The organism is Acerihabitans arboris (genome assembly GCF_010131535.1).
GTDB classification, from domain to species: Bacteria; Pseudomonadota; Gammaproteobacteria; order Enterobacterales; family Enterobacteriaceae; genus Acerihabitans; species Acerihabitans arboris.
Map to the genome: position 1 here is coordinate 57,672 of NZ_WUBS01000003.1, position 57,671 is coordinate 115,342.

At 54.9% G+C, this 57,671-nt stretch carries 47 protein-coding genes and 1 pseudogene (2 of these 48 cut by a window edge); 7 read left to right on the top strand and 41 right to left on the bottom strand.

Annotation, left to right across the window (positions count from 1 at the left end):
• The 4 genes in view from GRH90_RS04690 to GRH90_RS04705 are tightly spaced (at most 3 nt apart) and all read right to left on the bottom strand, a layout consistent with a single transcriptional unit that may run on beyond the window.
• Nucleotides 1-1,216 carry the 5' portion of an ABC transporter ATP-binding protein gene (locus GRH90_RS04690; protein WP_162364744.1) on the bottom strand. Its footprint begins 410 nt before the window's first position, so 1,216 of the gene's 1,626 nt are visible here — the first part of the coding sequence; its start codon is at nucleotides 1,214-1,216; its stop codon lies off the left edge, out of view.
• Nucleotides 1,213-2,043 (bottom strand): ABC transporter permease, encoded by an 831-nt coding sequence (locus GRH90_RS04695; protein WP_162364745.1) that lies wholly within the window; start codon nucleotides 2,041-2,043, stop codon nucleotides 1,213-1,215. Before GRH90_RS04695 ends, GRH90_RS04690 begins: the two co-directional genes overlap by 4 nt.
• A gap of 3 nt (nucleotides 2,044-2,046) precedes the next feature.
• On the bottom strand, nucleotides 2,047-2,994 hold the full coding sequence (locus GRH90_RS04700) for an ABC transporter permease (RefSeq protein ID WP_162364746.1): 948 nt from the start codon (nucleotides 2,992-2,994) through the stop codon (nucleotides 2,047-2,049).
• On the bottom strand, nucleotides 2,994-4,580 hold the full coding sequence (locus GRH90_RS04705) for an ABC transporter substrate-binding protein (RefSeq protein WP_162364747.1): 1,587 nt from the start codon (nucleotides 4,578-4,580) through the stop codon (nucleotides 2,994-2,996). Before GRH90_RS04705 ends, GRH90_RS04700 begins: the two co-directional genes overlap by 1 nt.
• A 198-nt stretch (nucleotides 4,581-4,778) precedes the next feature.
• Here GRH90_RS04705 and GRH90_RS04710 point away from each other — a divergent pair, with 198 nt between their 5' ends.
• Nucleotides 4,779-5,051 (top strand): CBU_0592 family membrane protein, encoded by a 273-nt coding sequence (locus GRH90_RS04710; RefSeq protein ID WP_162364748.1) that lies wholly within the window; start codon nucleotides 4,779-4,781, stop codon nucleotides 5,049-5,051.
• A gap of 165 nt (nucleotides 5,052-5,216) precedes the next feature.
• Here the strand turns inward: GRH90_RS04710 and GRH90_RS04715 are convergent, their stop codons facing one another.
• The 9 genes from GRH90_RS04715 to GRH90_RS04755 all read right to left on the bottom strand — a co-directional run bounded on the left by GRH90_RS04715 (nucleotide 5,217) and on the right by GRH90_RS04755 (nucleotide 15,894).
• Nucleotides 5,217-6,116 (bottom strand): LysR substrate-binding domain-containing protein, encoded by a 900-nt coding sequence (locus GRH90_RS04715; RefSeq protein ID WP_162364749.1) that lies wholly within the window; start codon nucleotides 6,114-6,116, stop codon nucleotides 5,217-5,219.
• A gap of 283 nt (nucleotides 6,117-6,399) precedes the next feature.
• Nucleotides 6,400-7,842: an N-acyl-D-amino-acid deacylase family protein gene (locus GRH90_RS04720; RefSeq protein WP_162364750.1), complete on the bottom strand. Its 1,443-nt coding sequence runs from the start codon at nucleotides 7,840-7,842 to the stop codon at nucleotides 6,400-6,402.
• A 1-nt stretch (nucleotide 7,843) separates the two neighbouring features.
• Nucleotides 7,844-9,487, bottom strand: coding sequence for an ABC transporter ATP-binding protein (locus tag GRH90_RS04725; protein WP_162364751.1), 1,644 nt, complete (start codon nucleotides 9,485-9,487; stop codon nucleotides 7,844-7,846).
• A complete protein-coding gene (locus GRH90_RS04730) occupies nucleotides 9,484-10,359 on the bottom strand; it encodes an ABC transporter permease (protein WP_162364752.1) in 876 nt (291 codons plus the stop codon). Before GRH90_RS04730 ends, GRH90_RS04725 begins: the two co-directional genes overlap by 4 nt.
• A 10-nt stretch (nucleotides 10,360-10,369) precedes the next feature.
• The gene (locus GRH90_RS04735) at nucleotides 10,370-11,311 is read right to left on the bottom strand and encodes an ABC transporter permease (RefSeq protein WP_162364753.1); all 942 of its coding nucleotides are present in this window, start codon (nucleotides 11,309-11,311) and stop codon (nucleotides 10,370-10,372) included.
• Between the two features lie 32 nt (nucleotides 11,312-11,343).
• Nucleotides 11,344-12,942, bottom strand: coding sequence for an ABC transporter substrate-binding protein (locus tag GRH90_RS04740; RefSeq protein WP_162364754.1), 1,599 nt, complete (start codon nucleotides 12,940-12,942; stop codon nucleotides 11,344-11,346).
• 114 nt (nucleotides 12,943-13,056) lie between these two features.
• Nucleotides 13,057-13,911 carry a D-amino-acid transaminase gene (locus tag GRH90_RS04745; RefSeq protein WP_162364755.1) on the bottom strand — a complete coding sequence of 285 codons (855 nt, stop codon included), beginning with the start codon at nucleotides 13,909-13,911 and terminating at the stop codon, nucleotides 13,057-13,059.
• A gap of 17 nt (nucleotides 13,912-13,928) precedes the next feature.
• A complete protein-coding gene (locus GRH90_RS04750) occupies nucleotides 13,929-14,852 on the bottom strand; it encodes an N-carbamoyl-D-amino-acid hydrolase (protein WP_162364756.1) in 924 nt (307 codons plus the stop codon).
• A 121-nt stretch (nucleotides 14,853-14,973) separates the two neighbouring features.
• On the bottom strand, nucleotides 14,974-15,894 hold the full coding sequence (locus GRH90_RS04755; RefSeq protein WP_162364757.1) for a LysR family transcriptional regulator: 921 nt from the start codon (nucleotides 15,892-15,894) through the stop codon (nucleotides 14,974-14,976).
• A 174-nt stretch (nucleotides 15,895-16,068) separates the two neighbouring features.
• Between GRH90_RS04755 and GRH90_RS04760 the strand changes: the two genes are divergently transcribed.
• Complete coding sequence (locus GRH90_RS04760) at nucleotides 16,069-16,968, top strand: AEC family transporter (protein WP_162364758.1); 900 nt, start codon at nucleotides 16,069-16,071, stop codon at nucleotides 16,966-16,968.
• 311 nt (nucleotides 16,969-17,279) lie between these two features.
• Nucleotides 17,280-18,791 carry a sigma-54 interaction domain-containing protein gene (locus tag GRH90_RS04765; protein WP_162364759.1) on the top strand — a complete coding sequence of 504 codons (1,512 nt, stop codon included), beginning with the start codon at nucleotides 17,280-17,282 and terminating at the stop codon, nucleotides 18,789-18,791.
• Between the two features lie 30 nt (nucleotides 18,792-18,821).
• Here the strand turns inward: GRH90_RS04765 and GRH90_RS04770 are convergent, their stop codons facing one another.
• The 16 genes from GRH90_RS04770 to GRH90_RS04845 form a co-directional block, all read right to left on the bottom strand.
• Nucleotides 18,822-20,168, bottom strand: a complete 1,347-nt coding sequence (locus GRH90_RS04770) for a carbohydrate porin (protein ID WP_162364760.1) — start codon at nucleotides 20,166-20,168, stop codon at nucleotides 18,822-18,824.
• Between the two features lie 251 nt (nucleotides 20,169-20,419).
• Complete coding sequence (locus GRH90_RS04775; protein ID WP_162364761.1) at nucleotides 20,420-21,805, bottom strand: MFS transporter; 1,386 nt, start codon at nucleotides 21,803-21,805, stop codon at nucleotides 20,420-20,422.
• The gene (nrfD, locus tag GRH90_RS04780; RefSeq protein ID WP_162364762.1) at nucleotides 21,806-22,744 is read right to left on the bottom strand and encodes a cytochrome c nitrite reductase subunit NrfD; all 939 of its coding nucleotides are present in this window, start codon (nucleotides 22,742-22,744) and stop codon (nucleotides 21,806-21,808) included. It lies immediately after the preceding gene.
• Entirely contained in the window at nucleotides 22,741-23,427 is a 687-nt protein-coding gene (locus tag GRH90_RS04785; protein ID WP_162364763.1) for a 4Fe-4S dicluster domain-containing protein, read from the bottom strand. Before GRH90_RS04785 ends, nrfD begins: the two co-directional genes overlap by 4 nt.
• Nucleotides 23,428-23,581: 154 nt before the next feature.
• Nucleotides 23,582-25,495, bottom strand: a complete 1,914-nt coding sequence (locus GRH90_RS04790; RefSeq protein ID WP_162364764.1) for an FAD-dependent oxidoreductase — start codon at nucleotides 25,493-25,495, stop codon at nucleotides 23,582-23,584.
• A 350-nt stretch (nucleotides 25,496-25,845) separates the two neighbouring features.
• Nucleotides 25,846-27,024 carry an acetyl-CoA C-acetyltransferase gene (locus GRH90_RS04795; RefSeq protein WP_162364765.1) on the bottom strand — a complete coding sequence of 393 codons (1,179 nt, stop codon included), beginning with the start codon at nucleotides 27,022-27,024 and terminating at the stop codon, nucleotides 25,846-25,848.
• A gap of 226 nt (nucleotides 27,025-27,250) precedes the next feature.
• Entirely contained in the window at nucleotides 27,251-28,609 is a 1,359-nt protein-coding gene (locus GRH90_RS04800; protein ID WP_162364766.1) for an MFS transporter, read from the bottom strand.
• 169 nt (nucleotides 28,610-28,778) lie between these two features.
• Nucleotides 28,779-29,423, bottom strand: coding sequence for a CoA-transferase (locus tag GRH90_RS04805; RefSeq protein ID WP_162364767.1), 645 nt, complete (start codon nucleotides 29,421-29,423; stop codon nucleotides 28,779-28,781).
• A complete protein-coding gene (locus GRH90_RS04810) occupies nucleotides 29,420-30,085 on the bottom strand; it encodes a CoA transferase subunit A (protein ID WP_162364768.1) in 666 nt (221 codons plus the stop codon). The genes GRH90_RS04805 and GRH90_RS04810 overlap by 4 nt, the downstream gene beginning before the upstream one ends.
• 2 nt (nucleotides 30,086-30,087) lie before the next feature.
• Nucleotides 30,088-31,257 (bottom strand): thiolase family protein, encoded by a 1,170-nt coding sequence (locus GRH90_RS04815; RefSeq protein ID WP_162364769.1) that lies wholly within the window; start codon nucleotides 31,255-31,257, stop codon nucleotides 30,088-30,090.
• Nucleotides 31,258-31,315: 58 nt separating this feature from the next.
• Entirely contained in the window at nucleotides 31,316-32,155 is an 840-nt protein-coding gene (locus tag GRH90_RS04820) for a beta-keto acid cleavage family enzyme (protein WP_162364770.1), read from the bottom strand.
• Between the two features lie 256 nt (nucleotides 32,156-32,411).
• Nucleotides 32,412-33,407 carry an enoyl-CoA hydratase/isomerase family protein gene (locus GRH90_RS04825; RefSeq protein WP_162364771.1) on the bottom strand — a complete coding sequence of 332 codons (996 nt, stop codon included), beginning with the start codon at nucleotides 33,405-33,407 and terminating at the stop codon, nucleotides 32,412-32,414.
• A 488-nt stretch (nucleotides 33,408-33,895) separates the two neighbouring features.
• Nucleotides 33,896-34,792: a LysR family transcriptional regulator gene (locus GRH90_RS04830; protein ID WP_162364772.1), complete on the bottom strand. Its 897-nt coding sequence runs from the start codon at nucleotides 34,790-34,792 to the stop codon at nucleotides 33,896-33,898.
• 742 nt (nucleotides 34,793-35,534) lie between these two features.
• The gene (locus GRH90_RS04835) at nucleotides 35,535-37,091 is read right to left on the bottom strand and encodes an FAD-dependent oxidoreductase (protein WP_162364773.1); all 1,557 of its coding nucleotides are present in this window, start codon (nucleotides 37,089-37,091) and stop codon (nucleotides 35,535-35,537) included.
• A 47-nt stretch (nucleotides 37,092-37,138) separates the two neighbouring features.
• Entirely contained in the window at nucleotides 37,139-38,233 is a 1,095-nt protein-coding gene (locus GRH90_RS04840; RefSeq protein ID WP_162364774.1) for a hypothetical protein, read from the bottom strand.
• A gap of 62 nt (nucleotides 38,234-38,295) precedes the next feature.
• Complete coding sequence (locus GRH90_RS04845) at nucleotides 38,296-39,696, bottom strand: carbohydrate porin (protein WP_162364775.1); 1,401 nt, start codon at nucleotides 39,694-39,696, stop codon at nucleotides 38,296-38,298.
• A gap of 269 nt (nucleotides 39,697-39,965) precedes the next feature.
• Between GRH90_RS04845 and GRH90_RS04850 the strand changes: the two genes are divergently transcribed.
• Nucleotides 39,966-40,313, top strand: a complete 348-nt coding sequence (locus tag GRH90_RS04850; RefSeq protein ID WP_162364776.1) for a hypothetical protein — start codon at nucleotides 39,966-39,968, stop codon at nucleotides 40,311-40,313.
• Between the two features lie 1,071 nt (nucleotides 40,314-41,384).
• Here GRH90_RS04850 and GRH90_RS04855 read toward each other — a convergent pair.
• The 7 genes and pseudogenes from GRH90_RS04855 to GRH90_RS04885 form a co-directional block, all read right to left on the bottom strand.
• Nucleotides 41,385-41,636, bottom strand: a pseudogene (locus GRH90_RS04855) (helix-turn-helix transcriptional regulator); the annotation flags it as partial.
• Nucleotides 41,637-41,758: 122 nt separating this feature from the next.
• Nucleotides 41,759-42,937 carry an acetyl-CoA C-acetyltransferase gene (locus tag GRH90_RS04860; protein WP_162364777.1) on the bottom strand — a complete coding sequence of 393 codons (1,179 nt, stop codon included), beginning with the start codon at nucleotides 42,935-42,937 and terminating at the stop codon, nucleotides 41,759-41,761.
• A complete protein-coding gene (locus GRH90_RS04865) occupies nucleotides 42,934-43,584 on the bottom strand; it encodes a 3-oxoacid CoA-transferase subunit B (RefSeq protein ID WP_162364778.1) in 651 nt (216 codons plus the stop codon). Before GRH90_RS04865 ends, GRH90_RS04860 begins: the two co-directional genes overlap by 4 nt.
• Nucleotides 43,581-44,240: an acetate CoA-transferase subunit alpha gene (atoD, locus tag GRH90_RS04870; protein ID WP_162364779.1), complete on the bottom strand. Its 660-nt coding sequence runs from the start codon at nucleotides 44,238-44,240 to the stop codon at nucleotides 43,581-43,583. Before atoD ends, GRH90_RS04865 begins: the two co-directional genes overlap by 4 nt.
• 92 nt (nucleotides 44,241-44,332) lie before the next feature.
• Nucleotides 44,333-44,632, bottom strand: coding sequence for an AtuA-related protein (locus tag GRH90_RS04875; RefSeq protein ID WP_162364780.1), 300 nt, complete (start codon nucleotides 44,630-44,632; stop codon nucleotides 44,333-44,335).
• Nucleotides 44,629-45,972: an acyclic terpene utilization AtuA family protein gene (locus GRH90_RS04880; RefSeq protein ID WP_162364781.1), complete on the bottom strand. Its 1,344-nt coding sequence runs from the start codon at nucleotides 45,970-45,972 to the stop codon at nucleotides 44,629-44,631. The genes GRH90_RS04875 and GRH90_RS04880 overlap by 4 nt, the downstream gene beginning before the upstream one ends.
• A 41-nt stretch (nucleotides 45,973-46,013) precedes the next feature.
• Complete coding sequence (locus GRH90_RS04885; RefSeq protein ID WP_162364782.1) at nucleotides 46,014-47,318, bottom strand: CitMHS family transporter; 1,305 nt, start codon at nucleotides 47,316-47,318, stop codon at nucleotides 46,014-46,016.
• 467 nt (nucleotides 47,319-47,785) lie between these two features.
• On the opposite strand from GRH90_RS04885, the gene GRH90_RS04890 reads away from it, so the two are divergent.
• The gene (locus GRH90_RS04890) at nucleotides 47,786-48,688 is read left to right on the top strand and encodes a LysR family transcriptional regulator (protein WP_162364783.1); all 903 of its coding nucleotides are present in this window, start codon (nucleotides 47,786-47,788) and stop codon (nucleotides 48,686-48,688) included.
• Between the two features lie 92 nt (nucleotides 48,689-48,780).
• On the opposite strand, the gene GRH90_RS04895 is transcribed toward GRH90_RS04890, so the two are convergent.
• Nucleotides 48,781-51,063, bottom strand: a complete 2,283-nt coding sequence (locus tag GRH90_RS04895) for a heavy metal translocating P-type ATPase (protein WP_162364784.1) — start codon at nucleotides 51,061-51,063, stop codon at nucleotides 48,781-48,783.
• 80 nt (nucleotides 51,064-51,143) lie between these two features.
• Here GRH90_RS04895 and cadR point away from each other — a divergent pair, with 80 nt between their 5' ends.
• A complete protein-coding gene (cadR, locus tag GRH90_RS04900; protein WP_162364785.1) occupies nucleotides 51,144-51,575 on the top strand; it encodes a Cd(II)/Pb(II)-responsive transcriptional regulator in 432 nt (143 codons plus the stop codon).
• A gap of 252 nt (nucleotides 51,576-51,827) precedes the next feature.
• Here cadR and GRH90_RS04905 read toward each other — a convergent pair whose 3' ends face one another.
• Nucleotides 51,828-52,073, bottom strand: a complete 246-nt coding sequence (locus GRH90_RS04905) for a hypothetical protein (protein ID WP_178113016.1) — start codon at nucleotides 52,071-52,073, stop codon at nucleotides 51,828-51,830.
• Between the two features lie 56 nt (nucleotides 52,074-52,129).
• Between GRH90_RS04905 and GRH90_RS26465 the strand changes: the two genes are divergently transcribed.
• Nucleotides 52,130-52,414, top strand: a complete 285-nt coding sequence (locus GRH90_RS26465; RefSeq protein WP_376766062.1) for an SDR family NAD(P)-dependent oxidoreductase — start codon at nucleotides 52,130-52,132, stop codon at nucleotides 52,412-52,414.
• Nucleotides 52,415-52,703: 289 nt separating this feature from the next.
• Here GRH90_RS26465 and GRH90_RS04915 read toward each other — a convergent pair whose 3' ends face one another.
• The 3 genes from GRH90_RS04915 to GRH90_RS04925 form a co-directional block, all read right to left on the bottom strand.
• Nucleotides 52,704-53,636: a glycosyltransferase family 2 protein gene (locus GRH90_RS04915; protein ID WP_162364786.1), complete on the bottom strand. Its 933-nt coding sequence runs from the start codon at nucleotides 53,634-53,636 to the stop codon at nucleotides 52,704-52,706.
• A gap of 87 nt (nucleotides 53,637-53,723) precedes the next feature.
• Nucleotides 53,724-56,420 (bottom strand): glycosyltransferase family protein, encoded by a 2,697-nt coding sequence (locus GRH90_RS04920; RefSeq protein WP_162364787.1) that lies wholly within the window; start codon nucleotides 56,418-56,420, stop codon nucleotides 53,724-53,726.
• A 274-nt stretch (nucleotides 56,421-56,694) separates the two neighbouring features.
• Nucleotides 56,695-57,671, bottom strand: the 3' portion of a protein-coding gene (locus GRH90_RS04925; protein ID WP_162364788.1) for a hypothetical protein. The gene runs 1,051 nt beyond the window's last position; only the last 977 of its 2,028 coding nucleotides appear in the window; the start codon falls outside the window, past its right edge — the gene reads right to left on this strand; it ends in the stop codon at nucleotides 56,695-56,697.

A 57,671-nucleotide genomic window follows, 5' to 3' on the forward strand; every position in this document is an offset into this window, starting at 1 on the left:
GCCCGGGGGACAATTCGGTCAGCCGCAGCAGTTCCAAGACCTGATGACGCACCTGCTGGCGCGACAGGCCAAAATAGAAGGCCACCGGCCGTCCTACCAGTTCCAGGATGGTCTGGCGCGGATTCAGCGCCACGTCCGGCAGTTGGTAAATCATCTGTAGCCGGCGCAAGGTCTCCTTGCCGCGCCGTTGATAACGGTTATCCAGCGGCTTGCCGTCAAAGATGACTTGGCCTTCGGTATCCGGCAGCAGGCCGACCAGCGCCCGGGCCAGAGTGCTTTTGCCGCTGCCCGACTCGCCGATCACCGCCAGCGTCTGGCCGCGATGCAAGGTCAGGTTGACGTCGCGTACCACCGTTTGCCGGTTATAGCCGGTACTGAGATCCTTGATGCGCAACAGCGGCAGGCTGGGTCCGCCGGCGCGATCGTGGATCGGCGCGCCGTTGCTCTGACGTTCGGCCACCAGACGCCGGGTATACTCCTGGGCCGGATGCTGGAGAATGGCGGCGGTGGTGTGGGTTTCCACTTCCCGGCCGTGGCGCAGCACCATGATCCGGTCGGCAATCTGCGCCACCACCGCCAAATCATGGGTGATATACAAGGCGGCGGTATTAAACTCGCGCACCAGCTTGCGCAGCATCACCAGTACTTCAATCTGGGTGGTCACGTCCAAGGCGGTGGTCGGCTCATCCATCACCAGCAAATCCGGCCTGCAGGACATGGCCATGGCCACCATGGCCCGCTGCAGTTGGCCACCGGACAGTTGATGGGGATAACGCTTGCCGATATTTTCCGCATCGGGCAAATCCAGGGCGCGAAATAACGTCACCGCCCAGGTTTTTACCTCAGCCCGGGTCATCAGGCCATGGCGCAGCGGCCCTTCGCATACCTGGCGGCCGATCGTCAGCGCCGGATTAAACGCCGCCGCCGCGCTCTGCGCCACATAGGCCACCCGTCTGCCGCGCAAATCCCGCCGTTCGGCGGAAGAGAGCGTCAGGATGTCGACGCCGGCAAGCCATACTTCGCCGCCGCTGATACGGCACCCCTGGCGGGCATAACCCAGCGCCGCCAGCCCGATAGTGGATTTACCGGCGCCGGACTCGCCGATCAGTCCCAGCACTTCGCCGCGTGCCAGGGTCAGGGAAATATCCTGCACCAGCGGAACGTCATGCTGCGCCTCGACGCGCAGGTTGCGCATTTCCAGAATAGCGTTGCTCATGCGTCGTCCCCTACGGAGAGATGGTCCCGCGCCAGCAGCCAGTCCACCACCATATTGACGCCGATGGTCAGCAAGGCGATGGCCGCGGCCGGATACAGCGGCGCCAACTGGCCGAAGTTGATCGCCTGGGCGTTGTCGCGCACCATGCTGCCCCAGTCGGCATAGGGCGGCTGGATCCCCAGCCCCAGGAAACTGAGGCCGGCGATAAACAGGAAGGTAAAGCAAAAACGCATACCGAACTCCGCCAGCAGCGGCGGGATGGCGTTGGGCAGGATTTCCCTGGTCAGGATCCACCACAGGCCCTCGCCGCGCAGCCGGGCCGCTTCCACATACTCCTGGCAGACGATGCCCTGGGCCACCAGCCTGGCCAGCCGGAATACCCGGGTGGCGTCCAGCAGCGCGATGGTCATCACCAGCACCGGAATCGAGGTCCCCATCACCGACAGCACGATCAGGGCCAAAATAAGCACCGGAATCGACATCAGCGTGTCCACCACCCGGGTTAGCGCCAGGTCGACCCAGCGGCCATGGATGGCGGCGGTGAAGCCGGTGATGATACCAATGATAAAAGAGCTGAAGGTGATCGCCAGCGCAATGGCGATGGTGGTGCGCGCGCCATACAGAATACGCGACAGCATGTCGCGTCCCAGGCTGTCGGTGCCGAGCGGCATGTGCGCCGACGGCAACATCCAGATATCGCCGATGGTATCGGTTTCGTTATGCGGCGCCAGCCAGGGAGCGAAGACGGCGCCGATCAGGTTGACGGCGATAATCGCCAGGCCGATGATGGCCGGGATGGGCAGCGCAGTGCCTTTGATTCTTTCCATAGCTTACCTCGCATGCCTGAGTCGGGGGTTGCACCACATCGCCAGCAGATCGGCTAGGGTGTTCAACAGGATATAGGTGCCGCCGAACAGCATTCCACAGGCCTGCACCACCGGCAGGTCGCGTTTGGTCACCGCGTCCACCATCAGTTGTCCGATGCCGGGATAGACAAACACCACCTCGACCAGGATCACCCCCACCACCAGGTAGGCGAGGTTGAAGGCAATGACGTTGATAATCGGCGCCAGCGCATTGGGCAGCGCATGGCCCATCACGATGCGCCATTTAGGGATGCCCTTCAGCACCGCGGTTTCGATATAGCTGCTGGACATCACCGCCCCTACCGAAGCGCGGGTCATGCGCAGCATATGCGCCAGCACCACCAGCACCAGCGTGAACATCGGCAGCGTGCAGTTATACAGCCGATCGGCCAGGCCGGCGTCCGGGTTGACCATCGCCAGGCTGGGAAACCAGGCCTGGCGAACGGCCAGGAACATCACCAGCAGATAACCGACAAAAAATTCCGGTACCGAAATACTGAGCAGCGTCAGAGTATTGGCCAGCCGGTCGAACAGCGAACCGCGCCAGATGGCCGAAGCGATGCCCAGCAGCACCGCCAGCGGGATGGCGATCAGCGCCGCGTAGGTCGCCAAAAACAGGGTATTGCCCAGGCGCGGCAGCAGTTCCGCGGCTATCGGCCGGCCGTTGGCCAGCGACGTGCCGAGATTGCCGTGCAAAATGCCGATCAGCCATTGCAGATAGCGCTGCAGCGCCGGTTGCCCCAGCCCCAGTTGCTCGCGCAGGGCGGCAACGGTTTCCGGCGTGCCGTTCTGGCCCAGAATGGCGCTGGCGACATCGCCGGGCAGCATTTCCGTGCCGATGAAGATCAGCATCGATACCAGCCACAACGTCAGCACCCCCAGCAACAGCCGTTGCAGGATATGTTTTTTCATCATGACTCCAGCCAGACCCGTTCAGCCAGACGGCCTCCCATAAAGTTGAACATCGGATGGGATCGCGCGCCGCCGACCTTATTGCTGGTGGCGTCCAGGTAGTCGCCGAACAGCGGGATCATCGCCCCGCCGTTGTCGCGCACGATGCTTTGCAGCTCGCCATAGATCTGCGCCCGCCGCCCTTCATCCAGCAGTGAACGGGCCTGCAGCAGCAGGGCGTCGAATTTGTCGTCCTGCCAGTGGGAATCGTTCCATTTGGCGGTGGACTGGTAGGCGGTGGAAAACATCTGGTCGGCGGTCGGGCGGCCGCCCCAATATCCCATGGAGAACGGCGCTTTCATCCAGACATCGTCCCAATAGCTGTCCGCCGGCTGGCGTTTGATACTGACCTGCAACCCGGCTTTTCCGGCCTGTCCCTGGAACAGCGCGGCCGCATCCAGCGCCCCGGCAAAAGCGGCATCGGAGGAAGACAGCTCCAGATTAAGGCTGTCCAGCCCGGCCTGCTTCAGATAGAACTTCGCCTTGTCGGGATCGTAAGCGCGCTGGGGCAGTTCATGGTTGAAGAAACGGTCGGTTTTCGGGATCGGGTGGTCGTTGCCCACCGAGCCGTAGCCGCGCAGGACGGTAGCGAGGATTTTCTCACGATCGATACCGTGTTTTATCGCCAGGCGCACATCGTTACTGTTGAACGGCGCCACCCTGCAGTCCATCAGGAAAGTGAAATGCTGCCCGCCGGAAGAGCGGATAATCTTGACCGCCGGACTGCGCTTAAGAAAATCAACCGTTTTGAAATCGACCCGGTTAATCGCATGGACCTGCCCGGAGATCAGCGCATTGGTGCGGGCGGTGGGATCATTGATCACCAGCACCTCGACGGCATCCACCCAGGCGCGATCCGGCTTCCAGTAGTTAGGATTGCGCTTGAACAGCGACCGCACCCCCGGTTCATAATGGTCAAAGACAAAACCACCGGTGCCAATCGGCCGCGACCAGTCGGTGAACCCATTGGGCACCACCACCAGGTGATAGTCCGCCAGCAGGTAAGGCAGGTCGGCATTGCCGTGGTCGAGGGTGATGCTGACGCCGCCGTCGGCGGTTTTGTCCAGTGCGGTGATGCTGGCAAGCTGGGTGCGGATGGCGCTGCGCGATTTTTCGCCCCGGTGCAGGTTGATGGAATAGATTATATCATCGGCACCCAGGGTTTTGCCGTTATGGAAGGTGACCCCCTGGCGCACCTTAAACCGCCATTCGGTCGCGCCGGGTTTGGCTTCCCAGCTTTCAAGCAGCTCCGGCGTGGCCTTATTCTGCTCATCGATTTCAATTAGGCCGTTCATCAGCATATAGGCCTGGTTCAACGGCACCCAGTCGCTGAACAATGTCGGATCTAGTGTATCGCTGGTGTTTCCGCCGGACATGCCAAGCTTGAGGGTGCCGCCTTTTTTTGGCGCCGGCGCGGCAAGGGCGGCAAACGGAGAGAATGATACCGCCGTGGCAATACCCAATGCGGAGGCAGCGGTGATAAAACCACGACGGTTCAGTCGGGCATCCCGGAGTAATTGCGTCAAAGGGGAATGGTCATCTTTCATTTATTTTTGCTCCATAAGGTTTGACCCGGTGTTAAAAACTCACACGCTTACCGCTGGTTGGATGAGTCTGATTTATATCAAAAGAAATTGGTGTGCTTGTATGAATATTTATCATGAGACTATGCGATAAACGTGCGGCATAACACCCACAAACACGATATTTTATTCACACTCAAGAATAGGAAGGGAAATAACAGCGTGGAACTGCATACTGTGGTCGGCTTAATAGGCGTATTTGGCTACCTGCTGGCCTATGCGCTGGTGCAGATGCGTAAATTACTCATTGAATCAAATATTTATGCTGCACTCAACATCGTAGGCGGAGCGTGCGGACTCTATTCACTCAGTCATGATTTTAATTTAGCGGCGTTTATTTCACAGTCCATGTGGCTAATTTTCACGCTGATTGGCATGCATGCTTCCAGAAAGCGGCGTTTGAATCTGAGAAATAAGATTCCGCCGGCCGCGTGAAATTAAATTAACCGCTTATGTTATTGTCATCGGTTTTTCTTATTTTATCATCACAGATAATAATATTTTAATATGGCTGCTTATGGTTTATCCTGCCGGATATCAGGCCGGGCAACCTGAAATACGCTTATTGGCTGGATAGAGGTCACATAATTAAACCCCGCTTTAAGGCAGAGCGCTGGATTGCAGCCACTGGGTCACCCGGCGAATAACCGGCCGGGTAAACCGGTCCTGCGGCGTCAGTAAAAAACATTTGCCATTGGCCGCCAGCTTGCCCGCATGAGCCGCCACCAGCTCGCCGCGATTAAGCTGTTCCTGTACCAGCCCCTCCCACCCCAGCAAGATACCGTCGCCCTTCACCGCCGCCTGCACCAGGAACGGATAGTTATTGGCGCGCCAGGTACGGGGCGGAAAAAAGGTGGTTATTCCCTGGGACGCAAACCAGTCCCGCCAGCCGGTCCATTCACGCTGCGGATCGTCTTGCACCAGCAGGGTATGATTGAGCAGATCCGCGGCGTCGGTCAGCATACCGATCCGCGCCAGGCAGGATGGCGAACACATCGGATAGCAAATCTCGTCAAACAGCGCGATGCCCTGGTACCCCGGCGGCAGCTCGCGCAGGTAAAAAATCGCCAGATCGAATTCGGACGGCTTGAGATCGGCAAAGCTGTCGGACGTCTTGATGCGGATCTGCAGTTCAGGCATTTCATGGCGCAGCGTTGACAGCCGCGAACTCAGCCATAACGATCCCATGGCGGCGGTGCAGGCGATGGTCACCTGAGGCAAACCGCTCCATCCCATCACTTCCGCCGTCGACTGGGCAATATCCGCCAGGTGCCTGCGCACCTGGGTGGCATACACTTCGCCGCGCGGCGTAAGCTGCACCTGCCGCTGCGACCGCAGGAACAGTTTGCATCCCAGCATTTGCTCGAGTTGAATAATCTGCCGGCTGATGGCGCTTTGCGTCAGGCTCAACTCTTCCGCCGCGCGGGAAAAATTGCAATAGCGCGCCACGCATTCAAACGCCACCAAGGTATTGAGCGGCGGCAAGGGTTCAATTTGCATCGGAGAGAGGCCTCAAAAATAGAACGGAGTACAATGCCATGATGATGAGATTACCACCAGATACATCTGTTTTATAATCCTGGAAAAGTCAGGTAAAATCCTTATCCCCTCATCAGCTTACCATTCGTTGCATACCGTTGCCTTTACGTATTTAGCGCCGGTGCGGATATCGCCAGCAAGAAATTATGGCAACGTTAAGCTTAATAGGCCGCTGGCATACCAGGATATGCCAGCGCTGCCAGACGCGGGCCGATAGTAGGGAGGCGTAAGTATCTTTATGCCGCTACACATTATCCGGCAGACGTTTCAACAACCGCCCCCGCCGTTCTTGTACCTGTCCGTCCTCGTAACCCACCGCGCCGTTGACCACCACCAGATCGATCCCGGGCGCTTGCCGGCATGGGTCGCCGTAGGTGGCGACGTCCTGGATCCGCTCCATGTCCACCAGGGTTAAATCGGCAAACGCGCCCTCACGCACCACGCCGCGGTCTTGCAGGCGAAAGCGCGCTGCCGGCAGGCCGGTCATCTTGCGCACCGCCTCGGCCATATCTAACAGTCGCAGGTCGCGGCAGTAGTAGGCCAGCACCCTGGGAAAGGTGCCCCAAAGCCGCGGATGGGGATTCGGATCGTTAGGCAAGCCGTCGGAACCGATCATCGACAGCGGATGCGCCAGGATGTTGCGCACGTCGTCTTCACTCATCATATTGTAGATCGCCCCGGCCGGGCGCAGGCGCTCGGTGGCTTGCCATTGATCGATGCCCCATTGAGCGGCAATCTCCTTAAGCCGCTGCCTGGCCATCTCAGGGTGCGGCTCCGACCAGGTGATATAGATTTCCATCTGTCCGTCGACGCGCCAGGCGTCAAGCGTGGTGGAACTGGCCGCATACGGATAACAATCGCAGTTGCACGGCTGGCCGGCGGCGGCTTTTTCCAGCGCGGCCAGGGCCAGCGGCGCGCGGCCCCAGTTGCCCGCGCCGGCGCACTTGAGGTGTGATATCACCAGGTCCGCTCCGGCATTACGGGCGGTGCTGAACGACTCTTGCAGCGAGTCCAGCAAACCGTCATGTTCGTTACGCATATGCGTGGTGTACAGTGCGCCGTAAGCGCCAACAATGTCCACCAGGCGCTGCATTTCCGCCACCGGCGCCTGTTTGGCGTTAGTGTAGGCCAACCCGGAACTGAGGCCGATGGCGCCGTCGTCGAGGGCGCCTTCGAGCGCCGCGCACATGTGCTCCAGCTCGCGCTCCGTCGCCGGACGATCGAATTGCACCATGACGTTGGCCCGCAACGCGGTATGGCCGATCAATGCCGCCACGTTGACGCTCGGGCACGCGTGCTCAACCGCCCGCGCATAATCCTTGAAGGCAGGATAGACAAAGGCGTTCCGCGCGCCCAGCAGGTTCATGGGATCCGGCGGCGCGCCCTGCAATATAACCGGCGAGGCGCTGATGCCGCAATTGCCGACGATCACTGTGGTCACGCCCTGGGAAATTTTGGCGAGCATGTCTGGGTGATGGATAACATGGGTGTCGTCGTGGGTGTGTACGTCAATAAAACCCGGCATCAGGCAACGTCCGGCGCCGTCGATGACCCGCCGCGCATCCCGGCCGGCAAGATCGCCAATAGCGACGATCCGGTCTCCGCGGGTACCAACGTCGGCGGCATAAGGATCGGCGCCGGTGCCGTCGACCACGGCGACTTCGCGAAACAGTAAATCAAACGCCATATCAGCTCCTCCCGCCCGCGGCGAAATCCCAGCCTTTGCCGGGGACCGCGTCCATCAATTGTTGCGTGTAAGCCTGCTGCGGGCGGACCAACACCTCGGCCGCCGGTCCGTACTCGACAACCTGGCCGTGCCGCATCACCAGCACGTCATCGCAAAGCTGCGCCGCCACCCGCAGATCGTGAGTGATAAATAAAATGGCGACCCCCATGCTCAGCTGAATGTCACCGAGCAGTTGCAGTACCTGCGCCTGGACCGAGACGTCGAGCGCCGACACCGCCTCGTCAGCGACGATCACGTCCGGCTCCATCGCCAGGGCGCGGGCGATGGCGATACGTTGTCGCTGCCCGCCGGAAAACTGGTGCGGGTAACGGTAAATAGCATCGGCGGGCAGGCCAACCAGTTCCAGCAGCTCCTGGCCGCGGGCCCAGGCCTGGGCGAACGGCACGCCGTGGTTCATGGGACCTTCCACCAGGCTCTTACCAATGTTCATGCGCGGATTAAGCGAACGATTGGGGTCCTGGAAAATCATCTGAATACGTTTGCGGTGCGGTTTGAGCCCGGCCGCCGAGAGTTCGGAAATATCCTTGCCGGTGACGCGCACCGCGCCCTGGGTAGGCGCCAGCAGGCGCATCACGCATCGCGCCATCGTCGACTTGCCGGAACCGCTTTCTCCGACGATGCCCAAGGTCCGTCCACGCCTGAGGCTGAAGGACACGTCGTGCAGCGCGCGCGTGCCTTCGCGCTGCTGGCGGAACCAGCGCAGCGCGCCGCCGGCGGCCGGGTAGGTTTTGCCCAGTTCAATGACGTCGAGCACCATCTGCGCCCTTAACGCCTGGGGACGCGCGGGCCTCGGCGTCAGGCCCGGCACCGCTGCCAGCAAAGCTTTGGTATAGTCCTCGCGCGGTTGCGACAGCACCTGCCGCACGGTGCCGGATTCAACGAGATGTCCCTGGCGCATTACGCAGACGCGGTCGGCAATGTCCACCACCACCCCCATATCGTGGGTGATAAACAGCACAGCGGTACCGTGCTTTTGCTGCAGCTCGCGGATCAGTTTGAGGATCTGTTGTTGGGTCGTCACATCCAGCGCGGTAGTCGGCTCATCGGCGATCAGCAGACGCGGCTCGAGCACCAGCGCCATCGCGATCATGATGCGCTGACGCTGGCCGCCGCTGAGTTGATGCGGATAGGCGTCATGGATGCGCTCGATGTCCGGCAGATGCACCTGCGCCAGGGCGTCAATAACCTGCGCGCGGCGTTGCAACACGCTCAGATCGGTATGAGTCCGCAACACTTCGTCGATCTGCCGTCCCACCGTTAGCACCGGGTTCAGGGCAGTCATGGGCTCCTGGAAAATCATCGCCATGCGGCTGCCGCGCAACGCCTTGAGCCGACCGTTACCGACCCGCAACACATCCTCGCCGTCCAGCAAAATTCGCCCGCTTACCACATTGAGCGCGTCCTTGGGCAGCAGGCCGAGGGTGGCCAGCGATGTTACCGACTTGCCCGAGCCACTTTCACCCACCAGGCATACCGTCTCCCCGGCACGGATCGCGAACGAAATGTCACGCAGGATCGGCGCGCCATGCGCGGTATTCACACACAAGCGCTCCACGCGCAGGGTGTCGCTCTGCCGTTCGTTCATGGGGCGCCCCTTTTTTTCATGCGTGGGTCGAGGGCATCGCTTACCGCGTCGCCCAACAGGTTGATCGACAAAATACACAGCGACAAGGCCAGGCCGGCCCACAGCACCAGCGACGGCTTAAGCTGGAAGTACACGCGGCCTTCGGCAATGATATTGCCCCAGGTCGGCGTTTCAGTGCCGATGCCGGCGCCGAGAAACGACAGGATCGATTCGGTCAGGATCGCCGACGCGCAGATATAGGTGCCCTGCACGATCAGCGGCGCCAAAGTGTTGGGCATCAGGTGGCGGGTAAGAATCTTGAAGGTTGGGGTGCCCATCAGCACCGCGGCCTCCACGTACGGCTCCTCGCGGGTCGACAACACCCGCGAGCGCACCAGACGCACCACCTGCGGTATCTCCGGCACCATGATCGCGATCATCACGGTCCAGATGCCGGCGCTGCTTAACGAAACAATAGCAATGGCCAGCAGAATGCCGGGGATCGCCATCAGGCCGTCCATCACCCGCATCAGCAGCGCATCCAGGCGGCGGAAATACCCAGCCAGCAACCCCAGCGGCAAACCGATCAGCACGCTCAGCACGGTCACCCCCAAGCCCACCACCAGCGAGATGCGCGCCCCATAGACAATACGCGAAAACAGATCGCGGCCATAAGCGTCGGTGCCAAGCCAGAATTCGGCGCTGGCAGGCTTCAGGCGCAACGCCGGAGACAGGGCCACCGGATCATGATTGGCAATCCAGGGCGCGAAGACCGCCATGGCCGCGATCAGCGTCAGGCAGACCAACGCAACGACCGACGTCAGCGGCATGCGCGGCAGTCTTATCAGCCGACGCCGTGGCGCCGGCAAGTCCAGAGAAACAGGTTTACCCATGGCCGGGCCCTCAGTAACGAATGCGCGGGTCGCTTATCGCGTACGACAGATCGATCAGCAGGTTTATGACGACATACACCCCACTGGTCAGCAGGATCATGCCCTGGATCACCGGGTAGTCCCGGGCCAGCACGGCGTCCACGATCAAGCGCCCCAGGCCCGGGATGTTAAACACGCTTTCGGTCACCACCACCCCGGAAATCATCAGCGCGAAACCGGTGCCGATCACTGTCAGGATCGGGATCATGGCGTTGCGCAGCGCATGCCGGAACAGCACATGTCTCTCGGCCAGGCCCTTGGCCCGGGCGGTGCGGATGTAATCCTCACCCAATACTTCAAGCATGCTGGCCCGCGTCATCCTGGCCACCAGGGCCACATACACCGACGACAAGGTCAGGGCCGGCAATACAATGCGCTGGGCAAATGGCCAGACCCCATCGGTGATGCTGCGAAAGCCCTGTACCGGCAGCCACTTCAGCTCAAGGGCGAACACCGTTATCAGCACGTAGCCGATAACGAACACCGGCACCGAGAAACCCAATACCGAGGTCGACATCACCAGGTTGTCGATCCAGCCGCCGTGCTTCCAGGCTGCCAGCACGCCCAGCGGCACCGAGATGAGGATGGTGAAGGCAATGGCCACCAGCGCCAGGCTCAAGGTCGGCTCCAAGCGCTGGCCAATCATGCCCAGCACCGGCGTGTGGGCCATCAGGGAGGTGCTGAAATCCCCCTGCAGCAATTGCCAGATCCACACAAAAAACTGCTGGTACAGCGGCTGGTTCAGTCCCAGGCTTTCACGAATGGCCGCCAATTGCTGCGGGGTCGCCATGTCGCCGGCAATAATCGCCGCGGGATCGCCCGGCGACAGCCGCAGCAGCAGGAAGACGAACAGCGCCACCACCAGCATCACCGGAATGGCCGCCAGCACGCGTCGTAAAAAGTAACCCAGCATCGACACCTCCCAAGATGATAATCACCCAGCAATCAGTCGCTTTTCTCGACGTTCCAGAACACCGTGGACGGGCCGGTCATCAGGTGACTGATATGGCTGTTCCAGGCGGCCACGTCGTAGTACTGGCCCAGCGGGATGTAGCTGACCTGGTCCATGGCGCGTTTTTGGATCTCGACGGCGATGACCTTCTGCCGGGCCGGATCGGTAGCGGTGGCGAAATCCACCCGCAGTTCGTTCATCTTGGGATCGGTCGGCCAGCCAAACCAGGCGCCCTTTTGGCCGCCGCCGTCGAGCATCGGGTTGACCACCGGGTTCCAGATGGTTTCCGCGTTCCAATAGGTGAAGAACAGGTTCCACCCGCCCTGCTCCGGCGGGTTCTGGTTGGCCCGGCGCGACACCAGGGTCTGCCAGTCCATGGGCTGCAGATCGACGTTAAATCCCGCCTTGCGCAACGCCTGGGCCGCCACTACCGGCTGGGGGGCCTGGCTCGGGACGTCGGTCGGCTGCATGATCACCACCGGCGTACCGTCATAACCCGCCTTCTTCAGCAGCGCTTTAGCTGCCTCCAGGTTGCCGCCGCTGGTCAGCGACTCGCCGCCAGCCTGGCTGTCCAGCACCGTGCCGCAACCGAATACCGACGCGCACTGCCTGAAGTAATCCGGATTGCCGACCAGCGCGTCGAGCACATCTTTCTGGTTCATCGCCAGCATCGCCGCGCGGCGAATGTCCGGGTTGTTGAACGGCGGGTACAGGAAGTTCATCCGTCCGCCGGTCATCAATCCCAGCTTGCTCAACACCCCGGACTTGAGGTGATCATCAGCCTGGATCATCGGCAGCAGGTCAATGGGCACCTGTTCGATAAAATCGATATCGCCAGAGGAGAGCGCGTTGATCGCGGTCATGCGGTCCGGCATATTGATCCATTCCACACGGTCAACCTTGACCACCTTGCCGCCGGCGGTGCCGCTGGCCGGTTCCTTGCGCGGCACGTATTCCCTGAATTTTTCGTAGACCACCCGATTGCCGGGGTCGAATTCGCCGGCGACGAATTTATAAGGGCCGGAACCGGTGTAGTCGGTGATCATTTTACCGTCGGGCGTATCGGCCACCCGTTCCGGCATCATGAACGCCGCGACCGACGACGGCTTGGCCAGCAGTTGCAAAACGTAACCGAAGGGTTTGGCCAGCGTCAGGGTGATGGTTTTGTCGTTGGTGGCGGTGATGCCGGCGGTGTATTTCATCATCAGCTGGCCGCCGACGTCGTAGCGCGCCCAGCGCTTGAGGGACGCGACGCAGTCGGCGGCGGTTACCGGTTTGCCGTCGTGCCAAAGCAGGCCGTCGCGCAGGGTAAAGTTATAGGTCATGCCGTCGGGGGAGACGGTCCACTCGGCCATTTGCGGCTTGGGCACGAAGTTCTCGTCCATGCCAATCAGGGTATCGTAGATCATATAGCCGTGGTTGCGGGTGATTTGCGCGGTGGTGGCGATGGGGTCGAGCACGCGCAACGACGACGACATCACCGCATGCAGGGTTTTTTCCGCGCCCATGGCGAACGGCGCGTGCATGGCGGCGACCAGGCCGATAGGCAACAACAGACGGGTAACCAGGGAACGGGACGGACGTACTTTCATTCTCAATACTCCTCAAAAATGGCAACGTTCGGTGTCGGCGCTCTTGCCCTACGGCGCGACGTAATAAAACCAGGCCGGGCGCTTTGGCGCGCCTGGCGACGCCATTCCCGGCGCTCAGACGCTCCCCGCCAGCGCATGGTCGATATATAGCCGACGCAAGCGCTGGGTTAACGGCCCCGGCGTGCCGTCGCCGATGGGCTGGCCGTTCAGGGTCACCACCGGATAAATAAACGATGTGGAGGAGGTCACGAAGGCTTCAGCGGCATTCTTTACCTCCTCCAGGGTGAAGGCGCGCTCATCGAGTTGCAGGCCGTGTTCTTGCACCAGGGCGAGCAGCGCGCCGCGCGTGATGCCGGGTAACAGCGCGCGGGAAAGCTCGCGCGTCACCACCGCGCCGTCGCGGGTGATGATAAACGCATTATTGGAGGTACCCTCGGTGACCCAGCCGTCTTTCACCAGCCAGGCGTCGTCGGCGCCCCGGGCTTTTGCCTGCTCCTTGGTCATGCAGGCGTAAAGAAGCTGCGTGGTTTTGATATCGCTGCGCCCCCAGCGCATATCCGGCAGACCGATGATATTCATGCCGCGTTTTGCCAGCGGGCTATCGAGCACCGCCTTGTCCTGGGTGAAGAGCGCCACCGTCAACGGCGTGTCCGCGGGCGGGTACAAAAAGTCGCGGTCTGCGGCGCCACGGCTGACCTGCATATACACCAGGCCTTCGCACAGCGCGTTGCGCGCGATAAGCTGCCGGTGGACCGCCAGCAGCGCATCGTCGTCAAGCGGCAGGACCAGGGCCAGCTCCGCCAGCGAGCGGCGCAGGCGGGCCAGGTGCGGCTCGGCATCCACCAGCTTGCCGCCCAGTACGGCGGTCACCTCGTAAATACCGTCGGCGAACATAAAGCCGCGATCGAAGATGGAAATCTTCGCATCATTCTCCGCAATAAACTGCCCGTTGAGATAAACGGTACGCATGGACTGTTGTCTCCTGTTCAGGGGCGCCGGACGCCGGTTTGGCGGGTAATAATGCCGTAATGCTCGATACGCCGGTGGCGGGCGAAATCGAAGATGGTGGTCTTGCCGAAATTGCACAAATCCATATCGCAGCGGTGGACGATAAGCTCATCGTCCTGCCCTTTAGCCCTGGCGACCACAAAACCATTGGGATCAACGATTACGCTGCCGCCCATCAGCGGGAAGCCGTCCTCGACCCCGGCCTTGGCCACGCCGACCACCCAGGTGGCGTTTTGATAAGCGCCGGCCTGCATGCACAGTTCGGAATGGAACAGCCGCTGCTGTTCGCCTTCACCGCGTTTTTGCGAGTTGATTGACGGCGTGTTATAGCCCAGCGTGACCAGTTCCACACCCTGCAATCCCATAACACGGTAGGTTTCCGGCCAGCGACGGTCGTTGCAAATGCACATGCCTATCACGGTATCCTGGTTTTCCCAGGTGGGGAAACCCAGGTCGCCGGGTTCGAAGTAGCGCTTCTCCAGGTGCTGGAAGTCACGGCCGGTATCGAACTCGACGTGTCCGGGCAGATGCACCTTGCGATATTTGCCGATGATGTTGCCCTGGCGGTCGGTTAAGACGGAGGTGTTGTAATGATGCCCTTCAGGGGTCAGCTCGGCGTAGCCGAAAGTGATGGCAATGCCGTGCTCGCGCGAAAAATCGAATAGCGGACGGGTCGCCTCATTGGGCATCTCCCGTTCGAACCAGGTATCCACCTCGCGCTGATCTTCCATATACCAGCGGGGAAAAAACGTGGTCAGGGCCAGCTCCGGGAACACCACCAGTTCGCATCCCTGCTGCCGGGCCTGTTCCAACAGCGCCAGCATGCGCCGGACCACAGTTTCCCTAGAGTCGCTTTTTTGGATAGCCCCCAACTGGGCGCCGCCGATGACAATTTCGCGCATGCCGTTTTTCTCCCACAAGGCCGGCCCGATGCCGGCAAACCTTTTTCATTGCTTAGAGTCATTGTGGGAACTTCAGGTAAGGATGTCGTATGCCAATATGTCGGCCTTGGTTAACCTGAGGTTAATCCATATTGAACAGGTTAAAACCGCTGCCGACGAGCGTGTTGCGCAACTGCTCGACAAACACCTGGGCAAACTGCGCCAAAGGCTCGCGCCGCAGGTGCACCAGGCTGATGGTCAGGCGTTCTTCGCTGAGGATGGGCAATACCGCCATCCGCCCGGCGCCTGAGGCGCGGAAGGAAATTTCATCGACCACGGAAAAACCGCTGCCGTTTTTGACCAGCGCGCACGCGTGGTGGGGCGAGTCGACATCGATGCTGGGCCGGTATGGCAGGCCCACGTGCTCGAAGGCCATTTTCATAAAGCTGTTGAACGGCGTATCGGCGGTATAGCCGATGAACGCCGCATCCGCCAGCGCCTGGGGCAACTCGTCGGCCGGAATCCGGGTCAGCGGATGATCCAGCGGGCACACCACCATAACCCGGATATAGCTCAGCGGCACCGCGCGCAGGTTGGGATGATCGATGGGGAATAGGGAAATACCCAGATCCGCCTGCCGGTCAAGCAGCCGGTCGCGCAGCAGGACATGCCGCAGGCATTCCAAGCTGATGCGAATATCCTCGTTGCACTGCCGGAAAGCAGCAATGGCGTCCGGCACCAGTTGATGCCCCAGACTGGGGCTGCTGGCGACGCGCAGCACGCCGTGACGCTGCTGGACCAGATTGTGCAACGTGGTATTGACCCGCAGGATATCGCGATACACCGATTCAACGTCGTTGAACAGGCTGCGCGCCTCCGGCGAGGGATACAGCCGTCCCTTGACGCGCTCGAACAGCTGGAAGCCGATGCGTGCCTCGGTGTGCGAGAGCATGCGACTGACTGCCGGCTGGGAAACAAACAGCAGTTGCGCGGCGCCATTGATGGAGCCGGTGATCATGACGGCGCGAAAGACTTCGATCTGACGCAAGTTGAGCGGCTGCATTCAACGTACCTCTGTGGAATTTTAGCGTTCGCGCCGAGGACAACGCATAACATCAGGTTATAGGAAGATAGCAATTAGTATGCCAATACGCCCAAGAGCCTGAAAATTGCGCTGACAGCGAAGGGATTAGCCGGTAAAAAATACCCTTTGCCCATTGTCACAGGAGCCTTAACCGTGGCTGTTCCACAAACCATACTGCCCATCTCGCTGTTGATCATCCTGGGGTATGTCCAGGCGCGCCGTGGCGTTCTCGAGTCCCACGCCATCAAGGCACTGGGCGGCCTGGCCTTCAAATTGTTCATGCCGATGGTGTTGTTTACCGGCATGGTCAACGCACCGCTGCACGACGGCCTGAACACCACAATCCTGGCGGCGTATTTCGTTCCGGCGCTGATGATTTTCACCCTTGTCAACCTGCTCGCACATCGCCGCCTCGGCCACCCAACGCCCTTTGGACTGACCGCCTCCTTTTCCAATAATGCCCTGATCGGCGTGGCGATGGTCTCGGGCCTGTTCGGCAACGACGGGCTGGTGCTGCTGTTCACCGTACTCGCCGTGCACAGCCTGCTGCTGTTCAGCTTCCAAAGCCTGTATGACAGTTTTGCCGGCAGCGAGCCGTTCAAACCCGGCCCGCTGGTGAGCAGCCTCGCCAATCCGATGATTGTCGGCCTGCTGCTGGGCACGGCGGTCAATCTGTCTAATGTGACGCTGCCGGTCTGGACCACGCAATTAACGACCTGGCTGGCCCAGGCGGCGTTACCCTGCGCGCTGATCACGCTGGGCGCCAACTTGGCGGGCTTTCGCCTGCGCCCCGGCGGGCCTGCCCTCGGCATTACCGCCGCCAAGCTTGTCGCCATGCCGCTGCTGGTTTTGCTGACGTGCATGCTGCTGGATATCGGCGGTATGCCACGTGGGGTGCTGGTACTGATGGCCGCCAATCCCTCCGGCGTCAATGTGCTGGGGTTTTCACGCTCGCTGGAAGACACCCAGGTAACCAGCTCGGCCATTTGTCTTTCAACACTGTTATCGGCCGTCACCTTGCCGCTGTGGATGTGGGTTGATAGCCTACTGTAATCCGCCGGGCGAATGCGGGATAACCTGTTCATGGAGCGCCCGGAACTGAACGTGGCGCAGAGGTGCGACGTGATTTTGATCGGCTCGAACTTAATATAAATAAAAACGCGTCTCATGACCGGATTGAGATGTGATTTATTTCACATACCCGACTATCAATTTTATTTATAACTTTATCTAACATTAACTTTTGTATTCTTTAATACCATCATTTATCGGCATCAAGGACATTCCCGGTAAATCTTCGCGGCACCGGATCCTTTGCGCCAGGGCAGGATGTTTTTCTATCACCGGTTTTCAAGAGGGCCACCATGTCCAGCGGAAATGTTTTTCATACGGCTAACAAGACTGGGATCGATTTTAAGAAAATCGTCGATACCCTGGAATGCCCCATCTACATAACCAACTCCAATGGCGTAACGGAATATATCAACCAGGCTTACCTGAGGGAAAACCCTATCATAGACGCTGATGCGATCCTTGGCCGGACCATTGACGATATTATTAAAGAAGGGAAATATTTCAAAAACGCGATTACCATGGAGGTCCTTAAACAAAAGAAAGCGGCAATGGCGTTTTTTGTTCATCATCTGTTACCGGAAAAAATGGCTTTTGTGTCAGGCATGCCGGTGCTCGATGAAGAAAACAAAATTGAGCATGTGGTTTCAATACTGTATGCACAATCTTTTTTTCAGAAATTACATGCCAAATTTAACTATCCTGTTTATTCATTCGAATCCTATCATGCGCCGTTGGGAAAAAAAGGGGTGCCCGCGCCCCCACCCTTTACCAATTTGATCGGTATCAGCAAACCTATGGAAGAACTTAAGCGGATTATGCTGAGGCTCGCCAACACGGACGCTTCTGTTTTAATTAGCGGGGAATCCGGTACGGGTAAAGAAGTCGTGGCCGAGAATATCCAAAAATTAAGCGCACGATCAGACAGGCCTTTTATCAAACTCAATTGCGCGGCGATACCAGCGAGTCTTATAGAAAGCGAACTGTTCGGCTATGAAAAAGGAGCCTTCACCGGGGCTACTTCAGGGAGAGCCGGCTTTTTTGAGCAGGCAAACGGCGGTACGATATTCCTGGATGAAATCGACGACTTATCCTTCGAGGCTCAAGCTAGATTATCACGTGTCTTGCAGCAAAAAGAAATCGTCCGTGTGGGCAGCACCAAGCCTGTCAAACTGAATGTGCGGGTCATTGCCGCTACCCATTCCGATCTGGATAAAAAAATTGCCGACAAGCAATTCCGTGAAGATCTTTTTTACCGGCTCAGCCTTATTCCCATTCATTTAATCCCTTTACGGGAGAGAAAAAGCGACATCCCGTTACTGACCGAACATTTTCTCCATAAATTTGACGCCATTTATAATAGAATTATCAGATTTCCCACGAAAACATTGAAGATATTAGTCGATTATGCCTGGCCCGGCAACATCCGGGAACTGGAAAATATCATTGAATATTTGTATATTTGCTCCGATGAAAACTTCATCACCGAAGAAATAATCTCCCCACTGTTAGGCAAGAACGAACAACGTTCGCAGTCTGACAATATTGACGACGAATTGTTTAATTTTTGCTCCAGGCAAATACGCAATAACAGTTCCCTGCCGGATATGCTGTCGCAAATCGAAAGGACAGTATTGGCGCTGGCCTCGGAAAAATACAAAAGTACCTATCATATGGCTACCGCCCTGGGGGTGTCCCAACCCACCATCGTCAGGAAAATGCAATCTCTGGGTCTGGGACGCAGCAGCTCCAGTCGATTTGCCATCAGGAATCATCGCCGTAAAGGCGAATTGCCGGCGCCATGACGGGCCGGCGATGTCCTCTGTTCGTTACTGTCACAGACCGAGTAGTTTTTCCAACATCACGTTGACTTGGATCCAGAATGTGTAGCCATCCTCCGATTTGACGTTGGTATAGGGATACTGGTAATTGGTGTTGTTCCAGACACGAGAACCGGTCATCGTCAAATTGACTTCCGGCATCAGCATAAAGGAAGCGTCGATGCTCAACTGCTGTTCGTTACGCGGCACCCGCCACCCCGTTCCGCCCTGGGAATCGTACATATCCTGCAAGTAGCGGTGCTCTCCATCCGTCATCCTGGCCCAGCGGAAAGTCAAGCCGTAACTATCATAAGGACGGCTCTGCCAGGGTCCCGACCAGATAAGCCCAACGTCGGCCAACGTGGCTATCCCCGTGTAGGCATCCGATTGCAGGGTTTGCGACCAGCTGCCGTGCAGACTCACGGCGCTGGGCGCGGGATTCTGGGCGTCAGCCCCGCCGTCACGCCGCCATAAGGCCTTTTTTGCCGTAAGATAGAAGCCGGAGACGTCTTTATGGGTCAGCACCGCCGAGCTGCTGTCGTACACCTTTGAGGTGCCGTTCACCGTGGCGTAGGCGTCGTCGTATTGCAGATCGTTGTGGAACGCCAGCGCTTCCCAGTTGAAGGGATAGGGTTCCTGCTGCCAGCTGACGCGCCGCGCTACGTTGGCGACCAGCAGGGTACTACCGGAATCGTAGTCGTCGTCCCACCGTTCCCAGCCGTTGGTGAACGGAAACGCCTGATAGGTGCGCCAGACGCCGATGTTGGATTCCAGCTCCGGCGTAAAGTGGTAGCTGACGCGCGCGCCCCAGCCGGCATAAGGCGTGGGTCCGAACCCCGCCGTTTTATTCAGTACGGTATTCACGCAGGATGACGGCACGTTACAGTTGCTGAAACCGACAAACTGGCCGGGGTTGCTCTTGCCAACTTCGATGGATAATTGGTCGTTAAACAGTTTCTGTTCGTAACCAAAACGCAGCAGATGCGCGACCTTGGGGATATAGGGCGGCGGATCGCCGGCCAACATACCGCCGGCGCTATTGCCGTATGAGGTATTATTTGAGAAGGGTACCCACAACTGCATGAAGTGGACGGTGCCGCCGGGAATCAGTCCCATCCGATCCAGGGAGAAATCCGCGCCGGCGAAAAACATCGTATATGCTTGCTGCTCGTTGGTGAAGGTCCCCGCGCTGGGGTTGCCCAACCAAAGCTGAGACGCCATGATATGCGGGGTGACGCCGTGCTCCGACAGCCATGCCCCCGCGTCGGACAGCGGGCGGCCGGAGGATTCCGCGTCGTCGGCGGCCAGCGCCGCGCCGTTCGTTAGCACCGTGCCGCACATGATCGCGCCGGAACATAGCATGCAAGTCCATATATTATGAGGTGTTATTTTCATTGTTCTATCCCCTTGAGGTAATAAGCGAAAACGGCCGATCATTAATATATTCAATGATGGTCCGACGGTGATAACATGCCCTATTCCGGTCGAGCTATCAGCGCGTCGTCTTTCCGCCTCTGGTTATCATTGATAAGGTACATTCCGTTAACATAATCGGGCCGACATGCCTACCAGCTTTACCGGCATGCAGGATAATTATTTAAATTGCTGCAGTTTTATTTCTGCGCCCGCTGGATAAAAACATCGCCATCGTTCTTATCCAGGCGTAAAAAAATAAAGCAACATAAAAACAGTCCCAAACTCATCAATAAAAATGACACATGGTAATTTTCCACCCCCTTTGCATTACTTGCGTAGTTAACATGACGCAGCAACGTGAATGTTAACGTAACGCTTATTATGATTGAAAGTAGCTGGCTCAGAATAAGCAAGCTGTTGCCGGCATTATAGGTGTCATCCGTTAACTCACTGAACGTCAAGGTGTTCATTGTGGCATAGAGAACAGAGGTAAAAATCCCTAGTATAAATATCAATACAACAATGATATTCAGCGAGCCGTTCAAAGCCGAAAGGGTCAAAGAATAAATCAACGTAGCGCTCGCCGTCGTCGCTATAAGCAATAAACACCGGTACCCGCACCATTCCAATGCCGGCCGCAGCAGGAACCTGGCGCTTAACGATCCTGCCGCCAGCGACAGCATAATGATACTGACCCCCGCCGGTGAATAATTAAACTCCAGTTGCAACATCAGCGACAGGACCAAGGGTGCCGACGCTAAAAAAATCCGCACGCAAATATTACTGGCGATACCCACGGCAAAAGTTCTGTGCCGAAACAACGAAAGCGTAAATAACGGCTCAACGGTGTTATCCTGGTGATTTTTATAGCTATACAACAACACCATTGCTATCAGGAAGAATGTCATTACCCACAAGCTGGTAAAATATTGTTTACCGATACCCAACAAGCCAAGCAAGATAAATAATAATGCCGATACCACCAACATAAAGCCTATCGTATCGAAATTTCCCCGCACGTTTGATCTTATCTGTTCCGGCATATATTTTTTTGCCAAGACAAAACAAATCAGGCATAGGGGAATATTTACCAGGAAAATCATTCGCCAGGAGAATGCGGTTATCAGTAGCCCACTTAACGGCGGCCCCAGTAGCGTACCCCCTAATCCCAATAAGGTGATTTTATTCAAGGCGGATAACTTTTCCGCCGGCAAGGTTGTTTTCAAAATGACAACCCGCGCCACCGGCAACATTAACGCCCCCCCCATGCCCTGTAAAAAACGCGCCAGGATAATACCGGTCAACGTATCCGCCGAGGCGCACAAAAAAGACCCCAGGGTAAATAAGCCCAGCGATAATAGATAGATTCGCCGATAACCATAGGTATCCGCCAGCCATCCACATACCGGCGTAAATACCAGCACCGTCAGCATATAGGAAACAACCACCGTCCCCATGCTCAGGGAGGACTGATGCAATGCCTCCGCCATGGAGGGGACAGCCAGATATAACATAGTAGTATCCAATGATTGCATGAAAAAAGTTAATGATGCAATTCTTAGAAGCCCGGTTAGGTTGTTCATTTATGCCATTACCATCTGTCCCGCATACAAAATAAACATGCGAAGCATTAACACGCTGCAAAGTCCGATACCGGACATGGTCACCAGGTAAGCTTTATTGAATTTAATCCGTTCGCTGCACAACAACGTTAAAGCGATGGGTAATAAAATACCCAGCCCCACAATACCCAGCCAAAAGACCGCCCCCCAAAAACCCCTTAACGAGGTTAACGCCGCCACTTCCTTTTGCCCGCCGCTAAAAATCAGACCGATAAAAAAAACCGCCAGCAGGCCAAGCTCTATCATAATGAGCGGCAGTTCCAGCCGGTGAATAAAAGCCAGTGACGGTGAATGGACCGATTGTTTATAGAATACCAGTCCGCAAAATATCGCCATGGCAACCGCCGACGTCAGGCCGGAGGCCAGGAAAAGCAGCGGCAAGACCGGATTGTTCAATAACGGGTAGGATTTTAAGGCGAGCAGCAGAAAGCCGGTATAGACGCCTAACAGGACCGCCAAAAAAACCATAATGCCATCAAGCCCACGCTCCCATCCGGCGATAAGGCGCACCAGCCGGCTTACCCAGGCCGGATGAATGATATCGGTAATCTTTTCCTGATAAATAGCGATTATCCAGAGAATCAACATCAGCATGTAAATCTGGAATAACATGACCCCCAGTGACATAACCGAATGGGGGTTGTAAAACACCATCAAATACCAAAACGTCCACGGGCGCGCCAAATGAAAAATAAGAATCACCAGCCCCAGGGTCACCGCTAACGGCGCGATAATGGTTGTCGCCCTGATGATGCTGTCGTTGACCGCATTGACCACCAGAATTTGCCTTTTAAGCAACACGGCTATTATTATCATGCCTGATGAAATACCTATCAATAACAGGTAAATCGCAATAGGCCAATCCCAGACCAGGGTATCGAAATGAAACGCAGCGTTCATTCTCGTATTTCTCCAAATTTACCCGCTATATGGTAGAGCTTGGGGGAAGTGCCTAAATACAGTTTGTTTCGGTATACGGTTTTGCTGGCGATGAGTTTGGCAATATCACTATCGGGATCGTCCAGATTACCGAAGGTCAACGCCTTCACCGGGCAAATCGCCACGCAGGCGGGTGGCTTACCGGCGGCCAGATTGGTATCCCGGCAGAAATTACACTTATCCGCCGTTTTTGATAGCGGATGGATAAAACGAACCTGGTAGGGACAGGCGGCAATACAGTACCGGCATCCTACGCAACGATCGTGGTGAACATCCACTATGCCCGTTTTCTCGTCTTTGTAAGAGGCGCCGGTGGGACAAACCTCCACGCACGGCGGGTTATCGCAATGCTGACAGGATTTACGCACAAACTGTCGCGAGGTTTTGTTCAGCTCCCGGTATGTGCCGTTATCCAGAATATCCAACCGCGTGACCTCCGCCGGAACCTGATTCACTTTATGGCAGGCTAGAATACAGGCACGGCATCCGATGCAACGGGTTTCGTCATGGATCATGCCATAGCGGATATTACCGATGACGAGGGTCTGCGGGTTAATGACTTCCGCCAGAATACGGTTGACTGGATTGGCCGCCAATACAGCGCTGCCTACCCCCATGATAAATCCACGCCGTGACACGCCCATACCGACCTCTTGATTAAAATAATGCGGAAGCAATGCCCCATCACCTGCCGGAAGAACCCGGCAAGTGGTAATGCTTCCTTGTTTCTCCAGCCAATATCGCTTAATAAACGAGCAGCTATAAGATATTGCTTATCCGATTTTGCTCCACCATTTATTAATTACCCGCTGCTATTGTTCCCGCCGCATTTTCTCCGGCAATGCGACCTGAGTTCAATGCAAAACCATTGGCTAAACCTTCATAAGGCGGGTAAGACGGTCCGCTGTAGAAACCGGCGGCAACATTCCCTACCGCGTACAACCCCGGGACAGGTTTGGCATTAATATCGGTGACCTGTAATTTGGCATTTACCCGCACCCCGCCAATACTGCTTAAGCTGACCACTTGTGTTTCAAACGCATAATATGGGCCGGATTTCACCGGATAAATCAAATAATCAGGCTTTTTGCCATAATCCGGATCTGATTTGGCTTTTACCAGATCGTTATAGCGGGCCACGGTTTTTTCCAATTGACCGGCTTCCACACCCATGTTTTTTGCCAACGCTTCCAGAGTCTGCCCTTTGAAGATATTTTTGCTTTTGCCACCGTCAACAGCGGCATCCGCCAGCGCCACGAAATCACCGCCCTTGGGTGGATTGGCCGGGCCGGCGCCTGATAAAGGAAACGGGAATGTTTTCTTGGTGTAAGCATTCAACGTCTGGCTATCGAGAATGATGTAATATTTACCGCCCGCCGAATACGACACATTAGCCCAGTAAGCCGTATCATAGACCAGGCCTTCATCGCCGAATCGTTCACCGTTGGCATCCACCCATAATAAGGGCGATTTCAACAACCAAATAAGAGGGCTATCATTTTCGGCGTTGCCTTTATCGGCGGAGGCTGACGAAGTGATGCCCACCAATTTACAGGCATGAATCAACGCGGAATGAAAACTCCATTCCGCTCCGCCGGCGGCCCAAGCCATTCTGACGCCCTCACCCTGATTCGGCCATGCCAGTACATGAATGTTCGGCGTATTCATCACTTCCCTAACCAGTTTTTCATTGCCGCCAAATCCCCCGCTGGCAATAATGACCGCTTTGGCATGAACAATTATTTTTCCACCGTCCGCTTTTTGTGCAATCAAACCGGTGACGTTGCCATCCTTTTCCTGAATCAATGATTTAACCGCGGTATTCTTGATCAATTCTCCGCCGGATTTCTGGAAACTGGTATACAGACTCTTATAGGCGGCATTGGTATCCAGATAATGATGGTAAATATCGGACTTGATGGGATCATCCATGTGTGCCTGCTGCAGCTGATTGGTATTTTTGGTGGCGGTCTTGATTTCCAGCTTCACTCCGTGCTTTTCCATCCAATCAGCCGTTGAACCCGATTTATCCACAATGGCTTTGGTCAGCGGGCCATCGGATAAATAGTGGTTATAATCCAGCAATCTGTGGGTCAGGTCCTGCGCGGTATATTTCATGCCTAACGATTTTTGCAGCGATGATTCCACGGCAAAAAAGCCGCTGGCCATATTGCCGCTGCCGCCCACTACCGCTGATTTCTCAACCACCAGTACCTTGGCGCCTTTTTCCGCCGCTGCCAGTGCGGCCGCGGTGCCGGAAGTGCCGCCCCCCATTACCACGACATCCACCGTTTTTTCTTCATCGGCAACCGGGGCGGCGGCGGTCTTAGCCGGCCCGCCGGTATATTTACCGATATCCGCGCCGGCCTTGAGCAAGGCCGCCTTGGTGGCTTGCTTAACGGCATCGCTGGTTTCGGTGGCGCCGGTCATGCCGTCTACGTCCAGGCTTTGATGATCGACGATGGACTTGGCGACCTGAGGTCCCGCTACGCCCCCCAATTCAGGGGTTTCACCGGACGCATCGGCGACGATATTATTAATCGTTCCCGTTTGATCAATGGAAACCGTGACCTTGACATCGCTTTCCAGGCCTTTGGCCGAAGCCGTATAGTCGCCGGCGGTAACGGCCGCATTGGCCGAAAAACCTAGGGTGCAGCCCAAAATGAGCGCAACTAAAGCCGGTAATCTCTTTTTCACATAATCGTTTTTCATAGAATATCGATCCGCTTATATAAGTTTTATTTACCTACGATATTGAGCAAAGTTGGTGCCAATATTAATCCGCGCCTGATTCCGTCGGGCACATAAGGTAAAATGATTGCAATCAGCTTTATTACACGTCATGTCCAACCTCACCTCGCTTATTATGTCTGGTTTCAATCCCGGTGATAAACGGCATCGTCAAGATCGGAATGCAAGACTGGCCTGCTAAAATAGTCATCATGCATTTTTATATTTTCAATGCATTTATGAATTAACAACCTGCTCCTTTGCCTTAAATTATTGCCGTCATTATTTTTTATCAACAATCCATAGCTTTCCCTTTGTCGGCAAGACGGATGTCAAAAGCGTTCTACCACGACCGCCACCCCTAATCCCCCGCCGACACAGAGGGTTGCCAGGCCGAAGGTTTTGTCCCGGGCCGCCAGGGCATATAACAGCGTTACCAAAATCCTGGCGCCAGAGGCGCCGATGGGATGACCGAGGGCAATCGCGCCGCCGTTGACATTGGTCTTGTCCTCATCCAGCCCCAGCTCATGGCCCACCGCGGCGAACTGCGCGGCAAAGGCTTCATTGGCCTCGATCAGGTCAATATCACCGATGCCCAGGCCAGCCTTCTTCAGGGCCGCGCGCACTGCCGGCACCGGTCCGATGCCCATAAAAGCCGGATCGACGCCGCAAGTGGCATAACCACGGATCCGCGCTAACGGCCGGATATTTAGCGAGCTGGCCCGGGCTTCGCTCATTACCACCAGCGCGGCCGCGCCGTCATTGATGCCGGAAGCATTGCCCGCCGTGACGCTGCCCTCCGGCGTGAAGGCCGGACGCAGCTTGGCCAGACCCTCGGCGCTGGCATCCCCGCGGGGATGCTCATCCGTATCGAAAATAACGTCGCCTTTTTTGCCGTTCAGGATGACCGGTAGGATCTCATTACGAAACGCGCCGTTGCCAATGGCCGCCACCGCCCGCTGCTGCGAGCGCAGGGCGATGTTATCCTGCTCCAGCCGGCTGATGTTATAACGGGCAGCGACATTTTCGGCGGTGATGCCCATATGGTATTGATTAAGACTGCAAAACAGTCCGTCATGTACCATGCTGTCGGTAATAGTGCCTTCCCCCATCCGGTAGCCCCAGCGGGCTTTATCCAGCAGATAGGGCGCCGCCGACATATTTTCCATCCCCCCCGCCAGGACAATCTGCGCATCGCCCGCGGCGATAACCTGAGCCGCCAGGATCACGCTTTTCAATCCGGATCCGCAGACAACATTCACGGTGGTTGCCGGGGTCTTTTCATCGATGCCGGCATGAAACATCGCCTGACGGGCCGGATTTTGCCCCAATCCCGCTTGCAGGACATTGCCCAGGAAAACCTCGTCGATAATATCGGGCTGGATACCGGCACGCCTGATACTTTCCCGCGCCACCAGTGCGCCCAGCCGGGGTGCCGCCAGCGAAGCCAGGCCACCGCCAAAGCTGCCGATTGCGGTACGCACGGCACTGGCAATTACAATTCCCGTCATATTGACCTCTTGATAAATCTCATTTTATTTCTCCAGGAAAACCTGGTTTTTTAAAAATGCCTGTTATTATTTAATCTGCGCCCGATTTCTCCCGGATGAATAAGCACAGCCGTTAATATTTCCGGCATCTTGTCCGCAATCCTGTTAACCAGCGTCTTAATATTGTTTTAATACGCCGCGTAATATCATGGTCTGGGAAGATTTTTATTTGATTCACTTTCCTCCGTTAACGAATACCGGGTTGTTCGCCGGGCGTTGCCGGCAGGGTTTCAATGGGCGTCACATCGGTTTGCCAAATCAAAATCAACGTCACGGCCCCGACAGCCACCAGCAGGAGATAAGCACCGGCGTATCCCCCCAGATAGGTCAATCCCACCGCCAGAATGGAAAAAGCGAAGCAGCGCACAATGGACTGGATCGGCGCGATGATGCCGATGGCCCGGATATAGGTTCGGCGTGGAAATTTAGTGGCAATCAGCGCGGTGCTTAAATTGGTGGCGCCCGCCAGGCTAAAACCGATCATCAGCAGGGAGATCCACAGGGTCAGCGCGTTGAACTGGAAGATGTTGATAACCACCGACACCATCCACCACAGGGTGTAAATCATGATCGCCGCTTTGATCCCCACCTTTTGATTTAGCCAACCCCAGCCATAGGCGCCAAAGGTGCCGAACAGTGCCGAGAGGGTCATATAAAAGATAGCGGTGCTCAGTGCGAATCCCATGTCCATCAACCGGGGCACCATCTGGCTCACCACCCCCACCAGCATGATATAGATACCGCCGGTGGCGATGCCCATGAACCAGACGTCCTTCATGCGCAGCAATTGACCGGTGGTGACCGGACAAATATAGTCTTTATGCTCGCGGACCCGTTCGGCCAGCTCTTCGACGGTTATGGGTGCATTGTCCGGCGCACAGCCGATGTCTTCCGGTTTGTTGGCGGCAAATAGCGCCACCAGCAGCGCGGTGACGAACATCAACAGCGACACGCCCCAAAATCCGTTATGAACGCCGAACCATGAGAAGAAGCCGGCCAGCACCGGCACGAAAAAGGCGCTGGAAAAGGTTTGCCCCATGGTGCACCAGCCCAGGGCCAGACCCTGTTTATGGATAAACCAATTGGCGATAAGGGCGGTTCCGCCCAGATAGGCGAAGCCAGTCCCGAAAAAACAGACCCCGGCAAACAGTACGGTGAACCCGGTTAGCGTCCCCCAGTACCCCAGCAGGCCGAAACACAATCCGCAGGCGATAAGGCAAAAAACGATATTGAATTTTGGCCCCTTCTTTTCACACAATCTGGCACAAAGGGGCCCCGCCAGGATGGAAGCCCAGGAGGCGGGGGTCGCCAGCGCCAACAGCGCGTTGTAATCCAGGGTAAAGGTGTTGGACAAGGCGGGCAGAATCACATTCAGACCGTGGGTCACTGCGCCGGCGGCAAGCCAGAACATCAGGGCCTGGAAAAAGATAATGGTCCAGCCATGAGGCCCAAAACTGCTTTTGGTGGCGGAAAGAAGATCGTCCCCCCGGGTAGCAAGATCGCGACTCTTCTGTGGCAGCGCCAGTTTTTTTTCTTGCCCAGTCATAATGGTAAGCTCATTGTACGCAACCAGGCTCCGCCCGGGGACGCGTAGTGGGTTTATCGGGATGGCCCGCGCGTTTTCCAGCATTCCGGCACAGGTTCGACGTTATCGCCCGCGGTGTAATCCAGCGCAAATTTGCCTAAAGCGTATTTCGTCACGGGTCCTCCGGAGGTTATATTTCCATGATTTTCAAGGAATCGGCTACAATCAGCCGAGGCTCCACCTGGCGCTGGATGTCCTCCGGGGTTAATCCCGCCAACAGTTCCACCAGCACCAGTCCGTCCTCGGTAACGTCAAGCACACACTGTTCGGTGACGATATGATTGACACAGTGTTTGCCCGTCAGGGGATAACTGCAGGCGTTGACGATTTTTCGCGCGCCGTCTTTAGCGCAGAGTTCCATGGTGATAATCACCTGCCGGGCGCCGTTCACCAGATCCATCGCCCCGCCCATGCCGAACACCCGGCCGGGCTGCGCCCAGTTGGCCAGATCGCCGTTTTGCGCCACCTGCAGGGCGCCCAGCACCGACGCGGCCAGCTTGCCGGAACGGACCAGCCCGAAGGATTCCGCGCTGTCGAATGAACTGGCGCCGGGCACCGGCGCGAAACGCATGCCGGTGGCATTGCAGAACCCTTCCACCGCCAGCGGTCCCGTGATCAGCGGACCCATGCCCACCAGACCGTTTTCGGTATGGAACATCACGCCGGGGACCGCATAATCGCCGCACAGGCTGGGAATGCCGATGCCCAGATTGACCACATCGCCGGCGGTAAAATACCCGGCGGCGCGTTTTGCTATCCTGTTACGAGCATTCATTGGCGTACTCCTTGGGTTGCCAGGATTTTGTCCACATACACGCCGGGGGTCACGATGCGATCCACACCGAATTCATCGATATCCACCAGCATGTCCGCGTCCACCAGGGTCGTCCGTGCCGCCTTGGCCACCAGGGGATTAAAGTTGCGCATGGTGCCGCGATAGGTCAGGTTGCCCAGCGGATCGGCGGTACGGGCGCGCACCAGGGCGATATCCGCCCGCAGCGCGGTTTCCAGCAAAAACACTTCGCCGTTCACCACCACCCGATGTTTTCCCTCCTCCACCACGGTACCCAGGCCGGTCTGGGTCAGAACACCCCCCAATCCCGAGCCGCCGCAGCGGATCCGCTCCGCCAGGCTCCCTTGCGGCACCAGCTCCAACTTGATTTTGCCGGCCTCCACCAGCGCCACGGTTTCGGTATTGCGACCGATATGGGAAGCAATGAGTTTATCGACCAGACCGTGATGAATCAGGCGGCCAACGGTGAGGTCGGCGTCGCCGGAATCATTGGAAATCAGGGTTAGGTGCTTCGCCCCGCTGTCTATGACGCACTGGATAAGGCGGTTAGGCACACCACAATTGGCAAAACCGCCGCAAAGCAATGTCTGGCCGTCCTCAAACAAACGGGTGATTTCTTCGGATGAGACAATTTTTCCCGGCATGGTCAATTCCTCGTCAGCAATACCGCCACACCCTGGCCGCCACCAACACAGAAGGTGATAACAGCTTTGTCCAGGTTGCGGCGTTTCATTTCATACAGGGTTTTCGCGGTCAGGATCGCCCCGGTGCCCGCCAGGGGATGTCCCAGGGCGATAGCGCCGCCATTCGGATTAACCCGTGTGGGATCCATGCCGATTTCCCGAATACAGGCAATGGACTGGGCGGCAAAAGCCTCGTTCAACTCCCATAAATCGATATCGCTTACCGCCAGACCCGCCTGCTTCAGCAGCTTGGCGGTAGCGGCGATGGGACCGAGTCCCATCAGGTTGGGATCCACTCCCGTCGCCGCATAGCCGCGAAAGACCCCCAGGATCTCCTGACCATTTTTTTCCGCCAGCAAGCGCTCCATCAACACCATGGCCCCCGCGCCGTCGCTCATCGGCGAACTGTTGCCGGCGGTCACCACGCCGTCCTCCTTGAAACTGGGCCGCAGGGAAGCCAGGGCTTCCAGGGAACAATCGGGGCGCAGCGGCTCATCGCGGGATACCGGGGTTAACCGGCCTTTTTTATCGGTTACGGGCACCCGCACGATCTGTTCGTCAAACCGGCCCATCTGCCAGGCGGCGCTGGCCAACCGGTGGCTACGCAGCGCGAACTCGTCAAGCTGGGAGCGGGTCAAGCCATACCTGGCGGCCACATTTTCGGCGGTGATACCCATAGGAGGGTTGCCCAGGCTATCCGGCGAGGTATGGATATCCACAAACCGCGGCGGCTGTACCGAATAGGCGCTGTCGGTCTTTTCCAGCGACCAGGTGCGGCGGGAATCGCTTTCCACCCCGCCGGCGACAATCACATCGGCGAAACCGGCCATGATCTGGATGGCGCCATAGGCCAGCGCGTTCAGCGACGCGGCGCACTGGCGGTCCAGGGTTATCCCCGGCACGGAAACCGGCAAGCCGGCTTCCAGCGCCACCATCCGGCCCATATTGTTGATTTCGTTATTCATCAGGTTGGCGAATATGACATCATCAATGCTTTCCGGCTCGATGTTCGCCCGGTTCACGGCTTCTTTGACGGCAAGGGCGCCCAGAATATGCGCCGGTACCGGCGCCAACACGCCGCGGCATTTGCCCACCGGGGTACGAACCGCCGATACGATGACTGCTTCTCTCATAACAACCTTCTTTTGCATGCCTGCGGGCCTCACTGTGCGGACCCGGGAAAAGCCTGGTTTATAGCGGCCGGAGTCCCAGCAGTTTTCTCGCCCGTTCGGGTGTGGCCACCTCTTTGCCGAACAAGCGGATTGCCTGTGCGGCACGCTCTACCAACTGCTCGTTGGACGCCTTTACGCCCTTGCTGAAATAGACATTATCTTCCAGCCCCACGCGGACATGTCCGCCCAATGCGATGGCGGCGTACAGCATGGGCATATGGGCCTTGCCGACACCGAACGCCGACCAGGTGGCGTCGGCGGGAATATGCGCGGAGAGATAAAGCAGGTTCTCCACCGTGGCGGGCATTCCCCCCGGCACGCCGAGGCAGAATTGATAATGCAGCGGCCTGGGCAGCTTGCCCTGCTCGATAAAATAGTCAGCGATGCCCAGCATGCCGGCATCGAAGATTTCCACTTCCGGTTTGATGCCCCGGGCGGTCAGCACCTCGCCGAGGGCGCCTAAAAACTGCGGGGAATTGATAAACACGCCGCCGGGCATCCAGTTAAAGGAGCCAGCGTCCCAGGAAGCGATTTCTATCCCGTTCAGGTTGGCCACATGTTCCTGCCGCTGCTTATCGCTGGCCCTATGGTCGCCGGACGTGGTGCAGTTGATAATCACATCGCAGTCATGGCGGGCGCGCAGCAGACGGATGGTTTCGGCAAATTTCCCGCGGTCCATCGTACCCAGCCCGTCATCGTCGCGCATATGGAGATGAACGATGGCCGCGCCCCGCTGCCAGCAGCGGTAAGCATCTGCGGCAATTTCTTCCGGTGTCAGCGGAATATTTTCATTAATGTCTTTTGGTGTCACCGCGCCGGTCAATGCAGCGGAAATAATCACGTCGTTCCCTGTATTCATGGCCTACCCCGCTTACAGTTTTTATGAATTTTTTGCCAGTAAAAGGTTACCCGGATATAGCGACAGCCAGGGCGTAGCGCACCGTTCCAGAAGATGGCGCGCCAGTGCCCCGCGTATCGCCAACAACGATGCCGCGGCGACGATAATCAGCAGAAATGCGCCGTTTCATTTTGCGTTGAGGTGGCCGTATAGCCGGCCACCTCCGGCGACATGCGATGGCGGGTAGTCCGTTACCGGGCCTGTTGAGACAAGCCTGCTACTTGATCTCGTCTTCTTCCTGGCCGCCGTTGACACGCGGCCGGACGACCTTGCCTTTCTTCTCGGCCGCCTTGACCAGTTCGGCCTCTTCGTGCGCCCAGTGCCAATAATTGACTTCGTGGGGACTGTGTTCGGTAGCGGTCACGAACATTTCCGTGGAGAAAGCGTTGCGAAGCTCGTTGGCGATGTCTTCCTTCCAGGCTTTCCGCAGTTGCTGAGTGGTGATGCGGCGGGTGACGCGGGTACCGGTCCGCATAATAAGCTCGGCTATTTCCCTGGCTCTGGCATAGCAGGATTCCGTATCGGGACAGATCTCGTTGACCATACCGAGGGACAGGGCCTTACGGGCAGTGATGATCTCGCCGGTCAGTTCCGCATAGGCATATCTCTTGCGGCCCATCAGTTCCCGCCAGGCAATGCCGATGCCGTCGCCGGGGACCATGTTGACCCGGAAGTGCATATCCGTGGTCCAGGCATCCTCGGTACAAAGGGTAAGATCGCTGAAAAGCACCAGATCGGTGTGGAAAGCGGCGCCGTTCCATACGCCGATGGTGGGCACTTCCACATCGAATACCTGGCCTTCAATATCGTTGGTACCGTCATAATATTGATATTCATACATCTTCCAGGCTTCTTCCGGCGCGGAGTTGAACTCGGTAGCCGGACCCCAGTTGCCCTGATCGTCAAGCCGGCCGATGCCCTTCATAAAGTCCTTTCCCGTCCCACCGAGGATGATGACCTCGTTGTCTGGATCCCTGCCGGCCCAGTCGAAAAAATAGTGCAGGGCCTGATGCGCGGGAGCACCCCACTGCAGGCTGTCGCCGTTGGTATGCAGCCGGGCTTCGAGAATTCCGTTTTCCCGTTTCATGGTGAAGCAGTGTTTCAATTTTTCCGAATACTCTTCGAAACGCATATGAGGAATTGTTCCCAGTTCCTTATGGGACATTTCTTTACGTTTTCCATGATCAGACTCGTAATTGGCTTTAATCGCCATGGTTTACTCCTTTGTAGCTTTATTAATTAGAATCCATTAGAGGTGGAAGCAATACAAATTTAGGTCATGTGACCCACATTTCTTGGCCTGGTGTTTTCTAACCATAAAAAAATGTACCATCGCCATACAACAGGCGGAAATTCTTTTTATTTTTTCGGCTATCTATTTTCGGCATAACCATTTTGGCAACTCTGCCGAGTGACGGCGGATTTTTGAAGAAAAATATGTGACCTACATCATAAAAATAAAATAATAAATTACCCAATAATTATCACTATCGGTTAAAAATAGGAACGGCAGTTTTTATTAAAATATCATGAAACATGAAAATTAATAAACCCATAAGCACACGCGCGGAGTTGGACATAACGAAGAATATAGCTATAGATATATTTGTGACTGCTTAATTAAATTTTAATTAGCATTCAGCTGTAAATGAAGGCTTGATGCATATGCATCTAGGGTGGGTTAAGGCGTGATACTTCAACCTATTGTTTTAAAAAAGTTTTAAACTCCCTCAAGAATGTGGCCACCGAGGGATTGGTATTTTTGTTATCCCATACCAGTTCCAGGTTGAACCAGCAATCCTCTTCGACAATGTCCTGCATGACGCAGTTCTGGCCGATCAGATATTTCCGGTGCCTGGGCATCAGGAGCACCGCGCGGTCGGTAAATTCCAGGTTAAAACAGCAGGTCTTAAGATTGGGGTATTCTTTATCCAGGGTGAAGTCAATGTTATGAATGGTCAAGAAACGGGTGCTGTATTCATCGGACAAGGAAAATTCCCGGGGGTCAATGCGCATTATCGGCCATTCGCTGACCTCACGCAGGGAAACGCTACCGCGTCCTGCCAGGGGATGACATTTATTTACCACCACGCACAGCGGATCGGTTTGGAAAGGCAGCGTGCAAAATCTCGATTCATTGGCCATAAAATTAGGTCTGATAAGAAAGCCTATATCGCTGGTGTGATTATTCAGTAAAGAGAGGGCTTCATCCAGCTCGCTATCGCGGCATTCTATGGCGATATCGCTATGCTTGGCGCGAAACTGCGTCAGAAAAGTAATTAAAAATTTCTGGATAGCCTCCCCCAGGAAAGTTATGGCAAGCCGGCGTCGGCTTTTTCCGGTAAAAGACTGAATCGCCGATACCGACGTTTCATATTGGAACAATATTTTACCTGCTTCTTCGGAAAAAAATTTCCCCGCGGTAGTCAGTTCAACCTTATGGGTGTCGCGTTTAAAGAAACTGGCTTCAAAATACTCCTCCAAATATTTCATATGCCGACTTAATACCGGCTGAGTGATATTCATTTTTTGCGCGGCTTTAGTAAAATTCAGTGTTTTCGATAATAAAACAAACTCATGTAAAATTTTAATTTCCATGATAATTCTCTTTTCACTGAATAATACATGTCCTTATCCTACTGGAGAGTCATAGGCTAAACTGTGAGACCCATCAAAGAGCGTTGCTCTGATGGGGCTTTAGTTATGCTGTTTATGCATAGTCACAATTAAACAACGGCATAACGCGGATATATTTAATTCAAATGTGATTTAAATGTTAAAGAATATTTAATTGCCGCCGCCTAAATAACCGCGCTTAATAGCGCCCCCTTTTTGTTAGCCCTGTCCGTTGCCGGGGCAATGGGGACACCGCTTTGATGACCTTGGCAACATATTTCGGTAATTGCCGCATATGTCGGCACCGGTGATTGCGGGTCACTGTTTCATGTAAAAATAGTAGGAACGTATCCATAATCCCTTCTCGCGGTCCCCGTCCCCACCAGCGAGCCATCCGTGTTCGCTTTGAGTGCCAGTACAAGACTACGGACGTCAAATTCCGCGCCTAAGTCCTCCCCGGATTGCGCCCGCCCCATCAGTTCAATCCACGGGTTGCGCCAATACGCCCCCGTTTCAGCACATATTGCCGGACGGATTCACCGCCCGGCGCGCAGCTGGCCGAATGCACGACGCTCATGCTACCCCTGGAATGATAGACAATGGTCTGCAAGGCCAGCGTGCCACGCAGGAGCTGTTTGAGTCGGCCTTAGAACGTTTGTTTTGATATTTCTAGCCGTATCTGCTTACCCTGACTGAGATTGGCGGTCGTAGCGCTGATGTCCCGTTAATTGACGTTTTTTGCATTGCTCGCAGCATTCTCTCCGGCTATCCTGCCCGAATTCAAGCCGAATCCAAACGTCTCCCCGGCCATATTCAGGTCATAGGTATCACCGTATAAACCACCGGCATCATCGCCGGCGGCATACAAGCCGGGAATGATGGTGCCGTCCTGGGTAACAACCCGCATTTTACCGTCAATTTTTATGCCCCCCAAGGTGCCCAGCGCCTGTGAGACTGATTTCAATGCATAAAATGGCGGTGTTTTAATCGGACGTAAGTATCTGGATTCTTTATTAAATACGGTATCTTCTTTATTATCTGAAAAAGTATTATATTCCGCAACCGTATTTTTTAGCCGCTCCGGATCCACGGCCATCAATTTTGCCAAATCATCCAATGTATTGGCTTTAAAGGCCACCGGCACGTCTTTTTGCGCCAGTTTTTCGAAATCCGCATCCAGATTAATCAAGGGGGTATTCACCGGAATAAAATCGCCGATGGCGACCTCGTTACCGTCTTTGATAAGATGATTTCTGGTGGCGTCATCATACAGGGTAAACATTACGCCGCCGGCTTTGACCAGTGCATTCCCCGCGTGGGGCCACATGATGGTATTGTCTTCGTTGGTAAAACGATTTCCATTACCATCGACCCACAGGTAGGGCTGAATAGCGGCTACCCCCGCATGGTTTCCAATGGACGCCCCCCGTACGCCGGGACGGTGGCCGTGCAGCACACCCAACCCTTCTTTACCCGCCCCCGCCGACCAGGCCATTGCCAAACCGTCGCCATCTTTACCGGCGGGCGCGGCAAAAGTCAGATCGGCAATACCGATATATTTTTTCAACATTTCTTTATTGTTTGCATAACCGCCGGTGGCGATAACCACCGCTTTGGCTTCAATACGAACAGGATTGCCCTGGCTATTCTCAGCCATAACGCCTGTTACGGCGCCATTATCAGTGATAAGCGTTTTTCCTGCGGTTTTCATTAATATCTCAACATTTTTCATTTCTTTAAACTTATTGAAAAACGCCGTAATGACACTGCGGCCGCGTCCATTTCTCGGCCCCTTGACCACATGCCATGTCATTGCGCCGCCGGGTACGCCGGGACCAATGAATTCAAATTCCACGCCTTTGGATTTGACCCATTCAAACGTATCAGCGGACCGGTCAACAAAAGCTCTGGCAACATACGGGTTCGCTTTCCAATGGCTGTAATCCATAATGGTTTTAAACGCCATATCAGGCGTGACTAAAATGCCCTGATGCAGTTGCATTGAGCTGTTGGCGGCAAAGAAACCCTCGGCGAAATTACCCGTTCCCCCGACCGTCGCCTGTTTTTCCAGAATAACAACATTGACGCCTTTTTCCGCGGCCGCCATGGCCGCGGCTGTCCCCGCCGCACCGGCGCCAATAATGACAACGTCCGTTTTTTTAGTCACTAGGGCGCTGTTCATCGTGTTAACCGCAGCGGTTTGATCCTGGGCTGCGCAGGTGACAACGCCGGTTAGTGAAATGCAAAGCAATATTAATATTTTTTGTATTAATAATATCATAGTGTTCCTACTTCTGAATTAGAGGAGCCATCTCAATCCGGTAAAAGTTATTTTTTGGCCGCATCCATAGTCCATACCGAACCGCTGCCTGCCGGCTGCATATGCATATAACGCTGCACGCCTTCGATCTTGCCGCCATAGTATTTCACTACTTCCACCGTTTGCATGGTGGCCGGCATCGATGTTAAAACCGGGACATACGGCAGTGAGCCATGCGTATGCAGGGACTGGCGGGGAGTGCCGTTGGGATCATGGATATCCTTGGGCAAGTGGGTCCAGCCGGCTGAAGAGTCACCGGGGACAAAGGTGGATTCAAGCCCCGGCGTAATAAAGCTGGGAAAAACCACGCCGTTAATGATGCCAAAACTTGCCGACACGCCCTGTTGTTCATCGACAACGACCCGTACGTTTTTGTCCTCAGGGCGGTCTGACATGGTACAGGGTACGGAAACGCCGCCTTTGGTGACCCGGTGGGAGAGATCCGGGGCATCCGCCTGGGTAATGACCTTGAGCGCATCAGGATCTTCAATAACGCGTCCACCCATTTCAACCAGTTCGCATGATGCTGAACCGATAGGATTACCATAGCTTTTATCAAAAATACTGTATGCCACGTGCGTAAGCTGTGCACGGTTGGCCTTGTGGTTGGCGGGAACAGTATAGCTCCAGGCCTTGGGCAGATTTTCAAGTTCGTGCGGCGCGAAAAGCTGGCCCGATTCTCCCCGGGAACGGCTAATATACAATTCCAGTTCCGTCAGGAGCCGATTTTTCACTTTAAGCCGGCCATAAAATACCGAGGGGCTGTCTCCTTCTGAAACTTCGGCAATAACAAAAATCTGCCCCGTCCCAGGATCTATTACATATTGTCCGGTACCCGGCGTCTTAAAATCCGTGACTGAACGCCACAACGTGCTCATCACGGGGGAAACCGGTGTTCCATTTTCAGTTAGCCGGTAATTGCGGGCCAATGGCAGAGATTCACTTTTATGCTGCTTCATCGAAGTGAGTACTTGTAAGGCAATATCTTGTAAGCAATTGCGATCACAGCCCCCGGGTTGTTCCCCTGCCGCCTGCGACAATAGGGGGGATGCCAAAAGATCCATGCCTAAACCAAAAATCAAAATAACGGTTTTCTTTTTCATTGGTGTCAATCCTGTTCTCATTGATTAATCGTTTTACAAAAAAGATTATTGAAATCCGGCGTCTAAGGATTACCAAACGCCAGCGCGACTGTTACGCCAGCCAACCAGCCGCTGGCCGGTACATTGGCGGAGGTTCTGGATATTGCACTGTCTGGATTGATGATATATTCGACAGCGGGCTGGATTTTGAGATAGCGCCCGACGGCAAAAGTGGAGCTTAATTCAATTCTGTATTCGTTAGATGGCGTCATCTGGTCACTGCCCCCCAGTGACTCGCGGAGTTCACGCTGGGCCAACAGCGTTGATTTATTGAGATAAATTTGCATCACCTTGCCGGTAATTTGATCAAGATTTATCCCGTTTGGCAGGGGGATTTGCGGTTTGTCCCAGGCCAGGCCTAACGTGAAGCCCCAGCCTACGGGTCTTGCATCGTCGAACGAGTGTTCCATGGTGCCGAAATAGCCCAGATTACTGGGGATATCTTTTCCGGTAGCGGCGACTTTGCCATTTTCAGACCAGACTGTTTTCCCAAACTTGAACACAAAGCCGCTTGAACCCCGGTGATTTTTGTCTGTTTCGTAAGGGTCGCTGACCCGCGTATCCGCGTAAAAGTAATTAAGTTGGTAATCTTCGGGGTAGGCTGCGTAGGAAAAATCCGTTTTGTAACGCAGCGAAGTGACAACGAAGGTTCCCGTGCCTCCACCCATGCCGAACGCATCCCAACCGTTATCTTTTATAAGAGAACTATATTCGCGCATTTGCTGTACTCCGGCTTCCACAGCAACCGCGCGTGATACCTTATAACCCACTCTTGCCCCCATACTTCCGGTGCTTGCGTCAGGAACGCCGCTATCCCATTTCACCAACGCATCGGTGCAAAGAAAATCAATGCCGCAATTGGGCGAAAAGTAGTACCGCTGTAGATTAGTCTTGCCAAATTCAAGGTTCACTCGCTCTTCTTGCAAGGTCGTCTCAAAGGTTAGAAGCGAGAGCCAGGGACTCATGCTGGCGGCATGAGACGGATATTGATCGCCCCCCAGGTAGCTGCTGGCATAGCTGCCGAATTCCATGGTTTCACCGTTTTCATCGGCGGGCATATGCCAGGGGAATATGACGCCTTCGATATGGATTTTTGAATGGGGCATGTTAGCTAATTTTTCTAAATCCAGATCAACCGCATTGATAAAAATCGTCTGGCCGCCGGTATGGCCAACCCGGGCGCCGGTGCTGATATTATTGAACAACGAGCTCAGTATCAGGCCGCGATAAATAATACCTTTATCATTTAAAAATTCGCCCAGTCCCGGTTCCGATTCCTGATACCAGCCTTTGGCTAAATAAGGGTTATCGGTGATCGGGGCATCGGGTGTTTTAACGGCGGCGTCTTTAGGCAGAGGTTGCTCGGACGCCCATAAATTCATTACCCAAAATAACAGCATCCCAGCAATCAAAAAATTACGCATAAAAACTCCACATAATATTTTTTGTTATTTACACTTTTATTAATGCCATTAAGTCCTTATCCGACAAGCGCCGTGCGAACAAGTCGCAGCATCAATACACTGTGTTGCTATCGCGATCTGCAATAGTCATCGTGACGATAAAAAGCCATTTGTCATTCACTCTGACCTATTGTCGTTTATAGATATGTTTTTGCCGTTATTTTCATCGGACCGATTTCTGACTCAGCCAAGTATGAATAACCACTTTTTTGCTGTTGGTCGTTATATTTATGGCGACAATTGAGCAGAACAGCGAGTATCAGCCTGGCCACAACAATCAGCATGGTCGTATTAATGCCGGCAATTTAGCCGCCGGCGGCTGCAAGAGTCTAGATGAATGGTATTTACCCGCACTGAATCCGCCGATCTCCGGCGCCTTGCCGGAGGTGATGCCGAACCGCGCAGGAATGCTGCTTCGGTGTAATCCATTGTATTATCAGCGGCACTATTCCCGCCATACAGAATCCAACAGCGCATCCCTGCAGGACACCAATGATAGCGGGGGCGACATGGAATCCATCGGCCCAGGGCATGGTCAGCGTGGTAACCGATATCAGCATAATGATGACGATAATTGACATTGCCGCCCCGAAACGACCACCGAACGGGCCACTGAGGAAGAATGAAAGCGACGGGCGCAGCATAAAATAGGTCATCAGTTGCACCGCCTGCGGGAGTCCAACGCTCAGGTTTTTGGCTACCGCGCCCAGTAGGAAACACAAGCCAGCCAGACAGCATCTGGCACGGATGGCCCAACACATCGTTGAGTAGGTTAATTGTACAGGTTCAATATTAGTCATGGTGCTTTTATCCCCATAATAAATACGGCTACTTTCAGTAACATTTCCTGCGGACTGTCGCCAGGTTACTTGCCAGTCTGGCCTGAAAACTCGCGAGCGGGATTGACATGATAATGGCTGTTGGCATTGAGCATTTCACTTGGGCTGATTCGCGCCGTACACATACCAGAAATAATGGTTGATCGTCGGAAAAACTGCATATGGCAGTGGTGGTGAAACAGTCATGATTTGCCGCAACCACTCTCTTTAACCTGGAGTTTTCCGTCTTAATCTCGAGTGATGTGATACTGGCAAATACCTATTCTGACCGCAAAGACTGAGCATGAAGAACCGAATAAAACCATCGATTTTATTTTTTACGCTGTTCCTTAATTCATTGGCACGAGACATGGGGCTGCGCGAAGTGTTACTTTTATATGATAAAGGCAGTCACAGTGGTAATTCTTTTTTATATTTGAGTTATGTTAGTCATACATAACAAGGCAAATAGCGTAATTAGAGGTCAACGGTGATACCGCCCTGTTCGAGGGAAACAAAGAACACCGGGTGTTCGCAGCAGACTGTATGGCGATGTCCGCCTTAAGTTCTTTGCGCTGTTTATCGCCGATAAAAGCCCGGTGGCCAAACGCGCCCTCGATATTATCCGCGAGCCGTGTAAATTTGAGCGCAAAATCAGACACCGGCCGGCGGATAAGAAGTGTCAATGGCGAAAGCGCTATGCCCCCCCAACTGAACGCCTTCCACGAGCGGTTGTTGCGGCATGCGCACACCGCGCCCGACGTTGGGCTGCGCAAAGCACTGGATTATACTCTGGAACGTTGGCCGGCCTTGTTGCGCTTCTTCCCCCGCTTAAAATAGATCCTTAACCTGGCCGGGCGTGACGCCGTAGACGTGACGCAGGGCGGTGGCGAAATTGGCCGGGCTATTGTAGCCGGCCAGGCCGGCCGCCTGCGCGATGCCAATCCCTTCTTTTTGCATAGCCAGTATGGCCCGCTGCAGGCGGCAATTGCGCAGGTATTCAAATACTGTCATGTTGAATATCTGACGGAAGTGACGCTGCAGGGTACTTTCACTCATGCCGACGCTGCTGGCTATTTCCGCCTGGCGTGAGGCAAAGGTCTGACACCCGTGTCTGGCAATCCCTGTTCCGAGGGAGAAACGATATCCCGGCCTGTATGCAGTTCGGCCATATTATTGCCGATATGCGCGTCTGGATTAATCCGTTACAACCGTTCCACCACTAGAGCGATGCCCTGGCCGCCGCCGATGCATAACGTCGCCAGCCCGGTGGTTTTATCCCGGTTTTGCAGGGCGTGGATAAGCGTCACCAGGATGCGCGCGCCGCTGGCGCCGATAGGGTGGCCGAGCGCGATGGCGCCGCCGTTGACATTGACCCGCAGCGGATCAAAATCCAGATCGCGCTGTACCGCCAGGAACTGGGCGGCGAACGCTTCGTTGGCCTCGATCAAATCGATATCCTTTACCGCCATGCCCGCTTTAGCCAGCGCCTGCTGCGTGGCGGGGATCGGGCCAAGGCCCATGACATCGGCGGCGACGCCGGCCGACGCCCAACTGCGGATACGCGCCAGGGGCGTGATGCCCTGCGCGCGCGCCGCCTTTTCCGCCATCAGCACCAGCGTTGCCGCCGCGTCGTTGATGCCAGACGCATTGCCTGCGGTCACCGTGCCGTCGTCCTGGAACGCCGGGCGCAGCGCGGCCAGGGAGGCGAGCGTGGTGCCGGCGCGCGGGAATTCGTCGCGATCGAACAGACGCTGCTCTTTTTTAACCTGTAGCCGGATCGGCACTATTTCAGCGGCAAAGCGGTTTTCGCTGATAGCTGCCAGCGCCTTGCGCTGCGAATCCACCGCCACCTGATCCTGCTCTTCGCGGCTCAGCCGATAGCGTTGGGCAATATTTTCCGCGGTGAAGCCCATGTGGAAATCATTAAAAGCGCACCATAGGCCGTCGCGGATCATCACGTCCACCAGCTTGCCGTCCCCCATGCGGTAGCCTTGGCGCGCCTTTTCCAGCAAATAGGGCGCGGCGCTCATATTTTCCATGCCGCCGGCCAGACAGACCTGGTTGTCCCCGCATAAAATAGACTGCGCGGCTAGTACTACGGTTTTCAGGCCGGAGCCGCAGACCTTGTTCACCGTCAGCGACGGCGTGGCCAGCGGCAGGCCGGCGTTGCGCGCCACCTGATGGGCCGGATTCTGGCCCAGGCCGGCCTGGAGCACGTTACCGAGCATGACCTCGTCAATGGCCAGATCGTCCGGCAGCCCGGCCAGGTTGGCTCGCACCGTGGCCACGCCCAGCTCCACGGCGGAGGTGTTGGCCAGGCTGCCGGCAAATTTACCGATGGCCGTTCTTTTGGCGCTGACAATCACGACTGAATCATTCATTGGGCGACCTCGGACTGTTGCAGGGAGGCGGAGACGATAAACGCGGCGTCGGTTTTGGCGCGCAGCTCGCCAAGGGTGATGTCCGCGCTGATTTCGTCCAGGATCATGTGTCCGTCGTGGAAGCTAAATACCGCCAGCTCGGTAACCACCTTGCTGACTTTATTGACCGCGGTCAGCGGATAGGTGCAGTTGCGCAGCAGTTTGGCCTCGCCGTTTTTGGCGCAGTGCTCCATGGCGATGATCACGCGTTTGGCGCCCACCACCAGATCCATGGCCCCGCCCATGCCGGGTACCATTTTGCCCGGCACCATCCAGTTGGCCAGGCTGCCGTGTTGGTCCACCTGCAGGCCGCCCAGCACGCAGACGTCCACGTGGCCGCCGCGGATCAGGGCAAACGAGAAGGCGCTGTCAAACATGGCGGCGCCGGGGATCATGCCGCAGGGTTGGCCGCCGGCGTTGACCAGTTTGGCGTTGGCGGCGGTGATCGGACCCAAGCCGAGAAAACCGTTTTCCGATTGGAAGGTAACGTCGATGCCGGCCGGCAGGTAATTGGCGACCTGGGTGGGCAGGCCGATCCCCAGGTTGACGACATCGCCGTCGTGCAATTCCAGCGCGACGCGGCGGGCAATACGTTCTTTAGCGTTCATAGACCGGCTCCTGCAAACAGATAATCCACCAGTGCGCCGGGCGTGACGATACGTTCGGGATCTAATTCCCCCGTCTCCCGGATGCCGTCGTACTGGGCCACCACCAGGTCGGCCGCCAGCGCCATCAGCGGGTTGAAATTACGCGCGGTCAGGCGATAGACCAGATTGCCCAGCCGGTCGGCATGGTGGGATTCCAGAATGGCCAGATCGGCGCGCAGCGGGCGTTCCAGCAGGTAGGTGATGCCATCGAGGGTGATGGTCTGCTTGTTTTCCGCCACCACCGTGCCGACGCCTGTGAGTGTAAGAAAACCGCCCAGGCCCGCGCCGCCGGCGCGGATTTGCTCCGCCAGCGTGCCCTGCGGCACCAGCGCCACTTCCAGTTCGCCAGCGATCATCTTGCGGCCGGTTTCCGGATTGGTGCCGATATGCGAGGCGATAACTTTTTTCACCTGGCCGCTGGCGATAAGGGGACCGACGCCGGTATCCACAAAACCGGTGTCATTGCCGATCAGCGTCAGGTCTTTTACGCCGGACTTAATAATTTCGTCGACTAAATAGTGCGGTGTGCCGATGCCCATAAAGCCGCCAAACATAATCGACATTCCGTCCCGCAGCAGGGCGCGGAATTGTAATTCGTCGATAGTTTTATTCTTCATAATATTCTCTTTGGACAAAATAATGCCGTAAAAAAGGAGGCGGGAATATATTCCGCCTGCTTTTCCCGACTTATTTTTACCGGGTAATGAGGTTAAATTTCCATATCCATCAGCGCCGAGCTCAGGCTCTTGCCATGCATGTCCAGCGCCAGGGAACGAGTGACGCCGCCGCCCAGGGCGTTATACATCACAAAATTCAGTGCACCGATATTGGGTAACTCATAGCGTACTACGTCGCCATGCACAATATCGCCAAACCAGGAACGGACTTTTTCCGCCGTCACCGCCGCCTTTATTTTTTGGTAATCCGCACTATCGTAGGCAATTAAAGAAATATTGGAAATATTCCCTTTATCACCGGTACGGGAATGGGCTATTTCACGTAGTTTCATTTCGCGCTCTCCAGATAATCGACCCGTGCCTGGGTTAATTTACGCGACAACAGGGTGGAATCCATGGCCAGGATCTCTTTAACCGATTTCATTACGGCGCCGCCGCCCGCCGGGCCGTTGGTGTATAGGGTTTCCACCTCATTACCCACCTGTACCGCCTGTTTGCGCGTCAGGCAGCGGGCCGCCACCCGCGCGCGAACTTCATAGGGCTCCCCGGGCCGGGAGCGCAGGGCGCCGTGCAGGGCATCGATGCCGATAAGGTCATAACGCGCCTCCTCTGGGGTAAACCGGCAGAGGCCAAAACGTTCGCGCACGATATCCAGCGCCAGTCGGCCGCGAGCCACCGCGCCGGGACCGGCGTAGGAAATTTCCCCCTCGCCGATAAACCCGTCCTGGTAACCGACCGAGACTTTCAGCGTGTCGGTGCGCGGCCGCCCGGTGGCGCCGGCGACGGCCACGGCGTCGTCGCCCTGCGCCGTGAAGGTGACGCCGCTGAAGTCCGCCACCACGTCCGGGGTCAGGTAGCGATCCGGGCGGTGGATTTCATACATCAGCTGCTCTTTGCAGGTATCGACACAGACCCGGCCGCCGGAGCCGGCCACCTTGGTGATAACGGCGTCGCCCCGTTCGGTCACCTCGGCAATGGGGAAGCCCAGGCGGGCCAAGCCCTGCACGTCCTTATAGCCCGGATCGGCGTAATAACCGCCGGTAACCTGGCCGCCGCACTCCAGCAGATGGCCGATGCAGGTGCCTTTGCCCAGCCGTTCCCAGTCGTCAAACGCCCAGTTAAATGCATGGATCATCGGCGACAGGAACAGCGAGGGATCGGCGACGCGCCCGGCAATCACCACGTTGGCCCCGCCGGCCAGCGCCTGCACCAGGCCTTCGGCGCCCATATAGGCATTGGCCGACAGGATATTTTTACCGGATTCGGACACCGGCGCGCCGGCTTCGTCCAGGGTAAGATCTTCTTTGATCAGCGTGGCGTAGACATCATCGCCGGTGACGACCGCCACTTTTACGTCAGGCAATCCGAGCTCGCGGGCCAGGGCAACCACCGCGTCGCCGGCGGCCGGCGGATTAGCCGAGCCCATATTGGTGATAATGGTGATGCCTTTCTCCCGGCACAGCGGCAACACCGCCCGCATACGGTCTTCGAGCAGTTCGTTATATCCCCTGGCGGGATCCTGTTGCTTTTGTTTCTGGCCGATGGCGATGGTGCGTTCCGCCAGGCATTCAAACACCAGATAATCGATATCGCCTTTTTGCGCCAGCTCAACCGCCGGTTCGATACGATCCCCGGCATAACCGGCGCCGGAACCTATTCTGATTTTTTTCATGATCTAATCCTTTGTTACTGCCTTGATTAAAATAGAGTTCGTTAAAATGGGAATACGCCGGTCAGCACCGCGGCAAAGGTCATGATGACGCTGGCCGCCCATAGGACCGGGATGGAAAATTTTTGGTGATCCGCCAGGTCGACCCCGGCAAGACTGACCAGCAGAAAGGTGGCCGGCGTCAGCGGGCTAACGGCAAAACCGGTGGTCATCTGGCCGAGTACCGATGCCTGGGCCACCTGGATGGCGGGGATACCCAGCAGCTGCAGGGTGTGGGCGATAACCGGCATGATGCCGAAGTAGTAGGAATCGGGGTCGAACACCAGGCTCAGCGGCATGGCGATCAGGCCGACGATAAAGGGAATATGCGAGGCAAAGGCCTGCGGCATAAACCCCACCGCCGCCTCGGACATCGCCTTGAGCATGCCGGCGCCGCCCATGATGCCGGTAAAGGCGCCCGCCGCGAACAGGATGCTGGCCATCATCAGCGCCGCCTTGGCATGGGCGTTAATCCGCTCCTTCTGCATTTCCACATTGGGGTAGTTGATCATCAGCGCCAGCGTCAGGGCAATCATAAACGCCACCGTGGGGGAGATGCGGGTCAGCACCATGGTGCCGATAACCGCCACTACCAGGCCGAGATTAATCCAGAACAAGTGGGGACGGCGCAAGGCGCGCTCCTGCTCGTTAAGCTCCTTATGGTGGACGGCATCGTCGGCGGCGGCCTGGAAATGCGCGGCGCCCAGGCGTTTTTCCTCTTTTTTGCCCCAGTAGCAGCCCATGGCCACCATAAACAACAGGCCCGCCACCTGGGCCGGGATCAGCGGCAGGAACAGATCGTGGGTAGGGATACCGAGCGCCGCCGACGCGCGGATCATCGGCCCGGTCCAGGGCAGGAAGTTCACCCCGGCGCTGAGCGCGGTAATGCCCACCAGGATGCGTTTATCCATACCGAGGCGGTTAAACAGCGGCAACATGGTGGGAATGGTGATCAAAAACGTGACCGCGCCATTGCCGTCAAGGTGGGCAATCAGGGCCAGGATGCCGGTGCCGATGATGATCTTGACCGGATTGGTGCCGACAAAACGCAGGATGCCGCGGATAATGGGATCGAACATGCCCGCATCGGTCACCACGCCAAAGAAAGTGATGGCGAACACGAACATCGCCGCCATCGGCGCCAGTTTGGTAATGCCTTCAATGATGAACTTCGCCGTGTCGGTGCCGCTGCCCGCCGCCAGGGCGCCGATGACCGGAATGACAATCAGCGCCACCAGGGGGGACATGCGTTTGGACATGATAAAAAATAACAGCGTGGCTATGGTGAGCACACCAATTAACGCCAACATAGGGTTCTCCTTATAATTTATATTTCTCCAGCTAATAACGTTATCGTTACATTAAATTAAAATATTTTTGACTTAAATATACGTTAGCCGTTTTAGCGTCGAGTGTTCTATCGGGTGTTCAACTGCGGATATTTCTAGCATACCCCAGGTGCATCCTGCTAATCGGTAATTAAAATAAGTAATAAATAATTGCGGTAAAAGATATTTATCAGCGCCACCTATTGATTCATTTGTCGCGGTGATGTTGATTATTGTTGATTTAAATCAAACAGTTGTTTTTTCTTTTCGCCTTGCGTCAAAAAAAAAGCCCTTCGGGTTCATGCTTTTTTATTTCCGGGCGTTTTTTTAGCAATAAATATGGTTAAATTAAATGAGCGCTGGATCATAAAAACATTTCGGCTGATAAGGAATGCAAAGCCGGACGGATTAAAGTGCAGCATTACTGTATAAGCGGCGAGGAAGGAAGGATGAATTTATCGATCAAACAGCTGCGCGCTTTCCTTATATTAAGCGAAGTGGACAGTTTTACCCGCGCGGCGAAGAAATTTAATTTATCCCAGCCGGCCTTTAGCGCGCTGATTGCCGGCCTGGAGGAGGAAATCGGCTACCGGCTGTTTGATCGGGATACCCGCCGGGTGCAGTTGAACGCCAACGGCATTCATTTTATCGATCTGGCCAGGCGGCTGGTGCAAAACCACGACGATGCCGTCAATGAAATCGCCGCCCGCGCGGCGGGGGGCAACAGCACCGTAACACTGGCGATACTGCCTTCCCTGGCCGTGGAGTGGCTGCCGGAAGTGCTGGTGCAGCATAGTCTGGTACATCCGGACACCCGGGTGGATTTGCTGGATACCCAATGGGATCGCTGCCTGAAGGCTCTGCTGGACAACCAGGCGGATCTGGCGCTGACCGCGGGCCAGCCTTTGGCGAAAATATTTAACTCCACCCTGCTGTTTTCCGACAAATTTTATTTGCTGTGTCACCGCAACCATCCGCTGGCGCGACTGGACAGGGTGGATCTTTCTGACATCGGGCGCTACCCGTTTATCGGCTTTTCGCCCGGGACCAGCATCCGGCAGTATACCGATCGGCTATGCGAAATGGTGGGAGAGAGTTTCAACTATCAACAGCAGGTGCGCCAACTGACCACCATGATGGGCCTGATTGCCGCTAACTATGGGGTGAGTATTACCACGGGACTGACACTGTTTCAGTTCCGGCATAAGGATATCGTCATCATTCCTTTCCGGGATCTGGCGCTGGAGCGCGCTATTTATCTGGTTACGATGAAAGGACGGCGTCTCTCCCCCTGCGCCCAGGAATTTATCAACTTTATCGTACGGCAGGCGCAGGATTTCCAGCCGTGTTGATTTACCCCGAATGTACTCAATGCCCCCCCTGCCGATATCCATCACATGCGCGACTGCTACGCCAGTACCGATAATGGATATCACGCAGACGGTTACCGGCGCGTCAATCTGAGTCCGTTCGCCACCACCAGCAGGCTGGCCCCCATGTCGGCGAAGACCGCCATCCACATGGTGGCCATACCCAGCATGGCCAATGCCAGAAAGACGGCCTTGATGCCCAAGGCCAGCGCGATATTCTGCACCAGCACCGTCCGGGTCGCACGCGACAGACGAACGAAGCGCACGATTTTATTCAGATCGTCATCCATCAGCGCCACGTCGGCGGTTTCAATGGCGGTATCGGTCCCCGCCGCTCCCATGGCAAAACCGATGTCGGCCCTCGCCAGGGCGGGCGCATCGTTAATGCCGTCGCCAACCATACCCACCTTGCCGCGCCGCGCGTACTCCGCCACCGCCCGCTGCTTATCTTCCGGCAGTTGATCGCCCAAGACGTCATCGATGCCGACCTGGCCGGCGATAGCGCGGGCGGTATGGATATTGTCGCCGGTGAGCATCACGGTCTTGATGCCCAGCTCATGCAACGCCCCGATAGCGGCGCGGCTGCTGTCCTTAACGGTATCCGCCACCGCGAACAGCGCCAGCACGCGCTCGCCGTCGCTGAGCAAGACCACGGTCTTGCCCTGCCGCTCCAATTCACCGAGCCGCGCCTCCAGATCGGCAGAGCAGACCCCGAGTTCATGAATTAGCCGATGATTACCGAACTGGTACTTAACCCCGTCCACAGTGCCGCGCACCCCGCGGCCTGGCAGCGCGCCAAACGCCGTTACCTCCGGCAGCGCATCGCCCTTTTGCCGCCCCGCCGCTACGGCGCGTGAGACCGGATGATCCGAGCGGGCGGCGATGCCTGCGGCGATACGCACCGGGTCCAGCCCTGCATCCTGCGCCAATACCACCGTATCGGTTAACGCCGGTTTGCCATGGGTAATGGTGCCGGTCTTGTCCAGCGCCAGCCAGGCGAGCTTGTGGCCTTCCTCCAGATAGGCGCCGCCCTTGATCAGAATGCCATGTCGGGCGGCAGCGCCCAGGCCGCTGACGATGGTTACCGGCGTCGAAATCACCAGGGCGCACGGGCAGGCGATAACCAGCATCACCAGCGCCCGGTACGCCCATTCGAACCAGCCGCCGCCAAAAAACAGCGGCGCCAGTACGGCGATGGCCAGGGCGAGTACAAACACCGCCGGGGTATAAATTTTGGCGAACCGGTCGATAAACCGCGCGGTGGGCGCGCGCGCGCCCTGCGCTTCCTCGACCGCGTGGATAATGCGCGCCAGCGTCGAATTCATGGCGGCGGCCGTGACCCGGAATTCAATCGCGCCCGACCCGTTAATCGTGCCGGCAAATACCGTATCGCCGGCGGTTTTCTCGACCGGCAGGCTCTCGCCGGTAATCGGCGCCTGGTCCACGCTGGATTGGCCGTCGGTGATAACGCCGTCGAGGGCGATGCGTTCGCCGGGTTTTACCCGCACGATCCGTCCCGGCTCAATATCCCCGGCGGATACGTCGGCCCAGCCACCGTCCGGCAGCCGCACCGTCGCCAGTTCCGGCGTAAGTTGCACCAGTCCGCGGATAGCGTTGCGCGCCCGGTCGAGCGACTTCGCTTCGATAAGTTCCGCCAGGGTGAACAGCACCATCACCATCGCCGCTTCGGGCCATTGGCCGATAAGCAGCGCCCCGGTAACGGCAATGCTCATCAACGCATTGATATTGAGATTGCCATGGCGCAGCGCGATCCAACCCTTTTTGTAGGTGCCCAGGCCCCCGATGGCAATTGCCGCCAGCGCCAGCACAGCGCCGATCCATACCGGCCATCCCGCCCAGTGGACCATCTCCGCGCCCAGCGCCGCCGCACCCGCCAGCGCCAGCGGCCACCAGGGCTTGGCGTCAGGCTCAGGTACGGCCAGGGCGGCACCCGTCGTCGGGTCCGCCGCCGGCCGGCTATCCATGCCCAACTCCCGGATAGCAGCCTCTAGGGCGGGCAGCGCGCCGTCGTCGTGTGCGACGGTCAGCACCCGTCCCATCAGATTGAACTCCATGCCCTGTACGGCGGGCATCCCGCCCAGCTTCTTGCGGATCATTCCTTCCTCGGTGGGACAATCCATCTGGTCAATATACAACCGGCTTAACCGGACGCCTGCGGGAAGACCGGCTGCGCCAAGAGCGGCATCGCCCGGCCCTATAGATTGCGCCGTATCCGCCGTGCAGCAGGGTTGCCGTGGGGCCGGTCTATCCCGATCGGCCGGCTTTTCCTGCCCCGTGGCCTCGGCATGACAGCAGTCGGGCGGCGTGATAACAGGGGTGATGCGCTGAATGTCCATGTCGTGCTCCTGATAATATTCTCTATAGCGTATTGCACACCCTGAAGCTACTATAGAGTCAAGACATAAAGGAGGCTGGCATGAAAATCGGTGAAGTCGCGCAGCTTGCGCACTGCACGGTGGAAACCGTGCGTTTTTATGAAAAAGAAGGGCTGCTGCCCGTCCCTGTGCGCACTGCGGCCAACTACCGCAGCTATACGCCAACGCATGTGGAGCGCCTGCGGTTTATCCGCAACTGCCGCGTGCTGAATATGACCCATGGGGAAATTCGTTTGCTGCTAAGCCTGGTGGATCGGCCCGACACCGGATGCGGCGCGGTTAATCATCTGCTTGAGGAACATATCGACCATGTGGAGGTGCGCATCAAGGAGCTGACCCAGCTTAAGGACCAGCTCACCGACTTGCGTAGGCGCTGCCAGCGGGAACAGCGGGTGGACGCCTGCGGCATCGTGCAGGGCATAGTATCGATGGACACCGAGTCTGCGCAGGTAAGGTATACGCATTTAGGTTAGCCCCTCGTTATTGGTTTTCCAGATAGCCCGGCAAAAACGCGCGCCAGCGTTCCACATCCTGATGGAAATCCTATCGAAGACCGGCGGATGGCAAAGTACCAATCCGGTAAAAGATTGACGAGAAACCGGCCAAGAATATAACGGCGATCGCAGCCGCGCCGGCGCTTCGCCGATCCGCAATTTGCATGCCTGCTGCAATCCGAGTCAGCGTAGCCAAGCCGCCAGACGCGTATTGTGATCGTTGAGAGTGGCCTATAGGTTCCCTTTACGCAGCATGATGTTGACACTGAAAAAATTACCCGCTTCAACGGTCAATACCTGCTGGGGCCGGCCGAAAGTGACATCCTTGATCTCGAGCTCTTCAATCAACTCCACGGTGATGAGTGAAAAACTCAGCTTTGTGATGTACGCCTTCGTTACGCCAAGTTGCCTAGTCATTTCGGCACGCGATTCAAGCAGGCTAAGCAAGATCTTCAGTATCTGTTTTTTATAATCCATCTGATTTATTCGTAACCGGAGGATATTCCGCGCTTGGTCTGGAGACAACACGGGTTCTGTCGCGTACAGGAGTTCTCGTTGTCGTGGCCGCCCGTCGCCCGCAAGCGGCCAAAGAGGCGCTCCTGGACTTAAACGGGATCGAGGTAGATGAGCGGGATCCGGCTGACCTGGGAAGCGTACGCGGATTTGCCGAACGCTTCGTTGCCAGTGGACGCAGCATCGACATTTTAATCAACAATGCGGCTGTAATGGTCTGCCATGAAGCTCGTGTGGGCGATGGTCGGGAGTCGCAATGCCGCTTCGACACTGCCGCCCGCGGTGTGGTTCGCCTACAATACTGACCGCAAAGGCGTTCACCCGCAAACGCATCTGGCCGGGTGGTGCTGGGTACTCGCTTACCATGGATCCCCTCGGCCAGAAAAAGATATGACGTAAATAAAAACAGACAAAGCGATCGCGGGAGGACGAATCAAAGTATGCCGACTGGTGTTCAGGTTACCGCACATCTTTAAGGATGAGAAACGCTAGGAAAAATACCGGACGTTCGTGTAAAAGAGGAAACGGTCAAAATGCTAAAAGCCGAATCAAGTTTCGGCCTTTAGTTTTTTCTTAATACTTATCGGGTGACAGTCAATCTCTTTTAATAGAAAGATATGCCAGCATCTTAATTTCACGATGCCCAAGCGTAACGTTTTCCAGTAAAATACCAGTGATAAACGATATCGCTGATAAAATCATCAGCCCAGTAGAGAGAATGGCCGTAGGAAATCTTGGTACTAAGCCGGTTTCATAATAATCATGAAATAAGGGTATCGCGAAAACAATGCTGCTAATGGCAAAGAATAAAGCCAAAATACCGTAAAAAAAGAAGGGTCGCTCAACAGAATATAATTTTATGATAGTTTTCAGTATGCGCATGCCATCTTTATAGGTGCTCAATTTGCTTGTGGAACCGTCCATTCTTGAATCGTAGGGAGTTACAACTTCAGCGTAAGGAACCCGCAATTCAAGAGCATGCACGGTTAATTCAGTTTCGATTTCAAAACCCTTTGCCATGGCCGGGAACGATTTTACATAACGCCTGGAAAAAACCCGATATCCAGAGAGCATATCTGAAAAATCACCACCAAAAATAGTTTGCACACAGCCCGTTAGAATCTTGTTGCCGAAGGTATGACCGGGACGATAGGCTTCCTTTTCGGAATGCTGACGGGCGCCAACCACCATATCAAGATGTTCATCAATTAACTTATTGATTAATATAGGGCAACTTGCCGCGTCGTACGTCGCATCGCCATCAACCATAACATAGATATCCGCTTCGATATCGGCAAACATTCTCCTGACCACATTTCCTTTACCCGGTCGAGTAACCGTATAGACGATGGCTCCAGAATTTTTGGCGATTTTTGCCGTATCATCTATCGAATTGTTATCAAAGACATACACCGCCGCCTCAGGAATACTTTTATTAAAATCTTCAATAACTTTCGCGATAGCTATGCTTTCGTTATAACAAGGGATGATAACGGCTACGTGTTTGTCTCTAAATGTATTGTCCATCATGAGTTCCGCTCATATCAATAATGTAAGCCTTTAAACACAATTGTATTGGATTTAAAGGAGTTGGCCAAAAACAACTTAGCTAATTTAATCACTTTTCTTTTTGGCTTCATTTAAGTGCCTTGAGTGACGTCGTTTAATGCGTTCAGATATCATCGGCACAAAGCTTGATAAGAAAAGGGCGAGGAATGCAAGCAACATAACAATCCATGCATAAGGAATATAGGGGGGCGCGAACCTGAATTTTACCTCGCTACGCCCTGCAGGTAATTTTACAGACTGAAACAACCCATCATATTCAAAAATTTTAGCGGGTGCTCCGTTGATATAAGCTTGCCAGCCGGGGAAAAATAATTCCCTACGTATTATCGTATCAGGGGCATTGCAAGATACAACAGCATATTCTCTAGATTGAGAATCAATCGAGCATTTTGCCTGTGGAGTATCAAAATAGGGACTGGGATGAGTTAATTCAAATATATCCATTACTTTATCTGAATAAACTAACTTTTGCTCTGCGGCGCCTTTAGCTGAACGTAATTTCAAATTAAGTCCAAACTGTGTCAATTCCCCATCAGGTCCGAGCAAATGTTGTTCATGGGTGGTTGGGAAAAGCCATAATGCAATAGGAACTTCAGTTCCACCTTGATGAGTGATCGAATAAGTGATCTCTGAATTTGCATGAATTGGCAGCGGTTCAGCCAGGGAAACCCATAAAAAAGAGTTGTCATGTGATGTGGCAATATCAGTATGACCACTTACACATATTCCGCCATTACAGATTTCCACAACTAAAGAACCTTTTGAGGTTCCATTATAATTACCCTGAAAAATACCGATGGCATCAATGTCTGTTGCCTTTTTGACGGCGACGCCTGGAAAAACACCTTTGACCGTTTGACCGTTCGTCAAAGCCAGGGGTCGCAAGTCCCGCTGGATTATTGGAGTCGAATATATATCCAATAACGGATTAGTTCCTGGCGAAGCAACAATATATTTCACACCGAGTTTTTCATAGTTAGCTAGGTTAAGACGCAACTTTTCATGGATACGATCAACATCTACGTTACCCGGGGTAATGCCGCCGATAAAAGATATCGGATCGATTTTTTCATCAAGATTACCCTGTGTCCAGCTAACCCACCGGGACGAAATAGGCAGATAGTTATGATTAATAGATGCTATTTTATATAAAGCGCTATAGTTTGGTTGAATCGGGCCAAGAGTAAAAAAGCGTTGCAAGCCCAAATGATCTTGCAAAAATGAAATTGCTTTTGCGTCCATCTTGCCACTGGTCGGGTTACTGAGTACAGGGATGTTAAACAATACAGTTACATTGCAGACGAGTAATGCAGACACAGAGACGGTCAGCCATTTCTTCGGCATAAGCTTAATCAGTAATATTAACACTAATAAAATCAATAAAACCCAAGTCAATGAAAGTATAAACCAATATTTCACTGTAGATAATGCGTTAATAATTGGCCATGACTTCACCAAAAAATAACTTATTACACCTACCCCGACAATCATAGTGATGATAAAGGCAAACGCCGGCGTTCGTTTAAGTCTTCTGGTACGATATAAATCTTCGATGCCAAAAGCAGCCAATATAATAAACGCAAATTCCCAGGTTGGAGTGGCGTAGCGATACATAGGTATATAGCGAATACCTGGTATATAATTTAATAAACTTGAAATAGGCTCAATACCGAAAGTTTTCGCGAGCATGACGATAGCCCATATTGTCAGGAAAAAACTCAGCCTATCCTTTCGACAACATAAACCATAGATAGCAGAGGCGATGACGATTAAATCTACATATCCGCCTATACCCCCCCAAATACCACCCCATGTCGGCACTTTATCTACATTAGCAAATATGGGACCAAGCGCGTAAGGTGTTAGAATACTGGGTATTACCGCAAGTGGGGGCAACGCTGCATGAGCGAACTGGTCCGCATGTCCGCCGATATAAGAAAGTGGAAGATATTGCAAAAATGATAATATTTGTGGCGCCGCCAATGCGATACCTATGATACCGCCAAGTATAACTCTCCATGCCATGCCAGAGCGGAAGCGCGGATTACACTGTATCGATTTAAGCAGTGTCCATCCAAGTGCAAACAGGCCGCAAATATATGCCGTCTCGGGAAACCCGGCAAGAAGCATCATGGCTAAGGATAGAGCAATCAGACGCCATCCAAAAGTCCCCTTGGCTACTGAATTCACTGCGGCCCGTTCAATGCCCAAGAGTAGCCACGGCAAAAAAGCCAAAGGGAATGCCGGACCATGGGCTAGCCACGCCAGGGTCCCATTTTGAGCAAACAGCAGGCCGCCTGTACAGGCAGCAAGACGGCTAAGGCCCATTTGGCGTAATAATGCGTATACACCCAGTCCGGCAATAATCTGTATGACTAAATGATGCCAGACCATACCATTTGGTAGTAGTAACAGCATAGTCAAAGGGAAAAAAGCCGCCGGCTGATATTCACCGGCTAAAGGCAGGCCGATTCCTGAATAGGGGTTCCACCAGGGTACGATACCATGAAGCCAATCGGATGCGGCGAGATAGCCAAGTGCCTGGGTGGTAATTCCGCTATTGGGATCGATGTAAGGAATGCCCATATTCCCATGAAGAGTCACATTTTCCGCTGCCATGCTAATGTACAAGGCAGGATCTGCATGAAAAACACCGACTAACTGGGGGAGCGACAGTAGCAACAGAAGTAATACAATAACGAAAACGGGGAGCATATCCTCATTTTTTACTTTCCATAACATGTCTTAAAACCCTCAATTTAAGTAAATTTTCACCATGAAACATAAATGAAACAAAATTACAACATAGTATTCTGGAAATGTTTTTATAAAATTTGTATTGTGTTAATAACACTCAGGTAAGCATAAAAAAAATCTTATTGATATAATTAGATTAAATGTCCTAGTAAGTGTAATCTTTTATAATAAAATGTCTACCACCTTCAATGATTTTGCTTACAAAAAATTAATATCGTCTGGGAACTTGTCCTACAACGCTTATTAAAGCCTACTATCTTCAGCTACTGGGCGAGTGATATTTTTTACCGAACGCCATTAACAACAAGTAGCAACCGGTAACTGAAAAAATCACTACAAAAGATGACGCGGGCGAAGCATAAAGAATATTTAACGATGGGATTGATGTTACCTGCAAATAGGCCAGTAAGCTTAAACGAGTGAGAATCGCAGTTAAGCTAGCAAAACAGATTACAAAAATCGGCGTTGCCTGCCGGCTTCTTAGATAACGAATCAAACTCCATAAAAAACCTAACATTCCCATAAAGAATAAATAAGGCATTAATTTACCATAAAATAGAGCTATATTATTTGCCACTGTCAGTTGCAAATTTACACGCTTCATTTTGATAGAATTTAGTTCTGAATGAGTTGCATGGTCTATATAGACTTTAACATCAGGTGTATCTAATAAGGTGCCATTTTTCAAGGCCAGATCATATGACAAATCACCTTTATGTATCCTTATTTTAATATCACAAATTTTTTCGCACCCAACGTCCCCTTCGAATCTAGCCGCTAATAATCCCGGGTATGCCGCCTTGACATCAGCTGCGTCGCTATAAATTATTTTTGTATTATAATTTTCCTGATTACTGGCAATCGATATCTCAGGAAGCCGATCTTTCTCCGCAATCCAGCCATAGAAATGCGAATTAAAATTCTTGTTAAGGCTGACCTCACCAACTAAGTCACTGATTTCATTTATTTCCAAGTCCGTGCCAAGGCTTGGTTGTATGCCTGAGCCAATATGAATCGGGTTTTCATTTAATGTCAAAAAATAGGGTAATAATGCTTTTGAGGCAATTATCGCATCATAGATATAATGTTTTTTGAACACGGGAGCTTGCGTTGATCGGGCAGAGAGACATTCTATTTTCTTTTCATCACAAGCGGTATTGACTTCTTTTGCCAGGCGGTCATAAAATTTCATTGCATCTTCGCCAGATTTATAATGACCCGCCAGTGATACGGAGT

Coding starts and splice junctions, on each gene's coding strand:
- GRH90_RS04765 (WP_162364759.1), top strand. CDS start 17,280: ATGTCCAGCGGAAATGTTTTTCATACGGCTAACAAGACTGGGATCGAT.
- GRH90_RS04775 (WP_162364761.1), bottom strand. CDS start 21,805: ATGAACAACCTAACCGGGCTTCTAAGAATTGCATCATTAACTTTTTTC.
- GRH90_RS04905 (WP_178113016.1), bottom strand. CDS start 52,073: ATGGATTATAAAAAACAGATACTGAAGATCTTGCTTAGCCTGCTTGAA.
- GRH90_RS04720 (WP_162364750.1), bottom strand. CDS start 7,842: ATGGCGTTTGATTTACTGTTTCGCGAAGTCGCCGTGGTCGACGGCACC.
- GRH90_RS04885 (WP_162364782.1), bottom strand. CDS start 47,318: ATGTTGGCGTTAATTGGTGTGCTCACCATAGCCACGCTGTTATTTTTT.
- GRH90_RS04730 (WP_162364752.1), bottom strand. CDS start 10,359: ATGGGTAAACCTGTTTCTCTGGACTTGCCGGCGCCACGGCGTCGGCTG.
- GRH90_RS04700 (WP_162364746.1), bottom strand. CDS start 2,994: ATGAAAAAACATATCCTGCAACGGCTGTTGCTGGGGGTGCTGACGTTG.
- GRH90_RS04825 (WP_162364771.1), bottom strand. CDS start 33,407: ATGGCGATTAAAGCCAATTACGAGTCTGATCATGGAAAACGTAAAGAA.
- GRH90_RS04790 (WP_162364764.1), bottom strand. CDS start 25,495: ATGAAAAACGATTATGTGAAAAAGAGATTACCGGCTTTAGTTGCGCTC.
- GRH90_RS04920 (WP_162364787.1), bottom strand. CDS start 56,420: ATGTTATGGAAAGTAAAAAATGAGGATATGCTCCCCGTTTTCGTTATT.
- GRH90_RS04875 (WP_162364780.1), bottom strand. CDS start 44,632: ATGAAACTACGTGAAATAGCCCATTCCCGTACCGGTGATAAAGGGAAT.
- GRH90_RS04915 (WP_162364786.1), bottom strand. CDS start 53,636: ATGGACAATACATTTAGAGACAAACACGTAGCCGTTATCATCCCTTGT.
- GRH90_RS04740 (WP_162364754.1), bottom strand. CDS start 12,942: ATGAAAGTACGTCCGTCCCGTTCCCTGGTTACCCGTCTGTTGTTGCCT.
- GRH90_RS04850 (WP_162364776.1), top strand. CDS start 39,966: ATGGCGACAATTGAGCAGAACAGCGAGTATCAGCCTGGCCACAACAAT.
- GRH90_RS04840 (WP_162364774.1), bottom strand. CDS start 38,233: ATGAAAAAGAAAACCGTTATTTTGATTTTTGGTTTAGGCATGGATCTT.
- GRH90_RS04895 (WP_162364784.1), bottom strand. CDS start 51,063: ATGGACATTCAGCGCATCACCCCTGTTATCACGCCGCCCGACTGCTGT.
- GRH90_RS04880 (WP_162364781.1), bottom strand. CDS start 45,972: ATGAAAAAAATCAGAATAGGTTCCGGCGCCGGTTATGCCGGGGATCGT.
- GRH90_RS04800 (WP_162364766.1), bottom strand. CDS start 28,609: ATGACTGGGCAAGAAAAAAAACTGGCGCTGCCACAGAAGAGTCGCGAT.
- GRH90_RS04705 (WP_162364747.1), bottom strand. CDS start 4,580: ATGAAAGATGACCATTCCCCTTTGACGCAATTACTCCGGGATGCCCGA.
- GRH90_RS04735 (WP_162364753.1), bottom strand. CDS start 11,311: ATGCTGGGTTACTTTTTACGACGCGTGCTGGCGGCCATTCCGGTGATG.
- GRH90_RS04815 (WP_162364769.1), bottom strand. CDS start 31,257: ATGAGAGAAGCAGTCATCGTATCGGCGGTTCGTACCCCGGTGGGCAAA.
- GRH90_RS04845 (WP_162364775.1), bottom strand. CDS start 39,696: ATGCGTAATTTTTTGATTGCTGGGATGCTGTTATTTTGGGTAATGAAT.
- GRH90_RS04805 (WP_162364767.1), bottom strand. CDS start 29,423: ATGAATGCTCGTAACAGGATAGCAAAACGCGCCGCCGGGTATTTTACC.
- cadR (WP_162364785.1), top strand. CDS start 51,144: ATGAAAATCGGTGAAGTCGCGCAGCTTGCGCACTGCACGGTGGAAACC.
- GRH90_RS04830 (WP_162364772.1), bottom strand. CDS start 34,792: ATGGAAATTAAAATTTTACATGAGTTTGTTTTATTATCGAAAACACTG.
- GRH90_RS04745 (WP_162364755.1), bottom strand. CDS start 13,911: ATGCGTACCGTTTATCTCAACGGGCAGTTTATTGCGGAGAATGATGCG.
- GRH90_RS04835 (WP_162364773.1), bottom strand. CDS start 37,091: ATGATATTATTAATACAAAAAATATTAATATTGCTTTGCATTTCACTA.
- GRH90_RS04785 (WP_162364763.1), bottom strand. CDS start 23,427: ATGGGCGTGTCACGGCGTGGATTTATCATGGGGGTAGGCAGCGCTGTA.
- GRH90_RS04725 (WP_162364751.1), bottom strand. CDS start 9,487: ATGAACGAACGGCAGAGCGACACCCTGCGCGTGGAGCGCTTGTGTGTG.
- GRH90_RS04795 (WP_162364765.1), bottom strand. CDS start 27,024: ATGACGGGAATTGTAATTGCCAGTGCCGTGCGTACCGCAATCGGCAGC.
- nrfD (WP_162364762.1), bottom strand. CDS start 22,744: ATGAACGCTGCGTTTCATTTCGATACCCTGGTCTGGGATTGGCCTATT.
- GRH90_RS04860 (WP_162364777.1), bottom strand. CDS start 42,937: ATGAATGATTCAGTCGTGATTGTCAGCGCCAAAAGAACGGCCATCGGT.
- GRH90_RS04890 (WP_162364783.1), top strand. CDS start 47,786: ATGAATTTATCGATCAAACAGCTGCGCGCTTTCCTTATATTAAGCGAA.
- GRH90_RS04810 (WP_162364768.1), bottom strand. CDS start 30,085: ATGCCGGGAAAAATTGTCTCATCCGAAGAAATCACCCGTTTGTTTGAG.
- GRH90_RS04715 (WP_162364749.1), bottom strand. CDS start 6,116: ATGCAAATTGAACCCTTGCCGCCGCTCAATACCTTGGTGGCGTTTGAA.
- GRH90_RS04750 (WP_162364756.1), bottom strand. CDS start 14,852: ATGCGCGAAATTGTCATCGGCGGCGCCCAGTTGGGGGCTATCCAAAAA.
- GRH90_RS04770 (WP_162364760.1), bottom strand. CDS start 20,168: ATGCTATGTTCCGGCGCGATCATGTGCGGCACGGTGCTAACGAACGGC.
- GRH90_RS04755 (WP_162364757.1), bottom strand. CDS start 15,894: ATGCAGCCGCTCAACTTGCGTCAGATCGAAGTCTTTCGCGCCGTCATG.
- GRH90_RS04865 (WP_162364778.1), bottom strand. CDS start 43,584: ATGAACGCTAAAGAACGTATTGCCCGCCGCGTCGCGCTGGAATTGCAC.
- GRH90_RS04695 (WP_162364745.1), bottom strand. CDS start 2,043: ATGGAAAGAATCAAAGGCACTGCGCTGCCCATCCCGGCCATCATCGGC.
- atoD (WP_162364779.1), bottom strand. CDS start 44,240: ATGAAGAATAAAACTATCGACGAATTACAATTCCGCGCCCTGCTGCGG.
- GRH90_RS04820 (WP_162364770.1), bottom strand. CDS start 32,155: ATGAATACAGGGAACGACGTGATTATTTCCGCTGCATTGACCGGCGCG.